The organism is Pseudomonas sp. NPDC087342, from assembly GCF_044744265.1.
In the GTDB taxonomy this organism is placed as follows: Bacteria; Pseudomonadota; Gammaproteobacteria; order Pseudomonadales; family Pseudomonadaceae; genus Aquipseudomonas; species Aquipseudomonas nunensis.
In genome coordinates this window covers 24,350-80,694 of record NZ_JBIUXZ010000027.1, presented here as the reverse complement: position 1 = coordinate 80,694, position 56,345 = coordinate 24,350, and the positions used below count along the sequence as shown (strand labels likewise).

General features: G+C 61.1%; 51 protein-coding genes and 1 pseudogene (1 of these 52 cut by a window edge). 23 read left to right on the top strand and 29 right to left on the bottom strand.

Annotation, left to right across the window (positions count from 1 at the left end):
* The 7 genes from prmA to gcbA all read right to left on the bottom strand — a co-directional run.
* Nucleotides 1-146, bottom strand: the beginning of a protein-coding gene (gene prmA, locus ACIOYV_RS29460) for a 50S ribosomal protein L11 methyltransferase (RefSeq protein ID WP_054044027.1). The gene continues 733 nt to the left of window position 1, outside the view; 146 of the gene's 879 nt are visible here — the first part of the coding sequence; its start codon is at nt 144-146; the stop codon falls past the left edge of the window.
* Nucleotides 147-419: 273 nt separating this feature from the next.
* Nucleotides 420-1,775 (bottom strand): acetyl-CoA carboxylase biotin carboxylase subunit, encoded by a 1,356-nt coding sequence (accC, locus tag ACIOYV_RS29455; RefSeq protein ID WP_054044025.1) that lies wholly within the window; start codon nt 1,773-1,775, stop codon nt 420-422.
* Between the two features lie 17 nt (nt 1,776-1,792).
* A complete protein-coding gene (accB, locus tag ACIOYV_RS29450; RefSeq protein ID WP_163908108.1) occupies nt 1,793-2,254 on the bottom strand; it encodes an acetyl-CoA carboxylase biotin carboxyl carrier protein in 462 nt (153 codons plus the stop codon).
* 48 nt (nt 2,255-2,302) lie between these two features.
* On the bottom strand, nt 2,303-2,755 hold the full coding sequence (gene aroQ, locus ACIOYV_RS29445; RefSeq protein ID WP_054044023.1) for a type II 3-dehydroquinate dehydratase: 453 nt from the start codon (nt 2,753-2,755) through the stop codon (nt 2,303-2,305).
* 131 nt (nt 2,756-2,886) lie between these two features.
* Nucleotides 2,887-4,650, bottom strand: coding sequence for a protein-disulfide reductase DsbD (locus tag ACIOYV_RS29440; RefSeq protein WP_401329475.1), 1,764 nt, complete (start codon nt 4,648-4,650; stop codon nt 2,887-2,889).
* A 238-nt stretch (nt 4,651-4,888) separates the two neighbouring features.
* The gene (locus ACIOYV_RS29435; protein ID WP_401329492.1) at nt 4,889-5,932 is read right to left on the bottom strand and encodes a methyl-accepting chemotaxis protein; all 1,044 of its coding nucleotides are present in this window, start codon (nt 5,930-5,932) and stop codon (nt 4,889-4,891) included.
* A 955-nt stretch (nt 5,933-6,887) separates the two neighbouring features.
* The gene (gcbA, locus tag ACIOYV_RS29430) at nt 6,888-8,558 is read right to left on the bottom strand and encodes a diguanylate cyclase GcbA (protein WP_163908113.1); all 1,671 of its coding nucleotides are present in this window, start codon (nt 8,556-8,558) and stop codon (nt 6,888-6,890) included.
* A 430-nt stretch (nt 8,559-8,988) separates the two neighbouring features.
* Between gcbA and ACIOYV_RS29425 the strand changes: the two genes are divergently transcribed.
* The 7 genes from ACIOYV_RS29425 to ACIOYV_RS29395 all read left to right on the top strand — a co-directional run bounded on the left by ACIOYV_RS29425 (nt 8,989) and on the right by ACIOYV_RS29395 (nt 16,610).
* Nucleotides 8,989-10,056 carry a DUF2333 family protein gene (locus tag ACIOYV_RS29425; protein WP_054044019.1) on the top strand — a complete coding sequence of 356 codons (1,068 nt, stop codon included), beginning with the start codon at nt 8,989-8,991 and terminating at the stop codon, nt 10,054-10,056.
* A 3-nt stretch (nt 10,057-10,059) separates the two neighbouring features.
* A complete protein-coding gene (locus ACIOYV_RS29420; protein WP_401329471.1) occupies nt 10,060-10,617 on the top strand; it encodes an NUDIX hydrolase in 558 nt (185 codons plus the stop codon).
* A gap of 280 nt (nt 10,618-10,897) precedes the next feature.
* A complete protein-coding gene (locus ACIOYV_RS29415) occupies nt 10,898-11,269 on the top strand; it encodes a translation initiation factor Sui1 (protein WP_054044017.1) in 372 nt (123 codons plus the stop codon).
* Between the two features lie 213 nt (nt 11,270-11,482).
* Complete coding sequence (speA, locus tag ACIOYV_RS29410) at nt 11,483-13,396, top strand: arginine decarboxylase (protein WP_054044016.1); 1,914 nt, start codon at nt 11,483-11,485, stop codon at nt 13,394-13,396.
* Between the two features lie 233 nt (nt 13,397-13,629).
* Nucleotides 13,630-14,922 (top strand): contractile injection system protein, VgrG/Pvc8 family, encoded by a 1,293-nt coding sequence (locus ACIOYV_RS29405; protein ID WP_401329466.1) that lies wholly within the window; start codon nt 13,630-13,632, stop codon nt 14,920-14,922.
* Entirely contained in the window at nt 14,919-15,716 is a 798-nt protein-coding gene (locus ACIOYV_RS29400; RefSeq protein ID WP_401329463.1) for a DUF4123 domain-containing protein, read from the top strand. Before ACIOYV_RS29405 ends, ACIOYV_RS29400 begins: the two co-directional genes overlap by 4 nt.
* An 18-nt stretch (nt 15,717-15,734) precedes the next feature.
* Complete coding sequence (locus ACIOYV_RS29395; RefSeq protein WP_401329461.1) at nt 15,735-16,610, top strand: alpha/beta hydrolase; 876 nt, start codon at nt 15,735-15,737, stop codon at nt 16,608-16,610.
* Here the strand turns inward: ACIOYV_RS29395 and ACIOYV_RS29390 are convergent.
* Together ACIOYV_RS29390 and ACIOYV_RS29385 are read right to left on the bottom strand one after the other, a co-directional pair.
* Nucleotides 16,604-17,953, bottom strand: coding sequence for an MATE family efflux transporter (locus ACIOYV_RS29390; RefSeq protein ID WP_401329458.1), 1,350 nt, complete (start codon nt 17,951-17,953; stop codon nt 16,604-16,606). The genes ACIOYV_RS29395 and ACIOYV_RS29390 overlap by 7 nt on opposite strands.
* A 163-nt stretch (nt 17,954-18,116) precedes the next feature.
* Nucleotides 18,117-18,410, bottom strand: a complete 294-nt coding sequence (locus ACIOYV_RS29385) for a hypothetical protein (protein WP_054044011.1) — start codon at nt 18,408-18,410, stop codon at nt 18,117-18,119.
* 280 nt (nt 18,411-18,690) lie between these two features.
* On the opposite strand from ACIOYV_RS29385, the gene ACIOYV_RS29380 reads away from it, so the two are divergent.
* The 5 genes from ACIOYV_RS29380 (at nt 18,691) to ACIOYV_RS29360 (ending at nt 23,169) form a co-directional block, all read left to right on the top strand.
* Complete coding sequence (locus ACIOYV_RS29380; RefSeq protein WP_007951009.1) at nt 18,691-18,993, top strand: MazG-like family protein; 303 nt, start codon at nt 18,691-18,693, stop codon at nt 18,991-18,993.
* Nucleotides 18,993-19,742 (top strand): methyltransferase, encoded by a 750-nt coding sequence (locus ACIOYV_RS29375; RefSeq protein WP_290027801.1) that lies wholly within the window; start codon nt 18,993-18,995, stop codon nt 19,740-19,742. Before ACIOYV_RS29380 ends, ACIOYV_RS29375 begins: the two co-directional genes overlap by 1 nt.
* A gap of 12 nt (nt 19,743-19,754) precedes the next feature.
* Nucleotides 19,755-20,369 carry a DUF4136 domain-containing protein gene (locus ACIOYV_RS29370; RefSeq protein WP_401329453.1) on the top strand — a complete coding sequence of 205 codons (615 nt, stop codon included), beginning with the start codon at nt 19,755-19,757 and terminating at the stop codon, nt 20,367-20,369.
* 55 nt (nt 20,370-20,424) lie between these two features.
* Nucleotides 20,425-20,982, top strand: coding sequence for a DUF4136 domain-containing protein (locus tag ACIOYV_RS29365; RefSeq protein ID WP_290027805.1), 558 nt, complete (start codon nt 20,425-20,427; stop codon nt 20,980-20,982).
* Nucleotides 20,983-21,336: 354 nt separating this feature from the next.
* A complete protein-coding gene (locus ACIOYV_RS29360) occupies nt 21,337-23,169 on the top strand; it encodes a pilus assembly protein TadG-related protein (RefSeq protein ID WP_401329449.1) in 1,833 nt (610 codons plus the stop codon).
* Here ACIOYV_RS29360 and ACIOYV_RS29355 read toward each other — a convergent pair.
* Nucleotides 23,154-25,919: an ATP-binding protein gene (locus ACIOYV_RS29355; protein ID WP_401329446.1), complete on the bottom strand. Its 2,766-nt coding sequence runs from the start codon at nt 25,917-25,919 to the stop codon at nt 23,154-23,156. The genes ACIOYV_RS29360 and ACIOYV_RS29355 overlap by 16 nt on opposite strands.
* On the bottom strand, nt 25,916-26,362 hold the full coding sequence (locus ACIOYV_RS29350) for a TadE/TadG family type IV pilus assembly protein (RefSeq protein WP_290027811.1): 447 nt from the start codon (nt 26,360-26,362) through the stop codon (nt 25,916-25,918). Before ACIOYV_RS29350 ends, ACIOYV_RS29355 begins: the two co-directional genes overlap by 4 nt.
* A 75-nt stretch (nt 26,363-26,437) precedes the next feature.
* On the opposite strand from ACIOYV_RS29350, the gene ACIOYV_RS29345 reads away from it, so the two are divergent.
* Entirely contained in the window at nt 26,438-26,908 is a 471-nt protein-coding gene (locus tag ACIOYV_RS29345; RefSeq protein ID WP_401329442.1) for a prepilin peptidase, read from the top strand.
* A gap of 126 nt (nt 26,909-27,034) precedes the next feature.
* Nucleotides 27,035-27,820: a response regulator gene (locus tag ACIOYV_RS29340; RefSeq protein ID WP_401329439.1), complete on the top strand. Its 786-nt coding sequence runs from the start codon at nt 27,035-27,037 to the stop codon at nt 27,818-27,820.
* 349 nt (nt 27,821-28,169) lie between these two features.
* Here the strand turns inward: ACIOYV_RS29340 and ACIOYV_RS29335 are convergent, their stop codons facing one another.
* The 8 genes from ACIOYV_RS29335 to cpaB are packed head-to-tail and all read right to left on the bottom strand — an operon-like array spanning nt 28,170 to nt 35,623.
* Entirely contained in the window at nt 28,170-28,433 is a 264-nt protein-coding gene (locus ACIOYV_RS29335) for a DUF3613 domain-containing protein (RefSeq protein WP_054044001.1), read from the bottom strand.
* Between the two features lie 9 nt (nt 28,434-28,442).
* A complete protein-coding gene (locus tag ACIOYV_RS29330) occupies nt 28,443-29,165 on the bottom strand; it encodes a tetratricopeptide repeat protein (protein WP_401329436.1) in 723 nt (240 codons plus the stop codon).
* A 25-nt stretch (nt 29,166-29,190) separates the two neighbouring features.
* Nucleotides 29,191-30,075, bottom strand: coding sequence for a type II secretion system F family protein (locus ACIOYV_RS29325; protein WP_401329433.1), 885 nt, complete (start codon nt 30,073-30,075; stop codon nt 29,191-29,193).
* A gap of 1 nt (nt 30,076) precedes the next feature.
* Nucleotides 30,077-30,961 carry a type II secretion system F family protein gene (locus tag ACIOYV_RS29320; protein ID WP_401329430.1) on the bottom strand — a complete coding sequence of 295 codons (885 nt, stop codon included), beginning with the start codon at nt 30,959-30,961 and terminating at the stop codon, nt 30,077-30,079.
* 18 nt (nt 30,962-30,979) lie between these two features.
* Nucleotides 30,980-32,248, bottom strand: a complete 1,269-nt coding sequence (locus ACIOYV_RS29315; RefSeq protein WP_401329427.1) for a CpaF family protein — start codon at nt 32,246-32,248, stop codon at nt 30,980-30,982.
* Nucleotides 32,245-33,435, bottom strand: a complete 1,191-nt coding sequence (locus ACIOYV_RS29310; protein ID WP_401329424.1) for a CpaE family protein — start codon at nt 33,433-33,435, stop codon at nt 32,245-32,247. The genes ACIOYV_RS29315 and ACIOYV_RS29310 overlap by 4 nt, the downstream gene beginning before the upstream one ends.
* Entirely contained in the window at nt 33,432-34,655 is a 1,224-nt protein-coding gene (locus ACIOYV_RS29305) for a type II and III secretion system protein family protein (RefSeq protein WP_265042867.1), read from the bottom strand. The genes ACIOYV_RS29310 and ACIOYV_RS29305 overlap by 4 nt, the downstream gene beginning before the upstream one ends.
* Nucleotides 34,656-34,675: 20 nt before the next feature.
* Entirely contained in the window at nt 34,676-35,623 is a 948-nt protein-coding gene (gene cpaB, locus ACIOYV_RS29300; RefSeq protein ID WP_401329421.1) for a Flp pilus assembly protein CpaB, read from the bottom strand.
* A 330-nt stretch (nt 35,624-35,953) separates the two neighbouring features.
* On the opposite strand from cpaB, the gene ACIOYV_RS29295 reads away from it, so the two are divergent.
* From ACIOYV_RS29295 to ACIOYV_RS29285, 3 genes are all read left to right on the top strand, one after another.
* Nucleotides 35,954-36,163, top strand: a complete 210-nt coding sequence (locus tag ACIOYV_RS29295; protein ID WP_054043993.1) for a Flp family type IVb pilin — start codon at nt 35,954-35,956, stop codon at nt 36,161-36,163.
* Between the two features lie 53 nt (nt 36,164-36,216).
* Nucleotides 36,217-36,429, top strand: coding sequence for a Flp family type IVb pilin (locus tag ACIOYV_RS29290; RefSeq protein ID WP_054043992.1), 213 nt, complete (start codon nt 36,217-36,219; stop codon nt 36,427-36,429).
* Nucleotides 36,430-36,500: 71 nt separating this feature from the next.
* Nucleotides 36,501-36,908 carry a response regulator gene (locus tag ACIOYV_RS29285; RefSeq protein ID WP_213942293.1) on the top strand — a complete coding sequence of 136 codons (408 nt, stop codon included), beginning with the start codon at nt 36,501-36,503 and terminating at the stop codon, nt 36,906-36,908.
* A 253-nt stretch (nt 36,909-37,161) separates the two neighbouring features.
* Here ACIOYV_RS29285 and ACIOYV_RS29280 read toward each other — a convergent pair whose 3' ends face one another.
* From ACIOYV_RS29280 to ACIOYV_RS29265, 4 genes are all read right to left on the bottom strand, one after another.
* Nucleotides 37,162-38,829, bottom strand: coding sequence for a ShlB/FhaC/HecB family hemolysin secretion/activation protein (locus ACIOYV_RS29280; protein ID WP_401329416.1), 1,668 nt, complete (start codon nt 38,827-38,829; stop codon nt 37,162-37,164).
* A gap of 168 nt (nt 38,830-38,997) precedes the next feature.
* Nucleotides 38,998-40,719: a collagen-like triple helix repeat-containing protein gene (locus ACIOYV_RS29275; protein ID WP_401329413.1), complete on the bottom strand. Its 1,722-nt coding sequence runs from the start codon at nt 40,717-40,719 to the stop codon at nt 38,998-39,000.
* A gap of 453 nt (nt 40,720-41,172) precedes the next feature.
* Nucleotides 41,173-42,027 carry a MaoC family dehydratase gene (locus ACIOYV_RS29270; protein WP_401329410.1) on the bottom strand — a complete coding sequence of 285 codons (855 nt, stop codon included), beginning with the start codon at nt 42,025-42,027 and terminating at the stop codon, nt 41,173-41,175.
* Nucleotides 42,028-42,029: 2 nt separating this feature from the next.
* Nucleotides 42,030-43,382 carry a 3-oxoacyl-ACP reductase gene (locus tag ACIOYV_RS29265; RefSeq protein WP_401329407.1) on the bottom strand — a complete coding sequence of 451 codons (1,353 nt, stop codon included), beginning with the start codon at nt 43,380-43,382 and terminating at the stop codon, nt 42,030-42,032.
* Between the two features lie 252 nt (nt 43,383-43,634).
* Between ACIOYV_RS29265 and ACIOYV_RS29260 the strand changes: the two genes are divergently transcribed.
* On the top strand, nt 43,635-44,912 hold the full coding sequence (locus tag ACIOYV_RS29260; RefSeq protein WP_401329404.1) for an acetyl-CoA C-acetyltransferase: 1,278 nt from the start codon (nt 43,635-43,637) through the stop codon (nt 44,910-44,912).
* Between the two features lie 181 nt (nt 44,913-45,093).
* A complete protein-coding gene (locus tag ACIOYV_RS29255; protein ID WP_163908176.1) occupies nt 45,094-45,885 on the top strand; it encodes a helix-turn-helix transcriptional regulator in 792 nt (263 codons plus the stop codon).
* 219 nt (nt 45,886-46,104) lie between these two features.
* Here ACIOYV_RS29255 and ACIOYV_RS29250 read toward each other — a convergent pair whose 3' ends face one another.
* Together ACIOYV_RS29250 and ACIOYV_RS29245 are read right to left on the bottom strand one after the other, a co-directional pair.
* The gene (locus tag ACIOYV_RS29250; RefSeq protein WP_401329489.1) at nt 46,105-46,833 is read right to left on the bottom strand and encodes a methyl-accepting chemotaxis protein; all 729 of its coding nucleotides are present in this window, start codon (nt 46,831-46,833) and stop codon (nt 46,105-46,107) included.
* A gap of 129 nt (nt 46,834-46,962) precedes the next feature.
* Nucleotides 46,963-48,051, bottom strand: a pseudogene (locus tag ACIOYV_RS29245) (cache domain-containing protein); the annotation flags it as partial.
* A 446-nt stretch (nt 48,052-48,497) separates the two neighbouring features.
* Here ACIOYV_RS29245 and ACIOYV_RS29240 point away from each other — a divergent pair.
* Nucleotides 48,498-49,391 carry a PA4780 family RIO1-like protein kinase gene (locus ACIOYV_RS29240; protein ID WP_201189303.1) on the top strand — a complete coding sequence of 298 codons (894 nt, stop codon included), beginning with the start codon at nt 48,498-48,500 and terminating at the stop codon, nt 49,389-49,391.
* Between the two features lie 185 nt (nt 49,392-49,576).
* The gene (locus tag ACIOYV_RS29235; protein ID WP_401329400.1) at nt 49,577-50,791 is read left to right on the top strand and encodes an MFS transporter; all 1,215 of its coding nucleotides are present in this window, start codon (nt 49,577-49,579) and stop codon (nt 50,789-50,791) included.
* On the opposite strand, the gene cueR is transcribed toward ACIOYV_RS29235, so the two are convergent.
* The 3 genes from cueR to ACIOYV_RS29220 form a co-directional block, all read right to left on the bottom strand.
* On the bottom strand, nt 50,745-51,158 hold the full coding sequence (gene cueR / locus ACIOYV_RS29230) for a Cu(I)-responsive transcriptional regulator (protein ID WP_401329397.1): 414 nt from the start codon (nt 51,156-51,158) through the stop codon (nt 50,745-50,747). The two genes, ACIOYV_RS29235 and cueR, sit on opposite strands and share 47 nt — an antisense overlap.
* Nucleotides 51,155-53,545, bottom strand: a complete 2,391-nt coding sequence (locus tag ACIOYV_RS29225; RefSeq protein WP_401329394.1) for a heavy metal translocating P-type ATPase — start codon at nt 53,543-53,545, stop codon at nt 51,155-51,157. Before ACIOYV_RS29225 ends, cueR begins: the two co-directional genes overlap by 4 nt.
* A gap of 180 nt (nt 53,546-53,725) precedes the next feature.
* Nucleotides 53,726-54,109, bottom strand: coding sequence for a hypothetical protein (locus tag ACIOYV_RS29220; RefSeq protein ID WP_054043980.1), 384 nt, complete (start codon nt 54,107-54,109; stop codon nt 53,726-53,728).
* Nucleotides 54,110-54,268: 159 nt separating this feature from the next.
* On the opposite strand from ACIOYV_RS29220, the gene ACIOYV_RS29215 reads away from it, so the two are divergent.
* Nucleotides 54,269-54,466: a heavy-metal-associated domain-containing protein gene (locus ACIOYV_RS29215; protein WP_401329391.1), complete on the top strand. Its 198-nt coding sequence runs from the start codon at nt 54,269-54,271 to the stop codon at nt 54,464-54,466.
* Between the two features lie 300 nt (nt 54,467-54,766).
* Entirely contained in the window at nt 54,767-55,963 is a 1,197-nt protein-coding gene (locus ACIOYV_RS29210; protein WP_054043978.1) for a multidrug effflux MFS transporter, read from the top strand.
* An 8-nt stretch (nt 55,964-55,971) separates the two neighbouring features.
* On the opposite strand, the gene ACIOYV_RS29205 is transcribed toward ACIOYV_RS29210, so the two are convergent.
* Nucleotides 55,972-56,142, bottom strand: a complete 171-nt coding sequence (locus ACIOYV_RS29205; RefSeq protein WP_166656054.1) for a hypothetical protein — start codon at nt 56,140-56,142, stop codon at nt 55,972-55,974.
* Between the last annotated feature and the right edge of the window lie 203 nt (nt 56,143-56,345).

Below are 56,345 nucleotides of genomic sequence, written 5' to 3'. Positions count from 1 at the left end.
GGGGTGGTGTTGAGTTCCGGCTCGAAGATCGGCTGATCTTCGGCGTCCATGAAGGTCACCGACACGGCGCCCACTTCAAGGAAAGCGTCTTCGTAGGTTTCGGCTTGTTCTGGGCTGATGGCGAGACGGACTTGCAGCCAAGGCATGGCGGGCACCTTTGAAAAATATTGATTGCAGCCTAGCGGGCTGCGAGAAGCGCGCAAGTTTACGCGAGCGCGCGGCAGAAGACGACAAGGTCGGTGCATGCCGCGCCGACGTGCTCTTTGTAGGAGCGAGGCTTGCCCGCGAACCAGGCTGCGCGATCTATCAAGTAGGGCGCGTCATCGGTCTTCGCGGGCAAGCCTCGCTCCTACAGAGGTCAGTAATCTCCAGAAACAACAAAGCCGCTCGAAAGCGGCTTTGTTGGTCTGGATCACATCTTAATGCTGGTTAGCCAGCTTGTGTTCCAGGTAGTGGATGTTGATTCCACCTTTGCAGAAGCCTTCATCGCGGACCAGGTCGCGGTGCAGCGGGATGTTGGTCTTGATCCCGTCGACAACGATTTCGTCCAGCGCATTGCGCATGCGCGCCAGGGCTTCGTCACGGGTTGCGCCGTAGGTGATCAGCTTGCCGATCAACGAATCGTAGTTCGGCGGAACGGCATAGCCACTGTACAGGTGCGAATCGACGCGAACGCCGTTGCCGCCTGGAGCGTGGAAATGCTTGACCGTGCCCGGGCTTGGCATGAAGGTTTTCGGGTCTTCGGCGTTGATCCGGCATTCAAGTGCGTGACCGCGGATGACGACGTCTTCCTGGGTGTACGACAGCTTGTTGCCAGCGGCGATGCTGAGCATCTCCTTGACGATGTCGATGCCGGTAACCATTTCCGATACCGGGTGCTCAACCTGAACGCGGGTGTTCATTTCGATGAAATAGAACGCGCCGTTCTCGTACAGGAACTCGAAAGTACCTGCGCCACGGTAGTTGATGTCGATGCACGCCTTGACGCAGCGAGCGAGGACTTCAGCACGAGCCTTCTCGTCGATGCCCGGTGCCGGCGCTTCTTCGAGCACTTTCTGGTGACGACGTTGCAGCGAGCAATCGCGGTCGCCCAGATGGATCGCGTGACCCTGGCCATCGGAAAGCACCTGGACTTCCACGTGACGTGGGTTGGTCAGGAATTTTTCCAGATAGACCATCGGGTTGCCGAACGCCGCGCCAGCTTCGGAGCGGGTCAGTTTGGCCGAGGAGATCAGGTCTTCTTCTTTATGCACAACGCGCATGCCGCGACCACCACCGCCACCAGCGGCCTTGATGATCACCGGGTAGCCGACTTCACGGCCAATGCGCAGGGCGGTCTCTTCGTCTTCCGGCAGCGGGCCGTCGGAACCTGGAACGGTCGGTACGCCGGCAGCGATCATGGCGTGCTTGGCCGAAACCTTGTCGCCCATCAGGCGAATGGTGTCGGCTTTCGGGCCAATGAAAGCGAAGCCGGAGTTCTCGACCTGTTCGGCGAAATCGGCGTTTTCCGCGAGGAAACCGTAGCCTGGGTGAATGGCGGTAGCGCCGGTCACTTCAGCGGCGGCGATGATTGCCGGAATGTGCAGGTAAGACTTTGCAGCCGATGCCGGACCAATGCAGACGGATTCATCCGCCAGACCCAGGTGCATCAGCTCTTTGTCAGCCGTGGAATAAACGGCGACGGTCTTGATGCCCATCTCTTTGCAGGCACGCAGGATCCGCAGGGCGATCTCACCGCGGTTGGCGATCAGAACTTTTTCCAACTTCGCAGTCATCAAAGTCTCTCCGCGGTTCAAACGATGGTGAACAGCGGTTGGTCGTACTCAACCGGCTGGCCGTCTTCGACGAGGATGGATTCGATCACACCGCTGGTTTCAGCTTCGATGTGGTTCATCATCTTCATCGCTTCAACGATGCACAGGGTGTCGCCTTTCTTCACGGTCTGGCCAACTTCAACGAAGGACGGCGAGCTTGGCGAAGATTTGCGATAGAAGGTGCCGACCATTGGCGAACGGGCAACGGTGCCGTTCAGTACTGGTGCGGCCGGAGCAGCAGGGGCAGCGGCAGCAGCTGGAGCAGCGGCAACTGGTGCCGGTGCCGGAGCGTGCATTGGCGCTGGTGCGTAGTACTGCTGAGCCGGGGTCTTGCTGTGACGGCTGATGCGAACGGACTCTTCGCCTTCCTTGATCTCGAGCTCGTCGATGCCGGACTCTTCCAGCAATTCGATCAGTTTCTTAACTTTACGGATATCCATGAATCATCAACTCCCAAGGGTCGGTCAGGGGCGTTCAACGCTTGTTGTTCAAGCCGTTGCCTGTCTTTCAAGCTGCTCTAGTGCGGCCTCCAGGGCCAGTCGATAACCGCTGGCGCCAAGGCCGCAGATCACTCCCACCGCTATATCGGAGAAGTAAGAGTGATGGCGGAAAGGTTCGCGTTTGTGCACGTTAGACAAATGCACTTCGATGAATGGGATGCTCACCGCCAGCAGCGCGTCACGTAATGCGACGCTTGTGTGTGTAAAAGCTGCTGGATTGATCACGATGAAATCCACACCTTCGCCGCGAGCGGCGTGGATGCGATCGATCAATTCGTACTCGGCGTTGCTTTGCAGGTGCAGCAAATGATGGCCGGCTTCGCGGGCACGGCGTTCCAGGTCCTGGTTGATCTGCGCCAGTGTCGTAGCGCCGTAGGTGCCCGGTTCGCGGGTGCCGAGCAAGTTCAGGTTGGGTCCGTGCAGAACCAGTAGCGTCGCCATCTGCTGTTCCTTGTTATCTGTGTGCAATTGTCAGAACCCGGCGACTATGCCGCAAAGCCTTTGTGACTGTCCAGTTCTATGCAATAGCCAGCACGATGGCCGATGTTTGCGCGAAATTTGTGACCGGCTTATTAAATCCGGTCATTTGCTTTCGCAACACGTTCGGCGAAGTCTTTTGCATTGATCTCGCCAATGACCCGCACATCGGCGCGTTCGGCGCCGTCCTTGCCGAAAAACATCAGCGCCGGAGGGCCGAACAATTTATAGCGGTCGAGCAGGGCGCGTTGTTCGGCGTTGCTCGCGGTGATATCGAAGCGGATCAGGCGATAACCCTTGAGTCCTTCGACGACTTTGGCGTCATTCAGCACTTCGTGTTCGATGACTTTGCAACTGATGCACCAGTCGGCGTACCAGTCCAGCAGCAGCGGGGTGCCAGACGTTTTGGCTTCGGCGAGGACGCGGTCGAGGTCGGCCGGCGTGCTGACGGTTTGCCAGGTGCTGGTGTTTTGCGCCTGTCCGGTGGTCACAACGGTGCGCGGCTGGCCAATGGGATTAAGCGGATCGGTCTGGCCACTGAAGGCGCCGTACCAACAGGCCAGGGCATAAAACACCAGGAACATCCCCAGCAATTGCCCCAGGCGTTTTCGAGGAGGTTTGTAGACGAACTCCAGCGCGCCCATGAACAAACCGACGCCACCGGCCAACAAACCGACCAACAACAAGGTGATCTGGCCGGGTATCACTCGACTGAGCAAACCCACCGCCAACCCGAGCAGCAGTACGCCAATCGCATTCTTCACGTAAATCAGCCATGGCCCGCTTTTCGGCAACCACGCCGCGCCGCCGGTGGCCACCAGCAACAGCGGCGTGCCCATGCCCAGGCCCAGCACAAACAGTTTCAAACCGCCGCCCAAGGCATCGCCGCTGGCGCTGATGTACAGCAACGCACCGGCCAACGGCGCCGAAACGCAAGGCGAAACCAACAGGCTGGAAACCACGCCCAGCACCGCAGCGCCCCACAGTGAGCCGCCTTCGGTGCGTCCGGCAATCCTGTCGAGTCGGCTGCTGATGAAGTGCGGCAGTTTCAGTTCGAAGACGCCGAACATCGCCAGCGCAAACACTGCAAAGAACGTCGCGAACGGCACCAGCACCCAGGCCGATTGCAGGCGCGCCTGAAGATTGAGCTGCGCGCCGAACATCCCCATCAACGCACCGAGCAGGGCGAAACACGCGGCCATCGGCAGCACGTAGGCCAACGACAAATTGAAACCGCGCAGCCCGCCAACCTGGCCACGCAACACCACGCCGGAAAGAATCGGCAGCATCGGCAGTACGCAAGGCGTGAACGTCAGGCCCAGGCCGGCGAGGAAGAACAGCGCCAGTTCGCGCCAGCTCCAGCTCGCGGTTGTGCTGACGACTTTGTCGGCGACCACTGCACCACTGCCGTCAATGCTCAACCGCTCGGTTTCCGGCGGATAGCACAGGCCTTTGTCGGCGCAGCCCTGATAAGTCACGGCCAGGGTGAATGCGCGTTGATCAGTGCGTGGCAGTTCTACATCGAGGATCCCGTGGTAAACCTCTACATCGCCGAAGTACTCATCGTGCTTCTTTTCACCGTCGGGAAGTTGCGCAGTGCCCAGCGTGACATCGGCCGGATCGGCGCGAAACTGGAAGCGGTGGCGGTAGAGGTAATAACCCTCGGTGGCGACGAAACGCAACTTGATCGATTGCGGCGTGCTGTCTACCAGGCTCAGTTGGAAGGCTTCGCGCACCGGCAGGAAGTCGGCGCTGTTATTGATCGAGCCCAGTGTCGAACTGGGCCGACTGTCCAGCAACCCGGTGGCGGAGGCCGGCAGGGCGAGCACTAAAAGCAGCAGGCAAAGCAAACGGCGCATGACAATCTCGCGTATCGGAAGTGTGGGCATGATAGCGGACAGTCGGCGGGTGTGCAGGGCCTGGAATTCTGTGGTGATTGTTCTGGCGCCTTCGCGAGCAAGCCCGCTCCCACATTGGGAACGCATTCCAAATGTAGGAGCGAGGCTTGCCCGCGAAGAACGATAACGCGGTGTGCCTGAAAGACCGCGTCGCCTGGTTCGCGGGCAAGCCTCGCTCCTACGGGTATTGGGTGTTCTGTTAGACGCGGAAGGCTTGGACGGCGGTATGCAATCGCCCGCCCAACACCAACAGATTCTCCCCTTGCTCCCGCCCTTGACCAATGCGTAACAAGTTATCCCCACCCAACTGGTGAATCCGCTCGCTGTGATCGCGGATCTCGCTGACCGCACCGCTCTGTTGCGCCGTGACGTCTGCGATGCGCACTGCCGTGTCGGCAATGGTCTGGATCGCCCCGACGATTTTATCCAGCGCACCGTCAGCCGCTTGCGCCTGGTTGGCGGTGGCTTCGGCGTGTTCGACTTGGGCGCGCATGCCTTCCACCGATTGCCGCGCGGCGGTTTGCAGGCCGGCGATCAAGGTCTGGATCTCGGACGTGGCACCGGCAGTGCGTTGTGCCAGCGAGCGCACTTCTTCGGCGACCACTGCAAAACCGCGACCCATCTCCCCGGCGCGTGCCGCTTCGATCGCCGCGTTCAGCGCCAGCAGGTTGGTCTGGTCGGCAATCGAGCGGATCACCGTCAGCACGCCGCCGATGGTCGCCGACTCTTCGGCCAGGTGTTCAATCATCTGCGCGTTGCCTTGCACTTCGCCGACCAACGCATGCAACCCGGTCAGGCTCAGGCCGATGACTTTCTGCCCCTGTTCCACCGCCAGCCCGGCATTGCGACTGGCGTCAGCAGCCTGGCTGGCATCGCCGGCCACTTGCTGGATGGTGGCTTCAAGTTCGCCGAGGGAATCGCGGATCAACGCGGTGTCGCCGGCCTGATGTTCGGCGCCGCTGTGCAGGTCGTTGCTCAGCTCGGCCAGGGTTCGGCTGCTGCCAGCGACCTGCTCGGCATTGAGGCGAATGGTCCCCACCAGATCCACCAGATAGGCGCGCAAGCGGTTAAGCGAAGCCTGGATGTCATGCAATTCGCGGTTGGTCTTGCCCAGTTGAATGTCCTGGCTGAAGTCGCCCTCGGCCCAAGTCGACAGGGCGGGCGCCAGATTGGTCAGGGTGCGGGCCAGGCGTCGTTGCAGGGTGTCGATCAGCAGCGCGATCAGCAGAATCAGGCCGATCATCAGCCCTTGCATCAAGCGCACTTCGCCTTGGATTTGCCCGTGTTGGGCGCGCACCACGGGTTCGAGGCCGGCGATGGCTTGTTGCACGGCGGTGATTTTCGTGTGCGTCGCGGCGCTCAGGTCGGCGCGTTTCTGAATCTGATCGCGGGTGCGCGCCAGTTCCGCCGGGTAACGGGTGAGCAGGCTGTTGAGTTCGCGCTTGAGGCCGACACCGGCATCTTCGGCCACGGCTTTTTCGGTGTTCTCCAGCCCCATCAGCGAGGCGAAGTCATCGGTGCTCGATTCGCTGCTGGTGGTCACGCCGAGCAGCGGCAAAGCATCCAGTTGCTCGGCCTGGGTGCGGATGTTGGCGACTTCACGCTCGACATCGGCGGCCAGTTCGCTGCGACCGCTGCTGACCAGTTTGTCCCTTGCCAGGGACAGCTTGCCCAAGTGCTGGGAGGCGGCGAGCAGCGGAGCCAGATACGTCGCGTTGGCGCTGGCATATTGGCTGAGTTGGTCGAGGCTCGCGCCCAACTCCCGTTCAGCCTGCAGCAACAGCGCTTGCGGATCGCCCGCAAGTTTGCCAGCGGCCAGCAGGTCGGTCTTGCTGAATTCTTCCAGGCTCGACAGGCTCGGGCGCAAGGTTTCGGCCAAGGCCGGCGGCAGTTCGGTGAGTTCTTTTTGCAAGCCGTCGATGGCCTGGCTTGCGCTGCTCAGGCGCAAGGCATCACCGCTGGACAGGTAATCCTCGACGTTGCGCGCCACTTCATTTTGAAATTGCTGGGACAAACCCAAGTAGCGCTCCATCAATAGATAGGGGCGCTCCAGGGCTTTTTGCGACCACCACAGCGTGGCGCCGAGGGCGACGCACACGGCGACAAGCAGGAGGGTATTGAGATTGGTCAGCAGCTTCAGGCGCATGGCAGATCTACCAACGGCAGAATGGTAAGCGCCTGAATTTATTGCGTTTGTGTTACAGGGTTATGACCGACTCGGTGGATTCCGATGAAAAAGTGGCACTTTGCTTTGACGCCCGCGCAGCCTGCACACGATTGCGTCCGGCGTCTTTGGCGCGGTACAGCGCCTCGTCCGCCTGGCTGGCCATCATCAGGCTGTCGGAATCTTCGCGCAGCTCGACCACCCCGGCGCTGAACGTGCACCAAAGGTCCTGCGGCTGGGCCGGGTAGTGAATTTCGGCAAAGCGCTGACGGATCTCGTCGAGCACCTTGTGGGCCGATTCGACATCGGTGTCCGGCATGACGATGGCGAATTCTTCGCCGCCGTAACGGCCAATGAAGTCGGTCTTGCGCAGCCGCTGCTTGAGAAACAGCGCCAGGCTCTTGATCACCCGGTCGCCCATGGGGTGGCCGTGGCTGTCGTTGACCCGTTTGAAGTGATCGATGTCGAGCATCGCAAAGCTCAGCGGCTTGCTCTCGCGGCGAGCGCGGAACGAGCAGTCTTCGAGCAATTGCAGAATATGAGTGTGGTTGTATAAACCGGTGAGGCTGTCACGGACCATCCGCGCCTTCAGGTTGCGCGCCCGGGCTGCGCGGTTGCGCACGGTGGTGATCAGGTGCCGAGGCTTGATTGGCTTGGTCAGGAAGTCATCGCCGCCTTCGCTCATGGCGTCGAGCTGCTTGTCCAGGTCGTCTTCGGCCGACAGGTAAATGATCGGCACGCTGACGTAACGGTCGTTGTGGCGGATCACCTTGGCCAGTTCGGTCCCGGTGCAGGCTGGCATGTACATGTCGAGGATGATCAGGTCAGGCTGGAAATCTGCCAATTCCGCCATGGCCTGGATCGGCTCGATCAAGGTCCGCGTGACAATCCCGGCGCTGTTGAGCAGGCGCTCGGTGTGCAAGGCCTGGGCACGGGAGTCGTCGATGATCAGCACTTTATACGGTTCGTACTGGGCGACGCAGGTCAGGACTTCGATCTTCTCCAGCAGGCTCGACGCTTCGAGGGTGCCGGTAAGGAATTCCTGGCCGCCGGCGCGCACGGCAGCGAGCCGGGTCGGGGTGTCGGTTTCGTGCAGGCTGAAAAACAACAGTGGCAAGGGTTCGTCGAGACCGACCTGGGCTTCGGCGGCCAGTTTCAGGCCGATGCCGGGACCGCTGAAGTCCACGTCCATGACAATCGCCGCCGGCAGGCGCTCGACCATCGAGGAGCGAAACGCCGAGACGCTGTCCAGGGACTGGGCGCTGAGCCCGAAGAATTCCAGTTGTTTGGCCAGCCGCTCGGCGCGATCGTGATCTTGCAGCATCACGTAGATCGGTTTTCGCAGCGGTGGCAGGAACGTCTGGTCCAGTTGATCACCGTGACGCAGGCCGGTGCGCGACAAGCGCTGCATCAAACGGTTGAGGTCAGTGATCAGGCCGCTGCTCAGGCGTCCGCGATTGGCGTCCACGGCTTCCAGCGACTGGCCGATGTGGCGCGCCAGTTGCGAGTGTTCCGGTTGTTCGAAGCGTTCGGCAAAACGCAGCAGGCGCAGGTTGGCCTCGCTCAGCTCGGACAAATCGGTAGTGGACCACTCGCTGCGTTGCAGGCGCTGCCATATCTCAAGAATCTGACGTGCCTGATGAATTACCCGCTGGGCAAAGTGGTGCTTGAGGCGCTCACGGCTGGGGTCTTCTGGCTCGGTCATATCCTGACTACTAGTTAGGGTGCATGCTGAGATCGACTGGTGGCTCTATGCTAGCACCTCTTTTCCGTAACATGAGTGTCGTACGTCAATAATCTGCAAAGCGACCTCATTCAGTTCCTGACCGACTGGTCGCATAGGTCCTTGTAGCAGCTGGCGAAGCCTGCGTTCGGCGGCGAAGCCGTCGTGAAATCAGGCAGCTCGGTGTTCCAGGAAGACCTCGTGCTCAGGTTTCACGACTGCTGCGCAGCCGAACGCAGCCTCGCAGGCTCGGCAGCTGCTACAAAGTCTGTGCTTCATTTATAGTGACGCCTCGATCACTGCGATTGTATGGCTCGCTGTTTCGCGCAGGATTTAGGCGCGGTAAAAAGCGGCACGATGGCGTAGGGTTGTGGTCGAACCGATGAACTCAAGTGATTGAAAGGATATCGCCATGCTGGACTGGAAGAACCGCGCGGGCAGCGCACCTGAACGTGCCGCTGAACCGAAATCGGCCACCCGCAGCTATATCAGCGGCCTGTTGTTCAGCCGGGCGCTGGCCACTCTGATTGTCATTTACCTGTTGGTGACCATTGGCCTGGGTTGGTACTGGAGCGAAGAGCCTGCGCTGTTTCCGGTCCAGCAAAATGCCCAAGTGGCTGCTGAGCAACAAGGCAAGCAGATGGTCGTCGGCTACACCACGGTGGAAACCCTCAAGACCGTCGCCGGCACGTTGCTGACCAAACCGGGCGGCTACATTTCCAACGACCGCTTCCCGCCGGGACTGTGGATGGACAACATGCCGAGCTGGGAATATGGCGTGCTGGTCCAGGTCCGCGACCTGACCCGTGCCCTGCGTAAAGACTTTGCGCGCTCGCAATCACAGTCGGCGGAAGATTCCGATTTGGCCAAGGCCGAGCCGCGTTTCAACTTCGATAACAAGAGCTGGGTGTTGCCATCCAGTGAGTCGGAATATCAGGAAGGCATCAATTCCCTGAGCCGCTACCAGGCGCGCCTGTCCGATCCGGCGCAGAAAAACGCCTTGTTCTATGCGCGTGCCGACAACCTGAACAACTGGCTGGGTGACGTCGGGACCCGTTTGGGTTCGCTGTCGCAACGCCTGTCGGCCAGTGTTGGCCGGGTCAAGCTCAACACTTCGCTGAAAACCGAAGTGGTGGTGCCGGGCCAAGTGCCGCAGGTTGACGAGGAAATCGTCGAAACCCCGTGGATGCAGATCGACAACGTGTTCTATGAAGCTCGCGGTCAGGCCTGGGCCTTGTCCCATCTGCTGCGCGCCATCGAAGTCGACTTCGCCGACGTACTGGCGAAGAAAAACGCCACGGTCAGCGTGCGCCAGATCATTCGTGAGCTGGAGGCTTCGCAAGAGCCGGTCTGGAGCCCTATGATCCTCAACGGCAGCGGCTTCGGGGTGCTGGCCAACCACTCGCTGGTCATGGCCAACTATATTTCCCGGGCCAACGCGGCCGTGATCGATCTGCGTCAACTGCTCAATCAGGGCTGAGTCATGGTCGATAAAGCCAAAGAGGCCGCCCATCGCGCGGCCTCGGATGCCGAACAGATCGCCTGGGTCGACGAGCAGGACAACCTGCTCGGCGCTCTGGTGCGCAGCGATTTGCGCGAACGCGGGCTGATCGGGCGCGGCACCTACATCATGCTGTTCAACTCGGCCGGTGAGCTTTGCGTGCATCGACGCACCCTGAGCAAAGCCATTTATCCCGGTTATTGGGATGTGGCGGCGGGGGGCATGGTCCAGGCTAACGAAAGTTATGCCGAGTCCGCCGCCCGTGAGCTGGAAGAAGAGTTGGGTGTGAGTGGTGTCGAATTGACCGCCCATGATCATTTTTTCTTCGAAGACACCGGCAATCGTCTGTGGTGTTCGGCGTTTTCGGCGGTGTGGGACGGCCCATTGATCCTGCAACCTGAAGAGGTGCTCGAAGCGCGGTTTATCCCGATCGATCAGGTGATGCTGGAAATCCAGCAAAAGCCTTATTGCCCGGACTCTTTGGCGGCGTTGAAGCGTTATCTGAAGGCGCAGCAAAGCGGCGTCGCAAAAGAGGCATAAATTGGCGCTGATTGGCTCTTAGCAAGTCGGCTTTTTGCCGTTACACTGCGCGACCTTTTCAAACTGAACCGGTATGGCTCTTTGTAGGAGCGAAGCTTGCTCGCGAAGACGGCGGCACATCCAAAATGGATGGGCCTGACACACCGCTTTCGCGAGCAAGCTTCGCTCCTACAGGGTTTTACCGGTTCAGTAGCGCTGCCCCTGCCTGAGTGGGGCTTCGCGGTCGATGGCACTTGCCCAAGTGCCGCGACCAGTCTTTGTCCTCCCAAGAGGATTGCCGGTGGCCAAAAAAGCCGCATCCTTCGCCGCCCTTGGTGGCCTGGTATTTTCCACCGACGCAGGTCGTCATTGCCCGGATTGCAGCAAACCGGTGGACGCCTGTATCTGCAAACAAACCGTGATCCCGGCCGGCGACGGCATTGCGCGCGTGCGTCGCGAAAGCAAGGGCCGTGGCGGCAAGACGGTGACCACCATCACCGGCGTGCCGTTGGCCCTCGACGAGCTCACGGCCCTGGCCACCACGTTGAAGAAACGTTGCGGCACCGGCGGTGCGTTGAAAGACGGCATCATCGAAATCCAGGGCGATCATGTCGAGCTACTCTTGGCTGAGCTGATCAAACTGGGTTTCAAGGCGAAGAAGTCCGGCGGCTAGCAGCTTCTGTGAAAACCACCCTCGGCTTGATCCGGTCCTGACAGCAGGCCTGGCGTCGCCCACATGGTTTTCACAGAGCCTGTTCTGACTGGTTTCTAAACTCACTGCAGTCAGCGAGGTCTATCCCTCGTTGACGAACCGTCATTTTCATACTTTAGACTGCGCCGGCCTGAACCCAGGCGACGCTCTATGACTTCTTTATAGGGGACTTCGATGTCCGTAAGACGCACACGCAAAGACGATGGCAGCCAATGGACAGTTGCGGACAGCCGCAGTGTTTACGGGATTCGCCATTGGGGGGCCGGATATTTCGCGATCAATGACGCCGGTCGCGTCGAAGTTCGTCCGAACGGTCCGACCAGTTCGCCTATCGACCTGTTCGAGCAAGTCGACCAGCTGCGCAAGAGCGGTTTGTCCTTGCCATTGCTGGTGCGTTTCCCGGATATCCTGCAAGACCGCGTGCGTCAGCTGACCGGCGCTTTCGATTCCAACATCGAACGCCTGGAATACCAGAGCAAGTACACCGCGCTGTACCCGATCAAGGTCAACCAGCAAGAAGCGGTGATCGAGAACATCATCGCCACCCAAGACGTTTCCATCGGCCTGGAAGCCGGCTCCAAGCCTGAGCTGCTGGCGGTGCTGGCGCTGGCGCCGAAGGGCGGCACCATCGTCTGCAACGGTTACAAGGACCGTGAGTTCATCCGTTTGGCGCTGATGGGCCAGAAGCTCGGCCACAACGTGTTCATCGTGATCGAGAAAGAATCCGAAGTTGAGCTGGTGATCGAAGAAGCCGCCTCGCTGAAGGTCAAGCCTCAGGTCGGTCTGCGCGTGCGCTTGTCGTCCCTGGCATCGTCCAAGTGGGCGGACACCGGTGGCGAGAAATCCAAGTTCGGTCTGTCGGCGGCGCAACTGCTGTCGGTGGTCGAGCGTTTCCGCGCCGCTGGCCTGGATCAAGGCATTCGCCTGCTGCACTTCCACATGGGTTCGCAGATCGCCAACCTGGCGGACTACCAGCACGGTTTCAAGGAAGCGATCCGCTACTACGGCGAACTGCGCAACCTGGGCCTGCCGGTGGACCACATCGACGTCGGTGGTGGCCTGGGCGTGGACTACGACGGTACGCACTCGCGTAACGCCAGCTCGATCAACTACGACATGGACGATTACGCCGGTGTCGTGGTCGGGATGCTCAAGGAATTCTGCGACGCGCAGAGCCTGCCGCACCCGAACATCTTTTCCGAGAGCGGCCGTTCCCTGACCGCCCACCACGCCATGCTGGTGGTGCAGGTGACTGACGTCGAGAAACACAACGACGACGTGCCGGTCATCGAAAACAAGGAATCGCTGCCGGAAACCGTGCAATGGCTGGTTGACCTGCTGGGTCCGACCGACATTGAAATGGTTACCGAAACCTACTGGCGCGCCACGCACTACATGAGTGACATCGCGACCCAGTACGCCGATGGCAAGCTGACCCTGGCGGAAAAAGCCCTGGCCGAGCAATGCTACTTCGCCGTCTGCCGTCGCCTGCACAACTCGTTGAAGGCCCGTCAGCGCTCCCATCGCCAGGTGCTCGACGAACTCAACGACAAGCTTGCCGACAAGTACATCTGCAACTTCTCGGTATTCCAGAGCCTGCCGGACACCTGGGCCATCGGCCAGGTCCTGCCGATCCTGCCGCTGCACCGTCTCGACGAAGAGCCGATGCGCCGTGCGGTGCTGCAAGACCTGACTTGCGACTCCGACGGCAAGATCAAGCAATACGTCGATGAGCAAAGCATCGAAACCAGCCTGCCGGTCCACGGCTTGAATGAAGGTGAGGACTACCTGCTGGGGATCTTCCTGGTCGGCGCCTACCAGGAAATTCTCGGCGACATGCACAACCTGTTCGGTGACACCGACTCGGTGAACATCTACCAGAATGCCGATGGCAGCGTGTACCACGCCGGTATCGAGACCCACGACACTATCGAAGACATGCTGCGCTACGTGCACTTGTCGCCGGAAGAGTTGATGACCCACTACCGTGACAAGTGCGCCAGTGCGCGCATCACCGCGGCCGAGCGGACCCAGTTCCTCGACGCACTGCGCCTGGGCCTGACCCGTTCGTCTTACCTGTCTTCTTGAGGTAAGGCACCGTTCCCATCAGGTTGTCTGAAAATGTTCCGCACAGCGCGGAAATTTCAGATGACCTGGTGAGACGCTTCTCTCTTTCCAAGCGAAATGACTGACATCAACGGCTATTAAAGCGATGTGGTCTTCTTTTCGCGTAGGTCATTTCCTAAGTTGTATTTCGGCACTCTACTCGGCCATGTCTCTCAGCGAGAATCCTCAGCCGCCCCTCCTGTAGAGAATCGCCGATGTTCGATCCACTCAACGAGCCGTCCTTTCGGCTGGATGTAGCGGGCCTGCCCGACGCCTTTGAGGTCCTGGCCTTTACCGGTAATGAAGCCATTAGCGAGCCATTTGAGTTCGAGGTGGATCTGCTGATCGATGACCCGAGCCTGGACCTTGCCAACCTGCTGTACCGTTCGGCGTTCTTGCAATTCGAAGACGCCGGCAATGGTATTCACGGGCAATTGCATCAACTCGTCCAGCGCGAGCATGGCGCCTTGTCGCGATTGTGCCGTGTGCGCCTGCGACCGAAACTGGCGTGCCTGGCCCAGCGCTTCAGCCAGCGTATGTTCAGCGCGCAATCGGTGCCGCAAATTCTTGCTCAGGTGCTCAAGGAGCACGGCATTGCCGGCAAGGGTTGGCGTCTGGAATTGAATGGCGATTACCCGCCCCGGGATTTCTGCACGCAATACCGCGAATCGGATTTGCAGTTTTTCCAGCGCCTGTGTGCCGAGGAACGCCTTCACTACCATTTCGAGCATTCCCGTCGCGGGCATTGCCTGGTTATCGGTGATGGCCACGGGGCGTCGCGCCGCGCTGAAACGTTGGTTCTTCAGGACGAAACCGTGTGTCAGTTCGAGGTTCAGGTTGGACTGAAGACGGTACCTGTGGCCGAGGCTCGTACGGACTTGATGACATTGCGCAGTGGTCAATTGATGCCACTAGCCGGACATCCGGTTAGCGAGTGGAATGCGCTATGGCGATTGATCGAAGTCGAGCATCAGGCCGGCCAGGATCCGCTGTTTTCCTACTCCAACACCATCCGTGCGGTGCCATGGGAAGCGTCCTGGATGACGACCCAAGTACCGGCGAAACCGCGAATGCTCAGTCTGCAAAGGGCCTGGGTTGTCGATGTCGAAGAGGTGCACCCCGATCCGTCGCGACCGGTTGCAGTGCAGTTCGACTGGCTTTATCAAGGTGAAGGCGCAACGCCCGGCCATTGTTGGTTGCCGCTGGCCCCTGAGTTGAAAGGCGCGGGGCAGTGGCTGGCGGGGGCTGAGGTGGTGGTCAGTTTCATTGAAGGTGATCCGGATCAACCGCTGATCACCGGACTGCTTCAACGTCCGCCCGCCGTTGAGGTCATTGAAGTACCGCCCCCGGAGCCTCAAGCACCCGACGGCTTACTGAGGTTGCTGCAATCGAGTGAGCCCTTGGTGCTGCTGTGCCTGATGCCCGGTGGCGGCAGTTTCAGTCATTGCCGGGAATCGGTCTGCGCCTGTCGGGCGGCGACGTTGTTTGGTCAGAGCGGTGCCGCATGATCGGCGTGCAGACGCCTGACCCGACCTCGCAATGGCTGCTGCTGGATGTGCCCGGCGCACCTCTGGCGGCGACAACGTTGTTGCAGCAGTTCCGTGATGTACGTCCGTCCTGGTTATTGGAAGGCACGGAGTTGCACGGGATGCGCGAGCAGGGGCCCGCCTTGGTGGAGCTGCGGAACTGTCCGGCGTTAATCGAGTTCTGCTACAGCGAACCGCATGCTTGGCAAGGTCTGTTGCTGGTCAGCGAGGCGCCGGCAGCGCACTTGCTGGCGCACCTGCGGCGCATGCTCACAGTGACGTTCGGCCTGCATCACCGGGCATTACTGAGCTATTACAACCCGCATTGCGCCAGCTACTTCTTTGATGCCTGTGATGCCGAGGAATTGAGTCGCTGGCTCGGCCCGATCAGCCAGTTGCGCTGGTTCGGCGGCACCTGGGCCGACCGGGCGATCGGCAGTCAGGGCTGGCAGCGATTGCTCAATCCCGGGCTGGAAGTCAGTCCGTTGGCAGTCGAAGAAACCCTCAGCCTGCGCCAGCGGGAAAAACTGCAAACCTGCCTGCTGGAGCAACACACCTGGCACTGGAGCCAATCCACCGGCACTGATTACAACCGCTTGTGGTCCCATGTGCAGGAAGGCCTGGCGCTTGGTTTCAGCGAACGCTCGGCGCTGGATGGCTGGTTGTGGCTACGCTTGCAGCATCCCGGTGCGTTGCCGGTGCAGCCGTGGCCGGGGCTGACGCAGCAGGAACGGCTCGATCATCTGCGCAACCGGTGGCAGGGCGATCAACCCTGAACATGAGGATTCACCCCTATGGCGAGCGCAATCCGCAGGTTGTTCAGTGTGTTGGTCGGCAGTGTTTTACTGGCCGCGATAAGCGCGTGCTCGCCGCTGAAAATGCTGAATGCCCTGACACCCGACGGCAGCTTCAACAAAACCGAGGGCATTGCCTATGGCAGTGATCCGCGGCAGAAGCTCGATGTGTACGTGCCGCTGCACCCTGCGGAAAACGCCCCGGTGGTGGTGTTTTTCTACGGTGGCAGTTGGAACAGCGGTTCTCGCAGCGACTACAGCTTTGTCGGCGAGGCCTTGGCGTCGCGAGGGATAGTCGCGGTGCTGGCCGATTATCGACTGTATCCGCAGGTGCGTTATCCGTTGTTTCTTGAGGATGGCGCCAAGGCTGTGGCGTGGACCCATGAGCACATTCGCCAGTTCTCCGGTGACCCGAAACGGTTGTACCTGATGGGCCACAGCTCCGGGGCCTACAACGTGGCGATGCTGGCGCTGGACCCGCAGTTGCTCGGGGCAGTGGGTATGTCGCCGGGCGATCTCAGTGGCTGGATCGGCCTGGCCGGGCCGTATGATTTCCTGCCGATCCAGAATCCCGAGGTGCGCCCGGTGTTTTTCTGGCCGGACTCACCGCCACAATCCCAGCCGATCAACCACGTCAGTCACGCTGCGCCGCCGGCGTTGTTGATCGCGTCCCGTGACGATGAGGTGGTCAACCCGACCCGCAACACCAGCGGTCTGGCGAGCAAACTGCGCGCGGCCGGGGTGCCGGTTCAGGATCGGTATTATTCGCGCACCGGCCACGCCACGCTGGTGGCGACGCTGTCCCGCCCCATGCGTGGATTGGCGCCGGTGCTGGATGAGGTCACTTCATTCATCAAGGCCACGCCGACTCAGTGAGCGCGGCCGGTAAACCAGCCGTCGTTCTTGCGCAAATACCAGGCAATCACGCCGAGGGTCAGGCTACGCAGCAACATGAACAGCAGGAAAGTTATCCACAGCCCATGATTGCCCAGGCCTTGCAGTGCCCAGGCGAAGGGCAGCAACAGCGCAACGGTCAACAGCATGCCGTTGCGCATTTCCCGGGCGCGGGTGGCGCCGATAAACAGCCCGTCGAGCAGGTAGCTCCAGACCGCAATCAGCGGCAGGGCGGCGAGGTAGGGCAGGTAGATGAACGCGGTGTCGCGCACGCTCTGGATGTTGGTTTGCATCTCGATAAACAAGTGCCCGGCAAACAGAAACAGCGCGGCAAAGCCAAGGCTGGCGATCAGCGACCAACCGGCGGCCACCACCAATGAACGGCGCAGGGAATCGCGATCCCGCGCGCCGATGGCGTGGCCGCACAGGGCTTCCACGGCGTGGGCCAGGCCATCAAGTGCGTGCGCGGTCAGCAGCAAACCGTTGAGCAGCAGCGCATTGGCGGCGACGGTTGCATCGCCCAGCCGCGCGCCTTGCACGGTGATCAGGAAAAACACCGATTGCAGCGCCAGGCTGCGAATGAAGATATCGCGATTGACCGCCAGCAATGGGCGCCAGCTCTGCCATAACCCCAGGGCGGCCCAGGCGATATGGCCGGGATAGGCGCGCAGGGCTTTTCGGGTCATGCACAGGCCGATGAGTGCGCCGGTCCACTCGGCGATCACCGATGCCCGGGCCGCGCCGATCACGCCCCAATCCAATCCGAGGACGAACCACAAGTTCAGCGCGATGTTCACCAGGTTGGTGCCCAGCAGAATCGCCAACGGCGCCCGGGCGTTCTGGGTGCCGAGAAACCAGCCGACTAGCGCATAGCTGGCCAGCGCCGCGGGCAGGCCGAATAACCGGGTGTGGAAGAAATCCCGGGTCAGTTGATCCAGTTCTGCCGAGGGTTGCATGAAGTGCAGTGCGACACCGCTCAACGGAATCCCCGCCGCCCCGAGCACGATGGCCAGTCCCATTGCCAGCAACAGACCCTGCAACAAGATCTGCCGCAACGCCGCACCATCCCCGCGCCCGGCCGCTTGTGCGGCGAACCCGGTCGTACCCATGCGCAGAAAACCCATGCCCCACGCCAGGAAGGTATACAGGCTGGCGCCCACTGCGACAGCGCCCAACTGATGGGCGTGGGGCAAGTGACCGATGACCGTGCTGTCGACCAGCGCCACCAGCGGTACGGAAATATTCGAGAGGATCATGGGCGCGGCGAGGGCCCAGACCTTGCGGTGGGTCGGGCGGTCGCGCCAGTCGGCGATCAGGTTGGACATGCAGGCTCCTTGGGGGAGCGGGCATTGTAGCGACACATTTGGAAACTGCAGCGATCCATTGTGGGAGCGAGCCTGCTCGCGAAGACGGGTTGTCAGTCACATCAATATTGGATGTACCACCGCTTTCGCGAGCAGGCTCGCTCCCACATGGGGATTAACGGAGTTAGTGGATTATCCAGCTAAGCAACCAAAGCCCCAGCAGCAACCAGATAATCCCCATGATGATTGACGCATTCATGAACGCCCGGATCGCCGACCACAGCAGCATCAGCCCGAGGATCAGCGCGATGATGCTGATAATCGACGTGTCCATCCCCAGTGCCCGGGAAAGCCCTTCGACGAAGTTGCCGCCGGCATGGCTGAGAAGGTTGAACAGACCGCTGAGGCCGTCGACGATAAAGCGGATGACCGAACCGAGTGCCTGGCCGAGCCATTCGAAAAAACTTTCTACCTGCATGTGGGCGTCCTGATGAAAGTGGTGGCAAGGTTGCCGCGCCAGACTTGGGCCACGGATCGCAGTGCCGAGTTCCCTGATGCCGGGATCGTGTGAGTATGGCGCAAAGTATCCGGCCTGTTGATGAACCCTGTAGGAGCGAAGCTTGCTCGCGAAGGCGGCGGTGCATTTAACATTGATGTCGACTGACACGCCGCCTTCGCGAGCAAGCTTCGCTCCTACAGGAGAAGGCCTTGCCTTCATTGCCCATCCCCCCGAAGCTATACGCCTTCAGGAGAGCCCGATGAACCTTGTTGAACTGACCGAACGCCTGCACGCCATCCGAGACCGCAACGACTGGCGGCAATTTCACAGCCCGAAAAACCTGGCCATGGCCGCGAGCGTGGAAATGTCCGAGCTGGTGGAAATCTTCCAGTGGCTGACCGAAGACCAGTCGCGCCAGTTGCCGGCGGACAAACTGGCGCATGCCGGGCAGGAAGTCGGCGACATCGTGCTCTATCTATTACTGCTGTGCAGCGAGTTGGGGTTGGACATGAACGAAGTGGTGCGCAGCAAACTCGCGGACAGCGAACGGCGGTTCAGCTGATGAGCGACCGTCATTTCGATCAGTTGGCGACCCGGTTTGCCGAAAAAATCTACGGTGGGGCCAAAGGCGCAATTCGCCTGGCGGTGTTGCAGGCCGATCTGGCCGAAACCTTGCCTGATCGTCCGTTGCGGGTGCTGGACATCGGCGCCGGCCTCGGCCACATGTCGTTGTGGCTCGCTCAACGCGGGCACGACGTCACCCTCGCCGAACCGGCCGAACCGATGCTCGAAGGCGCTCGCCAGCGTTTCGCCGACGCCGGGCAGAGCGCGACCTTCATTCAAGCGCCGTGGCAGGATTTACTCGGCCAGCTCACCGAACCCTACGACCTGGTGCTGTGCCACGCCGTGCTGGAATGGCTGGCCGAACCCCACGCGATCCTGCCGGTGCTGCATCAACTCACCACCAAGGATGGCTGGTTGTCTCTGGCCTTCTACAACCGCGACGCGCTGATTTACCGCAATCTGCTCAAGGGCCACTTCCGCAAGATGCGCAAGAACGACATGGCCGGCGAGAAGCAGAGCCTGACCCCACAACAACCCCTTGATCCGCGAGAACTTGCAGCGCAACTTGAAGGTATGTGGCAGGTCGAAACTCAGAGCGGGGTACGGGTTTTCCACGACTACATGCCGGTGGAATTCCAGGCCCGCGCCGAACTGGTGGACTTGCTGGAAATGGAGCTGGCCCACCGTCGTCACCCAAGCTTTGCCGGGCTTGGGCGCTATTTGCACTGGATCTGCCGGCCGATCTGATCGGAGAGCGAAATGAAAGCGCGTTCAGGGTTACTGCTGATGTGTCTGGGGTTGGCGGCCTGCCAGGGCAGCAACCCTTATGTGGCGACATCCAACCCCTTGCCTCCGGCGCCACCGCAAGCGGCGAATACCTTCGACCGCAGCGCTTATCCAGCGCCGCCTCGGGACTACGGGCGTTACCGCAGTTGGGCCTGGCTCAACGGGCAACTGCCGCCGGGCTCGGCCTGGGCGGATTCGGCGCAAGTGGCTGAAGCGGTCAGCAATGCCCTCGATCAGCGTGGCTTGCGCCCGTTGCACGACAATCGCCCGGCGGACCTGTTTGTCAGCGCCAATCTGCACCTGGAAACCCGCTTGCGTCAGGTTCAGGACGACTACGGTTATTACGGCGGCGGTTATGGTGGCTACAACCGTTACGGCGGTGGTTACGGCATGTACAACAGCGTGCCGATCGTGCGTACTTATCAGGAGCAGGTTGTGGTGGTGCGGGTCGATCTGTTCGACGCAGGCACCGGCCAACCGGTCTGGAGCGCCAGCGCCGAAACCGCCAACCAGGGCAATCAAAGCCAGCGCGCGGATGCGATTCGGGAGGCTGTGGAAAAGGCAATGTCGGCGTATCCTCCCAGTTAGCTTCTTGTAGATAAGAAGCATTCCCATGGTTCTTGTCTTCCAACGGAGAATTATCATGTTCCGCCCCCTCGCTTTACTGGCCGTGGCCGTGCTGCTCAGTGCTTGCGCGGCTCACCAGGTCAATCATGACTTCGATGCCAGCCGCGACTTCGCCGCCTATCGCAGCTGGAGCTGGAAAGACCCCGCCCTGCAATACCGCCCCGATGACCCACGGATCAAGAGCGACCTGACCGAACAACGGATTCGCCAGGCCGTGGCCGATCAGCTGGATCAGCGCGGTTTACGCCCGGCTGCCGCAGGTCAGAAGGGTGATGTGAGCGTGCAGACCTACCTGATTGTCGAAGACCGCCAGCAACAAGTGACCACCAACTATGGCGGCGGTTGGGGCGGCCCGTGGAATGGTTATTGGGGCGGCCCGATGTACAACGAAACCCGCAACATCACCTATAAAGTAGCGACCATCCAGATCGACCTGCTCGACGGCAAGGACGGCAAACTGGTGTGGCGCGGCAGCGATGAGCAAATGCTCAGCAGCACCCCCAACCCGACAGACCGCAGCAATGCCGTGCGCGAAACGGTAAGCCGGATCCTGGCTAACTACCCACCCCGCTAAACACCACAATCCCCCTGTGGGAGCGAGCCTGCTCGCGAAGACGGCGGCACATTCACCATGGATGTACCTGACACACCGCCTTCGCGAGCAAGCTTCGCTCCTACAAGGGAACTGCGTCGTGCGCTGATTCCGTGTCCATGATGATCTCCTGTAGGAGCGAAGCTTGCTCGCGAAGGCGCCGGCACATTCACCCTGGATGTGCCTGACAAACCGCTTTCGCGAGCAGGCTCGCTCCCACATTTGGTTTTGTGTGGTCTGCGCTGGCGTGATGCCAGCAACCTCGCCAACCCTTGTCTACACTGCATTTCACCAATGGAGGCGGCACTGATCAGTGCGCCAGCGAAGGAGTGCGCGATGTCGCGGTTTCGCGGTCCGGCCCGGCAGCGCGGGGCTATCGGTTTGATGGCGGCGGCGACCCTCGGGTTGGCGCTGTTGTTGATGTTATTGGTAGTCGACACCGGCCGGCTCTACATGGAGCAGCGCAAGCTGCAGCGGGTGGTCGACACCGCCGCGCTAGAGGCCGTCAGCCGCGGCGGCACCTGCCTGCCGGGGCTCACCGCCGCCAGTTATGCCAATCAAAGTGCGACGCGCAACGGCTTCACCCTCGACGCCAGCAACACCCTCGCCACCACCTGCGGCACGCTGCTGACGGCGGCCACCGGGCTGCGCAATTTCACCGAGGATGCCACCCAGGCCGCCGCGATCAAAGTCGTTGCCAGCCACACTGTCACCACCAGTTTTGCCGGCGGTGTGCAGGCCCTGGTCAGCGGCACGTCGGTCAGCCTGAACACTCAACTCAATGCCACAGCCGTAGCCGCGCTGCCGGTGCCGCCAGTGGCCCAACTGACGATCAGCAGCACCTTGGTCGACGTCAACCTGTTGAACGGCATGAGCTCCGCCCTCGGCGGTGTACCGATCAACCTGACCGTCGCCAGTTGGAACGGTTTGCTCGCCGCCAACATCAACCTGCTCAACTTCATGGATCAGCTCGCCATCGACCTGCACGTTACGGCCGGCAACTACACCCAACTGCTCGCCGCCGATGCCACCGTCGGCCAGTTGCTGCAGGCCGCCGCTACCGTGGCTCGCCTCAACGGCGCGACTGCGGATGTACAACTCGGTTTGAATTCATTGGTCAGCGCAGTCGTCAGCCCTGTGAAGGTGCGTTTGGGCGACATCTTGAATCTGCAGACAAGCACCACGTCCTCCGCGCTAAACGCCAGCGTGAACGCGCTTCAACTGGTCCAGGCCTTCCTCGAACTCGGCAACAGCAAGAGTGCCGTCGCAGGCACCATCCCCGTAAATTTGCTCGGCCTGGGCGTCGGCGCTACCGCCAAGCTAAAAGTCATCGAGCCCGCGCAGTTTTCGGTAGTGGGCAATCCCGCATTGGCAAAACTGGCGCCATTAGGCGCCAATCGAATCTACGTGCGTACCGCCCAGGTCCGGGTGCTGGTGTCCGTGGATTTGTCCCTGGTCACCAACCTGATCGGTGTCGTGACCAGCACCCTGTCAGTGGTCACCGGGTTGCTGGGGCTGGACTTGTACGTGCTGCCCAATCCCAATCTGGACGTCAGTCTCGAAGCAGGTGGCGGCAGCAGTTACGTCACCGATTACACCTGCGTCAGCGACACCAACAAAAGCCTCACTGCCAATACGACCACCTCCGTGGCTGAACTGCGTGTTGGCCGGATCAACTCGGACTGGGCGTCATCGACATCGCCCATGAGCGTCACTCCCGTGACGTTGCTCGATATCCGCTACGCCGGCGTTCCATTTTCGGGCGGTGGTGCAGAGCTGCGGATCGACAGTCCCGCCTTGCAGACCAGCGCCAGCAGCACATTTACCAACCCGCCGAAAGTCGGGCTGGCTCCCTCTGATCCGCCTTACACCCTGACCGCCTCCAACGCGATTGCCGGGATGTCGCAAGCGGTCAATGGCGTGCAATTGATCCTGCACACACCGACTTTCAATGCAGGTCCCTTGCTGGCGATCGTCTTCAACACCCTGAACACGTTGCTCAGCGGTGTGATAACGCTGCTGACGACAACCCTGAATTCGATCCTGAGCCCGCTGCTGGACAACCTGCTCAACAATGTCCTGAAAGTTCTGGGCATCGAAGTCGGGAAAATCCAGGTCGGCGCCAACCTCAGCTGCGGCCAACCCGGCAAGGCCTATCTGGTGATCTGATCGTCCTGATAAATCGGCAGCTCAATACAGAATCGGGCACCGTCCGCTGAGTTCACAACACTCAACCGTCCGCCCATGTTCTCGACGATCCCATAGCTCACCGACAACCCCAGCCCAGTCCCCACGCCGACTGGTTTCGTGGTGAAGAACGGCTCGAAAATCCGCTCCAGCAAGCGTGGATCGATACCGCCGCCATTGTCCTCGACCCACAACCGCACCGATTGTTTATCGCGCTCGGCGTACACCGAAATCCACGGATTGAACTCCCGATCAGCCTCGCGCTTGCTCAATAGCGCATCTCGCGCATTGACCATCAAATTGATCAGCACCTGCTCCAACTGATCGACATAACCGCGCACCTGCACGCTAAACCCGGTCTCGCTGACCCGCAGTTCCACGCCTTTGCCACGCATGCCTTCGGCCAACAGCGACATCGTGCCTTCGATGGCGTCGACCGGGTTGAACGGGTGTTGCTCAACCTCCGAACGGCGGCCAAACACGCGCATGTGATCCACCACCCGCGCCGCTCGCTGCACCTGGGCGTCGATGCGATTGAGCTTGTCGGTCAGGTAATCGATTTGCACATCGCCGTTGCTCAGGCGCTTGAGCACGTTGACGATGGCCATGCGCATCACGTTCAACGGCTGGTTGATTTCATGGGCCAGCCCGGTGGCCATTTCGCCGAGAGTGGCCATTTTTGCGCTCTGGGTCAGTTGTTGCTGAGAGCGCCGGACCTCGGTGTTGTCGCGGCCCACAGCCTGGACTTCAACCAACTGGCCCTGATCGTCAAACACTCCGCGATCCGACCAGATCCACCAGGCGTGTTCGCGCCCGGGCAATTGCAGATTGATCTCGGCGCTACTGACCGGGTGCTCCGGCGTCAGCAGGCTGAGCCGCTGGAGAAATGCTGCGCGTTGTTCGTCCGACATCCAGCTGCCGAGGTTCACGCCGGGGAGTTGTTCGGGCTCACATTCCAGGTACGTCGCCAGCGGTCGATTGCCGAAACTCAGACTCAGGTCCGGGCGATAACGGCAGATCATCGCCGGGGAATCTTCCACCAGAATCCGATAGCGCTCTTCGCTCTGTTTCACCTGCTCGGCGGCCAGGGTCGCCTCGGTGACATCGAGCCACAGGCCGACCGCTTCCACTGGCAGCCCGAGGTCATCGCGCAGCAACTTGGCTTCGTCGAGCAGCCAGTGATAATCGCCGCGACTGTCGCGCAGACGGTAGCGCGCGCGCACCGAGCCTTCGCGCAGCAAGTGCCGAGTGCGCTCGAAATAGCGGTCGCGGTCCTCGGGGTGAACACGTTCGATCAACGCAGCGGCGTCGCAGTTTTCCAGGCTCCAGCCCAACAGCGGTTGAAGGCTGGCACTGAAAAACGTCGGGTGCAGCGCACCTTCGACGTAGCGCTGCACGTAGATCACCGCCGGCGAACTGGCGATCAGGTTGTCCAGCCGCGCATGGGCGGCGGCGGTGTGTTGCTGCTGGTTCTTGATGTCGCTGATGTCGAGCATGAAACCCACCAGCCGCCGACTGTCGCCGCTACCGATGGCTTGCCCCTGAAGCCTGTACCACAGCGGATGCTGTTCCGAGTCGCAGCGATGCAGGCGCACGCACAGGGTCAGCGGCTCGTCGTGTTGTTGCAAGGCATGCAGGCGACTGCGCATCTCCTCGCGGTCGGCGGGATGGATTTGCAGCAGCCAGTCATTCAGCGTTAGGCGAGTAGTGTCCAGGTGCAAAGTGGCGGCGAGGGACGGTGCCAGGAGGATTTCATCACTGGCGCCAAAGGCTTCCCACCATCCCGTCCCCAGCAAGACTTGCAACGATTCCAGCCGCTCCAGTTGCAAGTGGTGATGCTGCTCACGCAAGCGACCGAGCAACGGCCCGGCGAGTGCGCTGACCAGCAGCAACCAGTCGCGATCACCCAGGTCCGGCGCGTGTTCGTGCACCGGGTAAAAACCGCACAGCAGCCACGCGGCGACACCGTGATCGTCGCTGTAGGGCACGGCGAAACCCTCGGCGTTGCCGAACAAGTCTTGCACGCGCAGGTGTTCGCTGATGCCGTGGCTGATGCTCAAACGCTGGGGCGCGGAGCCGTTCAAACTGTCGAGCACCGTGCCCAGGCGTTGATCGTTTTGCCACAACTGCGGTGCGTCGTGGGCGCTGAATTGGCGATGGATTTGCCAGCCTTCTTCCTGCTCGTCGAGCAAGGCCAGGGCCACGCACGGCATGTGCCAGCGTTGGGCGATGGTTTGCAGTTGTTCGCTGACGACCACCGGCAACCGCGCCAGGCTGCACGCGCGCAGATGCTCGCTGATCTGCCCGGCCACGGCGTGGCATTCGTCTCGGCTGTGGGCCTGATGGCGTTCGAGCAACAGGTCACCGATGTCCATCAACTGCAACAGCCATCCGCCCGGGCACGGTTGCACCCAGCCGCGCAGGTGCAAGGTCTGATCGGCCAGACCGAGGAAATCCAGGTCCAGACTTTGCCCCTGCCAGTCGGCGGGCCGACCCTCGATCGCCAGGGTGCTATGAACTTGCACGTATCGATGCAGCGGCAACGGCTGATCGTTGGGCGTTTGTTGGGCCAGCGAGTGCCGCAGTGGCCCGGTCATGTGCAGTACGCGACCCTCGTCGTCCAGATGCAAATGCAAGCCCAGCGGTTGTACCCGCAACGGCTCGGACGCCTCGATGGCGGGGAGGGTGGGGCGCTTGAGCAAGCGAGCGAAAAGCTTGTCCCCGGAGGTCAAAATTGCAGACTCGACGTAGCGCTCAGGTTGGTCGGCAGGTTGGGCACCGTGCCCACGCCCGGCAGCACCAGAAACGGCATGACCTGATTCAATTTGCTGGTGGGGTAATTCACGCTGACGGTGAGGGTGCCTTTGCTGGCGTCATAGACCGCGCTGGTATCCACGCCGATCACCAGGTTCAGCGCAGTCGGCACCCACGACAATTGCTGCTGCAACGTAGCGTTCGCAGTGTTTTGCACCACGGTCGCGTAGCTCGGCGTATTCGGGTCTACCGCCACGCTGCGGCGCACGGCTTCGGCGGTGGCCTGATTGAACGACTGCATCAACACGAACGGCAAGCTGTAGCTGACCAAACCGTAGAACACCGCGAAAAAGATCACGAACACCAAGGCGAATTCAATCGCCACAGCGCCTTTTTGCTTATTGGGGAGGCCTGCTTTCATGAGTGCGTCTACCCTGACAGTCACTGCGTAATATCAGCATAGAATCATTCAGCCAAAACGGACGGTTTTTACCGGATGCAAAGCCTTGTCGTGATTGTCTGGCTAACCCTTTGCGCGGTTCAGGATGCGCGCCACCGGCACATCGCCAACGTCCTGACCCTTGGTGCTGGCGCTGCGGCGCTGGTGTATCTGCTGTGGACCGGCAGCACATGGCTCGGAGCGGAGGCAAAGCAGGGCGGTTGGGCGTTTTTACTGGCGCTGGCCTTCACCTTGCCGGGCTACGCGATGAAGCGAATGGGCGCCGGCGATGTGAAACTAATGACAGCTTTGGGTTTGGCGACCGACGGTATGCACCTGCTCGGCGCGTTTATCGGTGCCGGAGTGGCGAGTGCGGTGTGGCTGCTGCTTGCGCCAAAAGTCTGGCTGCCTATGAATCAATGGCTTAAGCATAACCGTCGACATGTGAATCCAAAATTGTCAGAAAAACAGCCATATGCGCCGTTCGTGTTGGTCGGCATGGCGTGTACGCTCGTCTGGATCCACTAGTCGCCAGAAGCCACCCGTTCTATGTACATAGTCGGAAAGTGCGTCTACTTTCAAAGTTAGAGTAGTTATACAACTGGTGGCTATTAGTACAGGAATGGTCAGCTTTCAGCCTGCATGGAGTAGCACGTGAACAAGCTTACGTCTGCGGTAAAAGTCCTTGTGGTCGACGATCAGCCACTCATTGTCGAAGAACTGTGTGAATTCCTGGAGAGCAGCGGTTATCGCTGTGTACCGTGTGAATCCAGTACACAGGCGATCGAGCGCTTTACACAGGATCCGGACATCGGTCTGGTGCTGTGTGATCTGCACATGCCGGACATGGATGGCATCCAGCTTGTGCAAGAGCTGCAACGGCTGTGCGGCCGACATCGGGCGTTCGAGGCGATTATGCTCACCGGGCGCGCCGACAAGCAGGACGTGATCAAGGCCTTGCGCGCCGGGATTGCCGATTACTACCAGAAGCCGATTGATCTGGATGAGTTGCTCGAGGGTTTGCAGCGGCAGGAAGTGTCGTTGCAGGAGCGCCAGAAAGAAGTGCAATTGGGGCACTTGAATCAGAAGCTGCAATACCTGTCCGAGTCGATTGATGATCTTTACCAGGACCTGGACAAGGTGCGCCGCAGTCCGCGCACGTCTTCCGAGCCTGGGGATTTCGTGGTCAGCCAAGCGGATCAGGAGGAGATGCCGTCGATCTTCAATCAGCTGTCACCTCGGCAACTGGATGTGGCGCGGTTGGTCGGCAAGGGGCAGACCAACTATCAGATTGCCTGTGAGCTGGGGATTACTGAGAACACCGTGAAACTGTATGTGTCGCAAGTGTTGCGGTTGACCCATATGCATAACCGCACGCAACTGGCATTGGCACTCTCGCCAAGTAACTCCGGGATGCGCCAGCGCGTGACTGCCCACTAAATCCCCCGGATGCCCCAATCAAAACTGTGGGAGCGGGCTTGCTCGCGAACGCGTCGGCACATTCAACATCAATGTCGCGAGACACACCGCTTTCGCGAGCAAGCCCGCTCCCACAGTTGATCTTCAGTGAACACAACATTTGTGATCGATGCTGAACCCCTGTGGGAGCGAGCCTGCTCGCGAAGACTGACTGACCTTCAACATCTCAGTCGCTGACACACCGCTATCGCGAGCAAGCTCGCTCCCACAGTTGATCTTCAGCGAACACAACATCTGTGATCAATGCTGAACCCCTGTGGGAGCGAGCTTGCTCGCGATGGCGTCCGCACAGTCACCCCATCTCTCCCGACTACTTGCTGATCTCAATCTTCCCGCCCGCATCCGGGTCGTACAAATCCGGAATCTCATAGCGATACTTCTTCAACCAACGCTGCATCGCTTCTTCCCGCTCGGCTGCGCTCGCAGTTTGCGGTGTCTTGGAGGCGGCCTGGTTGCGGCTTTGCAGCACCAGCCAACCCTCGGTTTCCTGCTGTTGCGCCGATGACGGGCCGGCGTCGATGGCCATCGCGCTCAACGGGAGTATCAGCAGGCTCAAGCCGAATAATTTCATCATCGCCAACTCCTATTTAACCGATGTCGGTTGGGCATCCGTCACCGTCGCCACTTGATCACCCACCGCCGCTTTACCCTTGCCCGGCTGTTTGAGTTTTTCCGCACGGGCCTGGGCATCGGTGAATTGTTCCGGCGTCAGGTGCGAGCGGCTGACCACTTCAGCCGCTTGCTGCCAGTTGTCCTGATACAGCAACAACGTCACCAGATTCGCCGCCGCCAACGTGTCCTGCTGCTTGAGTTCGATGGCGGTGAGGAATTCGAAACGCGCATCTTCGAGGCGTAACTGATTGAGGTAGACCACGCCCAAATCATTGCGGATTTTCTCGTTGGTCGGTGCCAGACGCGCGGCCCGTTGCAGGTGAGCCTGGGCCTGGCCATAGTCGCCGCGTGCGGCGAACAACTGGCCCAGGCCTTGTTCGGCATCCGCCGACAGGCACGTCCCCAACAGGCTGCGGTACAACGGCTCCGCCTCGCTGCGCCCCAGCAGGCGATAAACCTTGGCCTTGCGCAAACGCACCTCGCTGAGGTTATCCGGCAGGCTCTGCAAATTCGCCAGGCTGGCGTGCAGCTTGCCGTCATTGGCCAAATCGTCGGCCAGGTTCAACGCCAGTTCCTGATCAGAACTCAGCTTGCTGCAACTGGCCGGCGACATCATTGCCGACCACGGCGCCTGGCCATCGGTGGCGCAGCCCGCGAGCATCAGCAGGCTCACAACAGCGATCAATGCTTTCATCTTGGTCCCTCAAACAGTGCGCAACTCAATTGGCAAACGCCCGGGTAATCGCGGTAAACCCGGGGCCGGCCAGGACGATCAACAGGGCCGGAAACAGAAACAGCATCATCACCACCGACATCTTGGCCGACATTTTCGAAATGTATTCTTGCAGCCGCGTCAGGCGCCGATCATCGAGCAGTTGCTTGAGCGCCAGCAGGGATTTCATCGCGCCGCCGCCCTGATGAATCAATTGCTCGAGGATCACGCAGGTGTCGCTGAACTCGTCCACCGCCAGCATCACGGCAGCTTTGTGCAGTTCCTGACTGAGCTCCAGGCCGGAGTCGACGCGGGCCAGGATCAGGCGCAATTCGCTGGTCAGTTCCGGCAAGAGTTTTTGCCCTTCGGTGCTCAGTACCCGCAGCGCCTGTTCGACCGCCATGCCCGACTCGAAGAGGATGCGCAGCAGCGGGATGAAGGTCGCTATTTCCACGCCGATGGTTTTCTGCCGGCGTGCAGCCGCATAAGCCAGCAGGCGTTTGGGCAGCAAATAACCGAGGCCTGCACCGAACATCGGCAGCAACCAGCCGTTGGCCGCGAGGGGGAAGAACATTTCTTTCAAGAACAGCCCCAGCCCCAACATCAACAACGGTGTGCCGATCTGACACGCCGCAAACACCGCGCGCTCATTGGCACGACGCCAGCCCAAGCGGCTGAGCAGGGTCTGGGTTTCGCTGTCGATGCTGACCGAACGCTGGCCGAACCGGCTGTTGCCGAGCACCCGCAGCCAACTGCCGAAACGGTTCTCGCGCACCAGTTGCCCTTGCAAGCGTTGAGTCACCTGGCGCACGCGGCGACGCTCTTGCAGCAAGTGGTTGACCACCAGCAGCAAGGCCCCGAGCAACAGCATCAGACTCGCCAGCAAGACCATGTCAGACACTCCGCAACATGCGCCACAGCGCCAGGCAACCAAACACCTGCAGCACCACCGCGATGATCAACATGGTCTGGCCGCCCGAGTCGTGCCACATGCCGAGCATGTAGCCGGGATTGGTCAGCATGAAGTAACTCACCAGAATCATCGGCAACGAGCCCAACACCCACGCCGTCATGCGGGTTTCGCCGGTCATCGCGCGCAGTTGCCGGGCGCCCTGGTCCCGTTCGCGAATCAGTTTGATCAGGTTCTCCAGCAACTCGCTGGCGTTGCCGCCGTAGCGATGATTGACCTTCAGGCCGAGGGCAAACATGCGCAGTTCGTCCTGCTCATACAGCTCGGCGAAATCACTCACGGCGTCCGGCAGATTCACCCCGAGCTGCACGTTGCGCTGCACCCGGCCCATGGCGCGTTTCAGCGGATCGTCACTGGCCTCGATCCCGCCCATGACCGCGTCGGCCAGGGTGCGCCCGGATTTCAGACTGCGCACGGTGTGATCGAGCAACTGCGGCAATTGTTCGATCATGCGCTTGAGGCGACGGCGATACAGCCATGAGATGTACAGCCTTAAAGCCAATGGCGGCGCGAGTAAAAGGGTCAGCAAACCGACCCAGTCAGCGACTAAAAAACCGAGCAGCATCGCCGCGCCCCACAACGTCAGCCACAACCCCAGGCGTTCGGTGGGACGACCCAGACCCGCCCTTAAAAACATGCGCTCAAGGCCTACCCATGTGGCTTTTTCCGCCGCCAGTTGTGGCTGTCCCTGAGCGAGTCGGCTGAGCACTCGTTCGTTGCCGGTCTTGCGGATCCCATGCAGAAACAGCCACACCGACAGCCCGAACAGCACCACGCAAATCAGGCTGAGAATCAGCGGGACGATCATGCCGAATGCTCCATGGAATCAGCCCAGGCTCAGCTCATGTCGCAGCTTGTCACCCGCCGGGTTGACCGCCTCGCGCAGGAAACCGACACCGGTGCGTCGGTCGAGCCGGAACAGGGTGTTGGTGACGTAGACGTCTTCGCGCACGCCGACCACTTCCACCACTTCGCTGACACAGCGTCGGCCATCCGGCATGCGTGTCAGTTGGATGATCACGTCGAGTGCGGCGCAGATCATCTGCCGTAGCGTGCGTTCCGCCACCGCGCGCCCGGTCAGGCCGACCAGGGTTTCCAGGCGCAGCAATGCGTCCTGGGCATTGTTGGCGTGCACGGTGCTCATCGAGCCGTCATGGCCGGTGTTCATTGCGGTCAGCACGTCGAGCACCTCGACGCCGCGAATCTCGCCAAGGATGATCCGGTCCGGGCGCATCCGCAGGGCGTTGCGAATCAGGTCGCTGGCCTTCACTTCACCGTGGCCCTCGGCGTTCGGCGGCCGGGTTTCCAGGCGCACAACATGCGGGTGGCCGAGTTGCAATTCGGCCACGTCTTCGATGGTCACCAGCCGTTCGTGGGGGTTGATCAGTTGACTGAGGATATTCAGCAACGTGGTTTTACCGGTGCCGGTGCCGCCGCTGATCAGGATGTTGCAGCGCTTGCCGACGGCGTTCTGAAAGAATTCGAAAATCGACTGGTCGATGGTTTGCATCGCCACCAGGTCGCTGCTTTTGAGCATGTCTTTGCGAAACTTTCGAATCGACAAACACGGACCATCCAGCGCAATCGGCGGGATGATCGCGTTGACGCGGCTGCCATCCGGCATGCGCGCATCGACCATCGGTGAAGATTCGTCGAGCCGCCGCCCCAACGGCGCGAGGATGCGTTGCATGACGCGCTCCACATGGTGCGCATCGATAAAACGCAGGTCGCTCTGGTGCAGTACACCGTCGCGTTCGATGAACACCCGGTGCGGGCCGTTGACCAGGATTTCCGTGACCGCCGGATCGCGCAGCAAGACTTCCAGCGGACCGAAACCGGTGAGCTCGTCGACGATTTCCTCGGCCAGCCGCTCCATTTCATAACGGGAAATCGCCAGGTGCAGGCGCGCAATGTATTCGGCGGCTTTGTCGGTGACAAACTGCGAGAGCAGTTGCCGCGAACCTTCCAGCAGGTTTTTCCCGGACTCTTCGATGGCATCGATGATGTAGCGATGCAGCACCAGTTTCAGGCCTTCATGGTCAGTGTTGCCGGCGGTGCTGCGCTGGGGCGCGCCAAAGAGTTTTTCGCCGCTCATTGCGCGCCCCTCAAACGGTCGAACCAACCGGCCTTGGGTTTGGCCAGGCCTTCGGAGCGCTTGGCCAGACGTTCGCCGAGGGTCCGCAGGCTTTGCGTGAGTTTCTCCCGGGGCGCCAGTTCGAACAGGGTGACGCCTTGATTTTTCGCGTTCAGACGCACTTCCGGGCTGTAGGCCAGCACCGCGATGACTTCCAGGTTGAAGGTTTTGCCGAGGGTGTCAGAGTCCGGGGCGATATGGCCCAGGTAGCGATCGATCAACAGCCGTCCGTGATCGAGTTTCATGCCTTTTTCTCGCCACAGGTTGAGCACCGCCAGATTGCGGCGGCAGTCGAGAACATTCTGGTCGCTGTACCACAGCAACTTGTCGCAGTGGCTGACAAACGTGCGCAGCGCTTCGCTGTCCGGCTGGCCAGTGAGGTTCACCACGATGTGCTGAAAGTGTTGGCGCAAGGCGCTGAGCAGCATGTACAGCTCGGCGGCGCTGGTGCTTTCGAGCGGCGCGTCATTGCTGGCGTAGGCGAGGATTCGCAGCCCGGCTTCGGCGCTGGTGAAGGCGCTGTCGATCAGCGTCGTGTCGAGGCGGCGCAAGTGGCGCAACGCGTCGCCGAAGTGAAACGAACTCTCCAGCCCCAGCAATGCGAGGCTGTCGCCACGGGGCAGACCGAGGTCCAGAAGCAAGGTTTGTTGCCCGCTCTTTTGCACCACCAACGCCAGGTGATTGGCCAACAGTGCGCCGTCGCCATTGCTCTGGGTGCCATACAACACGGTGAGGCCGCCCAGTTGCGTATTCGGCGTCACGGGCGGCAGGCGTTTGCTCAGGCGCCGCACCAGCCCGGCGACTTCGCTGGAGCGTGAACCATAGGCGACGAAATCCCGCGCCCCGGCGCGCATGGCGTTGAGCACCAATTGGTTGTCCATGCCGTCGCCGAGGGCAACGATGGCCAGCATCGGCTTGGCTTCCAGCGCACCTTCGATCAGTGCGCTCTGGGCCACCACGTGTTCGCGGTCGAGGCCGACGAACACCAGGCTGGCGAAGGTCACGTCCACCAGCGCGAGCAATTCGTCGAGGCTGCCACCACCGGCGCTGACCACTTGCCCGAGGGGCGCGAGGGCGCCTTGCAGCCATTCCAGGTCGGTGCTGTTGCGGGTGATGGCGAGAAAGGTCTGGCTCAGGCTCTGGCTCATTGCGACAGTCCGCTGCGTTTGTCGAAGTTGCCGTTTTCAAGGAAAAACATGCGATAGAAATTCGGGTCGTAGTTGCGCAGTTTCTCCCCCGGCAACGACGGCAGTTGCGCGTCGGCGGCCAAGGGTTGAACCAGGTGCGGGGTGACGATCATCAGCAACTCCCGTTCTTCGCGATTGATCTGAGAACTGCGGAAAAACGCCCCCAGAACCGGTATGTCACCCAGCCCCGGAAACTTGTTCACCTGGGAACTGTTGGTGGTGCTGATCAAGCCGCTGATGACAAAGCTTTCACCGTCGGCCAGGGAAATACTGGTGTCGGTGCGGCGGATGGTCAGGGCCGGGACCGTAGTGCCGGCGATGTTCACCGCGTTGCTGAAATCCAGTTCGCTGACCTCTGGCGCGACTTTAAGGGCGATGCGATTGCGGCCGATGATGGTCGGCGTCAGTGTCAGGCGGATGCCGAATTCCTTGTACTCGATCGACACGTTATCGCTGCCGGCACTCGGCACCGGGATCGGAATTTCGCCGCCGGCGAGGAAGCTTGCGCTCTGTCCGCTGAGTGCCACCAGGCTCGGCCGCGCCAGGGTGTAGGCGAAGCCGCTGCCCTCCAGCGCGTTGATGATCATCATGGTTTTGCCGCCGATCCAGGAGAAGTTGAACAGGCTGTTATCCACCGGCAGCCTGGGTGTCGGCACGCCGTCGATGGGCGGCAAGGTGCCGGGAGAGCCGAACAGGAAGTTGCCGCGAGTGCCGATCAACGAGGCGGTGGCTTCCTTGAGTTTGGTGCGGCTGACTTCGACGAAACGGATATCGGTTTGTACCTGCGACGGCAGCGACGGGTCATCGGACGGCAGCAACGTGTCGCCCGTCAGTGCGGCAGTGGCACGACCCTGGACGAACACCATGCTCTGGCGCGGTTCGCTGGCGCAGGCGGTCCAGATCATCAGGCTGGTGGCGCCAGGGGCGATGCCGGTCAATAGAAACGAGCTGCTGCCATTGGGATGCACGTCGGCAATTTTCGGATCGCCGATGGCCAGACGCGTGATCGCCACTGGCGATTGCAGGTCCTGTTGCAGGCCTTCGCCGATCTCGATCACCGGCGGCAAACGCCCCAGCGCGGCGCAGTTGCCGGTCACCGCGTAGGCGTTTTCCAGGGGCAGTGCCAGCAGCATCAAAGCCCAGAGCGCGGGTTTGATTATCGGCATGGAACGACTCTGCATGCAGCGGCATCCTTGATCAGTCATGGGGTTTGTTGCGACAGCTGATTGCCGCGAATCACTTCGATGGCGGGGCGCGTCGAGCCGCCATGACCGCCACTGGCCGGACTTTTCGGTGCCGCGCCGAGGGCCAGTTGAGTGAACTGGAAGAGCTGGCTGTTGGCGCTGTCGAGCTTGCCCGTCGCTTGGTTTTCGCCGGCCCAATACTTGGCCAGGCGTTGCTCTTCACTGCTGCGCACCGCCAGGCGCAAGGTGCCGACCTGGGTCGCCAGCATCAACCGGCTCAAGAGTTGTTCGGGCACCGCGAGCACCACGGTGCGCGCGGCGACACGGCGTTGGTCCTGTTTGAGTTTGTCGTCGGCGCTGAGGGCCGGTGAGGCCGGTTGGCCGTCGTTGGTCAGGCCGTATTGCTCGCCCACACCGAGCACGCGCATGGCGGGCACGACGATCTGCGCCGATTGCTGCAAGTTGCTGGTGTCCTGGCGCAGAAACAGCAACACATCGACGTAATCCCCCGGCACCAGTTGCCCGGCAGCGCCGATCACTTCGTCCACCGCCACGGCGAGGGCGCGTTCATTGCTGCGAATCATCCGCGCCAAGGTGCCCCCGGCTTCGAAGCTGTCATCGCTGAGCCAGGTGCCTGCACTGAGGTGGCGCCAGGGTGTGCGGCCGATGGCCTGGTCGAGGTTGTTCAGGCTGCCGGCGGGTGGGTTGCGAAGTTTTTCCACGCTCAGGTCGGCGGCGGTCAGCGGGGTGAACGGCGGCACGTCGTGAGTCAGCACGACCACCGGTTGACGGGTCTGGTCTTCGGCGGCGGCGACGGTTTTTTCCACGCTCACGACGGCGCTCGGCGGGGCGACGGGCGCAGCGACAGGAACCGGCTGACGGCTGAGCACCAAGCCCCAATAACCGACAAAAATCGCCCCGAGCAAAAGCAAGCCGGCAAGGCCTATGGTGACGCGGCTGTTCATGACGGCTCTCCCTTTCCCGCTGCTCTCACAACCCGCATTCCTGACGGGGCGCTCTGGCAATCAGGCAGCTATGAACATGCAACTATTTCGCTATTTCCACGCTAGTCGATCTAAATCAAAACGCCATTACGGGCCCGAAAATATCTGTACAAAGTACTGAGAATTGGCCAATTAACCGCTGATTTTCGACTGAGGGTTACGACTCATACTTTGTGATTAATCCGTTGTTACAGTTGTTGGTCGCAGGTTTGTTGGCAATGCTCTGATAGCACAGTGGAACCCTGTCGCAGTACCGTTTCGTCGGCGCCAGAGGCGCGAAGGAGTAGACGTATGATTCTCGAATATCTGTTGCTCAGAGCCCGGTTGTTCTTCAAAAGCACTGAAGGTGCATCGGCGATCGAGTACGCGATTGTGGTGGCCATGGTGGCGGTGGTGGTCGTGGTGTTTGTGTCGCCAGTCAGTACCAAAGTCCTGAACATCTTCAACGCGGTCCTGACATCGCTGGGTGGTACGGCGGTCGTCAAACCTGTGGTGCCTTAGTCGAGGTTCTGGATTGATGTTGACTGAGTGCCTGCGGCACAAAGGAGAATTCCATGCTCTTTGAATACCTGATGCTGCGGGCACGTCTGTTCCTGAAAAACACTGAAGCCGCATCGGCCATCGAATACGCGATTGTGGTGGCGATGGTTGCAGTGGTTGTCGTGGTGTTCATCACTCCGGTGGGCGCCAAGGTCCTGGCTATTTTCAACAGTGTGTTGGTGGCGTTGGGTGGCACGGCCCAGACCGCGCCGGTGCAAACCCCCTGACCACGGCGAACCTCGCGGTGGGTGAATGACACGCTACACTCGGTTCTACATTCAGTTCTCAGGTGCTGCCCATGAACGCTTCCTCGCCGCCGCGCCAACAGTTGCTTCTGGTTGACGACGAAGAGGACGCGTTGCTGGAGCTGGCGGAGTTGCTGGAGGGCGAGGGCTTCTGTTGCTTTACGGCCACTTCGGTCAAGCTCGCCCTGCATCACCTGACGCGCAACCCGGATATCGCCCTGGTCATCACGGACCTGCGCATGCCGGAGGAGAGCGGCATGTCGCTGATCAAGCGCCTGCGCGAACACACCTCACGCCAGCATCTGCCGGTGATCGTCACGTCCGGGCATGCGGACATGGAAGACGTCAGCGACATGCTGCGCTTGCAGGTGCTCGACCTGTTTCGCAAACCCATCTACCACGTGCGATTGCTGGAGACATTGAACAATCTGTTTCCGCAGCCGGTGGTGATTGGTGGGTAATTCCCCGGCTGATGTGTTGACCGACACAGCGCTTTCGCGAGCAGGCTCGCTCCCACACTGATTGGCGGCGGGCACAATTATCGTGAACAGCAAATTTCCCCTGTGGGAGCGGGCTTGCTCGCGAAGTGCGCTGTGCCAGCCGACGATGATGTCGAAGCTGAAGACCTCTTCGCGAGCGAGCCCGCTCCCACAGGAGAATGCGATCAACTGTGGGAGCGAGCCTGCTCGCGAAGGCGTCCTGACCGCCACCACCCTACAACTGATAACTGAAACTGATGCTATACCGTGGCCGTCGGTTGAACGTATCCAGCGCTTCGTCCGACATCGGCTTGGCCGCCTCCAGCGCGACGTTGTAGTACTTCGCATCGCCGAACCTCAACCCCAGCGCCGCCGAGGACAAGTTGTTGCCTTGCACCGGCAACTGGTTGAACCAGGTCTTGGAGCGGTCCAGCACCACATACGGTTGCAGCACCCGCACCCAGTTGCCGTCGCGGTTGAAGCTGTAGTTCACCTCATACGCCACGCCCCAACCCTTGTCGCCGGACGCCTGGTCGTCGGGGTAACCGCGACCGAAATTCTGCCCACCGAACACCGCGCGTTCGCTGTCGGGCAGGGTGTCGTCGCTCCAGTACAGCGCGCCCGAGAGCACGCCTTGCCAGTTGTCGAAGAACTTGTCGCTCTGCACGCCCGATAGCCGCAGGCGCAGGAAATTCAGGTCCACGTCGGCATTGGTTTTCGCCCCCATGCTGTCGAGACCCTGATACACACCACCACTGAGAATCCGCAGTTGCCGGGCATCGGCCTGGCGCCAGTCGCTTTCGAAGGCGAGGGCGCGGATGTCGGTGCGGATTTCGACGCTGCGTGGGTCATCGACCACGTCGTAGCGGGTTTTGTCGTTGACCGCATACAGCCGCGCACCGGCGCTGAGTTGTTCGGTCGGCGAGGCGATCAGCGGATGGCTGAAGCCGATGGAGTAGCGATCATTTTCCCGGTGCGGCTTGAGCTCCAGGCCATTGTCGAGGAGCACATTGGTGCCGGGATCGGCGCGGTAGCGTGAGGCGGACAGACTCAGCTGCGTGCCTTCAGCGTTGAGGAATTGGCTGTAGTCCAGGCGATAGTAATGCTCATCATCGTGTCCCGGCGGAAACAACCCGCTGAGGCTCAGTTGTTCGCCCATAGATGTCTGGGAATTGCTGCTTACACCGAGCAGGGCCTGGGTGCTATTGCGGTTGTCTTCGGTGGTGCTCAGGCTGCTGGTGAACGGTTTGCGACTGGCTTGCACCGCCAGGTACGCCGCGCCGTCAGTGGTGCCCGGCGGCGGCACTTGTGCTTGCACGGTCACGCCGGGGATGCGAGTCATCAACGTGGTGTAGCGCTCGAAGGTCTTGCGGGTCAGTGGTCGTTCGGCCTGGAGCTTGGCCACCAGTTTGTCCAGCAGGCCTTTGACCCGTCCGAGGTCACCCTGAACCTGGTAATCCTTGATGTAGCCTTCCACCAACACCACCCGCGCCACGCCTTGGCTGAAATCCTGTTGGGGCAGGAAGGCGTAGGACAGCAAGTAGCCGTCCTGCTGATAACGGCGGGTGATACCGCGGGTGGCTTCGATCAATTCGCCGACGCTGGTTTCATGACCGAGCAGCGGTTGATAAAGCGTCGCCAGTTCGTTGAGCGGGTAAAGCGTCCCGCCCTCGATCTGCACGGTCTTGATCGTGACCTTGGTGCCCATCGTCAACGGTTGGGCCTGGGGCGCACCGGGCTCCGGCACTTGCAGCGGCGCCGCTTTCGGGCGGTAGGCGTCGGCGGGCAGGTTCGGCGCGGGGAGGTTGCGGATGGTTTCGTTACTGTTGAGGAAGGTGGGAAGGGTGTCGGCGAAAGCGAAAGTACTGACGGTCAGGCACAGCAGGGAAGCCATAACGCGCATAGGACACTCCATGGTCATATCGCAACATCCCGAGGCTCGTCAGCTGACTGAACCGGAACCACGAGGTGTCATGCTCCAAAAGAAAAAGCGGAAGACTCCATTCGAATCTTCCGCCTCCAACCAAGCGTAGGCGCCGTAGTTAAGGCCGTCGAATCGGCCAGGTGCAATTCAGCGTTTGTTGCCGGTCAGGCCGCCCAGCAAGCCACCAATTCCGCCGGTTGTGCCGGTGCCGGAAGTGCCGCCGCCGGTAGCGCCGGTAACCAATCCACCGACCGCGCCAACCGTGGCGCCGACGGTCGTGACGGTGTTGCCGACCGCTGCCACCACCGGGTTGGGCGCGGCGGCGGCAATGCTGCTGCCGACGTTGCCGACCGCGCCGCCAACCTGAGTGACCAGACCGTTGGCCGGTGCACCGAGGCCGGTGGCGGTGCCCACTTGTTGAGTGACATTGGTGACGGCGCTGGTGACTGGATTCAATGCCGTACCGACGGCGCCACCGACACTCGCAAGAGGTGCGGTCGGGGTCAGGTTGGGCGCGCTCGAACCACCCAATGCACCGCCTACCGAAGCCACTGTGCCGCCGACAGCGCCGAGGTTCACACCGCCGGCACTGACGACCGGGTTGGTGTTGCCAGCATTCAAACCAGCGCCGACATTCGCTACGGCACCGCCGACGGTTTGCAGCAATCCGGTGGTGCCGAGGCCGCCCGCACCGGCGCCCGGAGTCGCCACCAGGCCGCCGGTTGCACCAGCGGTGGTTGCCACGTTGGTCAGTGCTGCGCCCACGGTGTTGGTCAACGGATTACCGTCGCCGGCCGCCGTCACTTTGCCGCCCAGACCGCCGACGGCACCGGCGACGTTGCTGACCAGGCCGTTGACTGGAGCGCCCAGGCCGGTTGCGCTGCCGACTTTGCCGGTCAGGCCCTCGGTCAGTGTGACCACTGGCACCAAGACCTTGTTGCCGAGGCCGTTGCTGAGTGATCCCAAAGGCCCGGTGCTGGTAGCGACGTTCAAGGTATCGCCGAGCATGGTGACTTTTTCGCCGACACCACCGAGCACCGGTGTGACTTTGCTGACCACTCCGCCCACCAGTGGAATGCTGCCGGTGGCGGTGGCGAGTTTGCCGCTGATATCGGTCACGCCCATGCCGGCATCGGACACGACGTTGCCAACGATGGCGGTGGTTTTGGTGAGGGCTTGCGGGTCGGTGCCGATTTTACCCAGGCCATTGGTCAGCCCGCCGCCGATACTGTCCACGACATTGCCGGTGGTGTTGACGGCGCTTTGTACAACGCCTCCTACGACCGGCACCGTCGATAAAGAATTGCCGATGCTGCTGACACCGTCACCCACGCCGCTGACGGTTTTGCCCAGGTCGGAAACCACGGTGCTGGTGACCAGCGGCGTGACGGGTGTACCGCCGGTTCCTCCAGTTCCACCTGTGCCGCCAGTACCGCCAGTACCGCCAGTTCCACCGCCGGTGCCGCCCGTGCCTCCGGTGCCAGCAGTGCCGCCTGTTCCGCCGCCGGTGCCCCCAGTTCCGCCGGTTCCATCACCCGTACCACCCGTACCACCCGTGCCGCCTGTACCTGCGGTGCCGCCTGTGCCGCCAGTTCCGCCCGTGCCATCGGTGCCACCGGTTCCGGCCGTCCCACCCGTACCGCCGCCGGTGCCGTCAGTGCCTCCGGTCCCGGCCGTACCACCACCCGAGCCGTCAGTCCCACCGCTTGCGGAACCGCCGCTGCCGGCGCCCGCCGCACCCGCCGCACCGTCGGAAGAACCGCCGGAAGTGCTGTGATGGCCGCCACCGCCGCTGCTGCAACCCGCGAGGCCGAGAGAAAGGATCAACGCCAAAGCTGTTACTGATTTGCACCACACTTGAGTTTTCATGAGAGTGATTCCCTGCACCTGTTACAACGTTCGTTGTCTTCGATGGCCTGCCGATCTTTCGCCGGCAATGCCTTCGTCCGTTGTGTGCATCACAATCCGGCGGGCGCTTTCGCACCATTCTCAAGTTGGTATTAACCCCTTTATGCAGGGGCGTGCGGATGCAGCCTAAGGACTAATGCCTTGGGTGTAAGTCGGGTGGTTGGCTTAAAGGAAATTCTTTTTAAATCAATGGAGCGGGTTTTTAGCGAGGCGAGAGCGGCCGGCAAGGACACTTAAGATATATACACAATTAATCATGTTCCAGACCCGAAACTGTGGTGAGGGGGCTTGCCCCCGTTGGGTTGCGAAGCGACCCCGAGCACTCTGTCAGGTAAACCGCATCGGCAGGATTTGCGACTGCTACGCAGCCGAACGGGGGCAAGCCCCCTCGCCACAGGGGAACGACCTTCAAGCTCAGGCAACAGGCTGCCAATGCCCCACCATGTGCTCCAGCTCCCCGGCACCGACCAATTGCAGATCGCCACTGGACGCCGCCGCACTGGCCAGCAATGTCACCTCACTGGGCAAACGCACTGGCTTGCGAAACTGCACCGAAATCTCGATGTTCGCCGTCGGTAGATGATCCGCCAGCGCTGCCAGCGTCCGCGCCTTGTTCCACAACCCGTGGGCAATCGCCGTAGGAAACCCGAACAGCTTGGCGCTCGCCGCGCTCAGGTGAATCGGGTTGTAATCCCCGGACACCTTGGCGTATTGCCGGCCAATGTCCGCCGGAGCTTTCCAGCGTGTCACTTCCGTCAGGGCCAGCGTCGGTGTCAAAACCTCTTCAATCGGCTCGCCATCGAGTTTGACCCCGCGACACAGCATCTGGCTTTGCGCTTCCCACAGCGTGCCTAACTGATCATCCAGGGTCGTGATCAAATCGAACGTCGCGCCCTTGGCGTGCGGTTGCAGGTTCTGCACCTGCACACTGACCCGCGCGCGATGCACACCGCCCATTGGCCGCAACACGCGAATGCGATTGCTCAAATGAATCAGCCCCAGCAACGGGAACGGAAACTCTTTGGACGTCAGCAATTGCATCTGCAAGGCAAACGCCAGGACATGTGGATACGTCGGCGGCAGCAACCCGTTATCGGCAAAACCACAGACCTTGCGATAGTCCGCCAGGCGTTTCGGATCGACGTCGAGCCAGCAATGCAAACCCGTATCGGGCAGGGTCGTACCGGTGATTTTTCGACGCAGGGCTGCCCGCGCGTACAACCCGGGCAGGCTCGGTTCGCGGTTGAGTGTGTGCCAGTCAGTAATCATCGCTACGCCCCCAAGACACTTTGCCCACAAACCCGCAACGCTTGCCCGGTAAATGCGCCGGTGCCCGGTTGCGCCAGCCACGCCACCGCTTCGGCGACGTCTTGCGGCAAGCCGCCCTGACCCAGGGAACTCATGCGGCGCCCGGCTTCGCGCAGGCCGAACGGAATGTGCGCGGTCATCTGGGTTTCGATAAACCCCGGCGCCACCGCGTTGATACTGATGCCGCGTTCATGCAGCAGCGGTGCCCAGGCTTGGGCCAGACCGATCAACCCGGCCTTGCTCGCGGCGTAGTTGGTTTGCCCGCGATTGCCGGCGATGCCGCTGATGGAGGCCAGCAGAATCACCCGCCCGTTATCGCGCAGGCTGCCGGCATCGAGCAGGGCTTTGGTCAGCACTTGCGGGGCGTTGAGATTGACTGCGAGCACCGCGTCCCAGAATTCCGGGGTCATGTTGGCCAGGGTTTTGTCCCGGGTAATGCCGGCGTTGTGGACCACAATGTCGATGCCATCGGGCAAGTGTTCGATCAACTGCGCGGCGGCGTCTTCGGCGCAGATATCCAGGGTGATGCTCTGCCCGCCGAGGCGTGCGGCGAGGGCTTCGAGATCAGCCTTGGCCTGTGGCACGTCGAGCAGGATGACCTCGGCGCCGTCACGCGCCAGGGTTTCGGCGATGGAGGCGCCGATGCCGCGTGCCGCGCCAGTCACCAGCGCTTTGCGCCCGGATAACGGACGCGTCCAGTCCTGCACCGGCGTATCGCAAGCGACCAGGCGAATCACTTGCCCGGACACGAAAGCGCTTTTGGGCGAGAGGAAAAACCGCAGCGGTCCTTCCAGTTGATCCTCAGCCCCGTCGCCAACATAAATCAATTGCAGGGTGCCGCCGCTGCGCAGTTCTTTGGCCAGCGAACGGCTGAAACCTTCGAGGGCACGCTGGACACTGGAGGCGATCGGATCGCTCAGAGTTTCCGGTGCCCGTCCCAGGATCACTACGTGCGCGCTGCTATCGAGGTTTTTCATCAATGGCTGAAAGAACTCGCGCAGCTGTTTGAGCTGATCGGTCTGCACCAGGTGACTGGCGTCAAACACCACGGCCTTGAGTTTCGGGCCATGCCCGGGAATCCACGCGGTGGCCAGGGACGGTTCGGTGCCGTAGCTGTAAATTGCATCGGTCAGGCGATTGGCGAACACGCTGACATTTTCTGCCAGCGGTCCGCCGCCAATCAGCAGTGCCCCTTCGACCGGTCGCAGGCGTCCGGCCTGCCAGCGTTCCAGACGCACCGGCGACGGCAGGCCCAAGGCCCCGACCAGACGATGGCCGATGGACGAATTGGCGAAGTCGATATAACGGTCTGACATGGAACGCTCTCCGGCAGCTGGGGTTCAAAGTGTGGACCACGAATGGCGATCAGTCGTTCGATCCATGAGATTAGGCCTACGCTTGAACACAGCAGAGTAGGACATTCAAGGCAATTGCATTCCCCTGTGGGAGCGAGCTTGCTCGCGATGACGGCGGCACATCCAACCTTTATGTGTCTGAAAGACCGCTATCGCGAGCAAGCTCGCTCCCACAGGGTTCGGCGTTTCAATCGGAATTTTTAGGAGCTTTTCATGACCCAGCTGCGCCGCGTCGCGATCATTGGCGGTAACCGTATCCCTTTCGCCCGCTCCAACGGGCCGTACGCCACCGCCAGTAACCAGGCGATGCTCACCGCAGCGCTTGAAGGCTTGATCGAACGCTTCAACCTGCACGGTCTGCGCATGGGTGAAGTGGCGGCGGGGGCGGTGCTCAAGCATTCCCGGGATTTCAACCTGACCCGCGAATGCGTGCTCGGCTCGCGGCTGTCGCCGACCACACCGGCCTACGACATCCAGCAAGCCTGCGGCACCGGTCTTGAAGCCGCGTTGCTGGTGGCGAATAAAATTGCCTTGGGCCAGATCGAGTGCGGCATTGCCGGTGGCGTCGACACCACTTCCGATGCGCCAATCGGCATCAACGAAGGCCTGCGCAGAATCCTCCTGCAAGCCAACCGCGCCAAGACCACCGGCGACAAATTGAAAACCTTCCTGCAACTGCGCCCCGGTCACCTTATCCCCGAATTCCCGCGCAACGGCGAACCGCGTACCGGCCTGTCCATGGGCCAACACTGCGAATTGATGGCCCAGACCTGGAACATCCCTCGCGCCGAGCAGGACCAACTGGCCCTCGAAAGCCATCAGAAACTGGCGGCGTCCTACACCGAAGGCTGGCATAACGACCTGATGACGCCGTTCCTCGGCCTGACCCGCGACAACAACCTGCGCCCGGACCTGACCCTGGAAAAACTCGCTTCGCTCAAACCAGCCTTCGAGAAAAGCGCCAAGGGCACCATGACCGCTGGCAACTCCACGCCGCTCACCGATGGTGCTTCGCTGGTGTTGCTGGGCAGTGAAGAGTGGGCAAAAGAGCGCGGCTTGCCGATCCTCGCCTATTTGCGCGATGGCGAAGCGGCGGCGGTGGATTTCGTCAACGGCGCCGAAGGGCTGCTGATGGCGCCGGTGTATGCCGTGCCGCGCTTGCTCGCCCGCAACGGCCTGACCTTGCAAGACTTCGACTACTACGAAATCCACGAAGCCTTCGCCGCGCAAGTGCTGTGCACGCTGAAGGCCTGGGAAGATCCCGAATACTGCAAAACCCGCCTCAGCCTCGACGCGCCGCTGGGCTCCATTGATCGCAGCCGACTCAACGTCAAGGGCAGTTCGTTGGCGGCGGGGCATCCGTTTGCTGCGACCGGTGGACGGATCGTCGCCAACCTGGCGAAGTTGCTGGATGCGGCGGGCAAGGGGCGAGGGTTGATCTCTATCTGCGCGGCTGGCGGTCAAGGCGTCACGGCCATCATCGAACGCTAAGGTCGACCACAATTCCCCCTGTGGGAGCGAGCTTGCTCGCGATAGCGGTATGTCAGCTAAGTTGATGTCGACTGACGCGCCGTCATCGCGAGCAAGCTCGCTCCCACAGGGATATTTGTAAGACTTGATGACTTGATCTACCGTCGGCGTTATCTGCCGCCCTGCGACATAAGGCCCGTCAATGACGTCCAACGGACAACTCTCCCTCGAACGCTCGATTCCAGCGCTGACCGCTTTACCGCGCCCACTATTCGCTCGCGCCGAAAGCCTCAACGCCGGCTCTTGGACGCCGCCCCATCGCCACGACTGGGTTCAGTTTTCCTACGCCATCAGCGGCGTTCTCGGTGTGCACACCGCCGAAGGCAGTTTCTTCGCGCCGCCGCAGTGGGGCATCTGGATTCCGGCGGATCTGGAACACCAAGTCGTCACCTCGATGCGCGCCGAGATGCGCAGCCTGTATGTGCGTCGCGAGGATTGCCAATGGGCGGACGCGCGCTGTCGGGTGCTGGAAGTGACGCCACTGGCCCGTGAGCTGATCAAGAGTTTTTGCCTGCTGCCAGTGGAATATCCACAGGGCGACAGCCAGGAAGCGCGGCTGGTGAATGTGTTGCTGGATCAGTTGGCGAGTTTGCCCGAAGTTGAATTCTCGCTACCGTTGCCCCGGCATGAACGCTTGCTTGGGTTGTGCAACGAGCTGATCGAAAATCCTGAGCAGAACGTGACGTTGCAGGAATGGGCTGCCAGATTGGGCACTTCGGAGAAAACCCTGATGCGGTTGTTTCAACGCGAGACGGGGTTGAGCTTTCGCGGCTGGCGTCAGCGCGCGCGGCTGTTGTCGTCGCTGAGTTTGCTGGAGGAGGGCGACAGCGTGACGAATGCCGCGCTGGCTTGCGGGTATGACTCGACGTCAGCGTTTATTGCGGCGTTCAAGGGGTTGTTCGGGTTTACCCCGGGGGAGTTGTTTCGGCAGTAACACCGTCTTCGCGGGCAAGCCTCGCTCCTACAGTTAGACGCCGATCCCCTGTAGGAGCGAGGCTTGCCCGCGATTGGCCGCGAAGCGGCCACCGGGATTGATCGTTCCCACGCTCCGCGTGGGAATGCAGCCCGGGGCGCTCCGCGTCCCATCCAAAGCCGAACGCGGAGCGTCCGTTGAGGCATTCCCACGCAGAGCGTGGGAACGATCAAGCTAAACTCAGGTTCTAAACCGCCGAACCAACCCATCCAGCTCATTCGACAAACCGGCCAAACTCTGGGAATCCAGTCGCGCCGAGTTCGCCAGTTCCGCTACCAACTGCGCATCACCATGGATCTGGCTGATGTGCCGATTGATGTCCTCAGCCACCTGATGCTGTTCTTCCGCCGCCGTCGCAATCTGCGTGTTCATGTCGCGAATCACATCCACCGACTCACGAATCTGCCCGAAGCTGCTGCGCGCTTCGCCAATCCGGGTCACGGATTGCTGCGACACTTCCAGGCTCGCATGCATCTGCTGGGTCACCTGGCTGGTGCGCTTGGCGAGGTTGCCGAGCAAACCGTCGATTTCCGCCGTGGAATCGGCCGTGCGTTTGGCCAGGGCGCGGACTTCATCCGCCACCACCGCAAACCCGCGACCTTGTTCACCGGCTCGCGCCGCTTCAATCGCGGCGTTCAGTGCCAGCAGGTTGGTCTGTTCGGCAATCGAGCGAATGGTCCCCAGAATCGACTGAATGTCATTGCTGTCGCGTTCCAGTTGTTGCATCGACTGGGCCGACGATTCAATTTCCTGGCTCAAGCGATCAACGCTGGTCACCGCGGCATCGATCTGCTGCTGACCTTCGCGGGCCTGGCGCTGGCCACTGTCGGCCGACTCGGCGGCCTGGCTGCACGAGCGCGCGACTTCGTTGGCGGTGGCGACCATTTCGTGAAACGCCGTGGACACCATGTCCACCGCTTCACGCTGACGCCCGGCGGCTTCGGCCATGTCGCTGGAAACACGGGTCGAGCTCTGCGAGGTCGCGAGGATTTTGTTCGCGGCGCCGCCGATGCTCTGGATCAGGTTGCGGATCGCCGCCAGGAACTGGTTGAACCAACTGGCCAGTTGCGCAGTTTCGTCGCTGCCACGGATTTCCAGGTTCTTGGTCAGGTCGCCTTCACCCTGTGCGATACCTTCCAGACCGCTGGCCACACTGCTGATCGGCCGCACGATGACGCGGGCGAAACTGGCGCCGAGGATGGCGAAGAACACCGCCAGTACTGCGGCAATGCCCGCGATCAGCCAGGTCAGTTGGGTCGCCGAGCTCATCACGTCGGTTTGCTTGATCAGACCGATAAAGGTCCAGCCCAGTTGCTCCGACGGCCAGACGTTGGCCATGTAGCGCTCGCCGTTCAGCTCGACTTCCACCAGGCCTTTGCCGGCCTTGGCCAGTTGCGCGTAACCCTCGCCGAGGCTGCCCAGTGCCTTGAAGTTGTGTTCCGGTTGTTTCGGATCGACCAGCACGGTGCCGCTGTTTTCCAGCAGCATCAGGTAGCCGGTTTCGCCGAGTTTGATCTGTTTGACGATTTCGGTGAGCTGCTTGAGCGTCACGTCGATACTGACCACGCCGCCGTTGGTGCCCAACTTGTTATCGATGGTGCGCACGGTGCTGACGTAGGACGCGTCGTCCTGAGCCCAGTAATACGCCTCGGTGCGAAACGGCTTGCCGGGTTTGGCCTGCGCCGCTTTGTACCAGGGACGCTGGCGTGGGTCGTAGTTGTTCAGTTTCGCGTCGTCCGGCCAGGACACATAACCGCCGGCCGCGGTGCCGACGATCGCGTAGGCGTAGGACGGATGGGTGTTGCCCAGGTCCTGGAGGAGCGTGAAGACCTTTTTGTCCATCTCGCCCTGAGGAATGCTCTCGGCGTTGGCGGCCATGTAGGTCTTGAGGCTGTCGTCGGTGTTCTTGATCAGCGGCTGGGACGCCAGGTAATCGACGTTCTGGCTGATGCCGTCGAAAAACAACTGCATGGCATTCGCGACCTGGCGGATCTCGCGACCACTGCCGTCGACGAAATTGTCCTTGGCATCGCTGCGCAAGTTCAACACGACCAGGGTGGCGACCAGCACCACCGGCAAGCAGGCGATGATTGCAAACGCCCACGTCAATTTCTGTTTGATGTTCATCCGCGCTCCAGATTTTCTTGTAGGCCCACGCAGTGCAGATGACTCGCGGATTATTGGCAGCCGAAAACGGTATAGATCGACTCGGCTCCTTGAGGGCGGCATCGTCGTTTTAGTCGGGACGATTGTCGGACAAATCCTTTTCTCTCTAAGGACTTCGGCTGAAAAAACGGGAAATTGAGGACCGTTGAGAAAAAACCTACAAATAGAAGGAATACGGATGTCAGCTTCTGTCGTAAATGCCCTGTCATCCCTTCGCCAACAAGTGTCGGCGGCTCAGCTATGATCTCCACCGGTCGATGAACGGCGCAAAATTTGCTGCTTAAATTCGGCACATTGTGTGCATTGGCAATGTTCATAGGTCGGTAACCCCTCCCCGAGCTGCGAGGATTGCCGTATAACGAATGACTTTCGCGTGTTTGGTAATAAAGGACCCACAATAAAAGCTGATGAAGACTCCAAAACGCATTGAACCCCTGATCGAGGACGGTCTGGTCGACGAGGTGCTGCGCCCACTCATGAGTGGTAAAGAAGCAGCTGTTTATGTGGTGCGCTGCGGTAACGAGCTACGTTGCGCGAAGGTCTACAAGGAGGCGAATAAACGCAGTTTCCGGCAGGCGGCCGAGTATCAGGAAGGCCGCAAGGTGCGCAACAGCCGTCAGGCTCGGGCGATGGCCAAGGGTTCCAAGTTCGGCAAGAAAGAAACCGAGGACGCCTGGCAGAACGCCGAAGTGGCGGCCCTGTTTCGTCTGGCCGGCGCCGGTGTGCGGGTGCCCAAGCCGTATGACTTCCTCGAAGGCGTACTGCTGATGGAGCTGGTCGCCGATGAATACGGCGATGCCGCACCGCGTCTGAACGACGTGGTGCTGGAACCGGACCAGGCCCGTGAATATCACGCGTTCCTGATTTCCCAGATCGTGCTGATGTTGTGTACCGGTCTGGTGCACGGTGACCTGTCTGAGTTCAACGTACTGTTGACCCCGACCGGCCCGGTCATCATCGATCTGCCCCAGGCAGTGGACGCGGCGGGTAACAACCACGCGTTCAACATGCTGGAGCGGGACGTGGGCAACATGGCGTCCTACTTCGGGCGGTTTGCGCCGGAGTTGAAAAAGACCAAGTACGCCAAGGAAATGTGGGCCCTGTACGAAGCCGGCACCTTGCACCCGGCCAGCGTGTTGACCGGCGAGTTCGATGAGCCGGAAGAGCTGGCTGATGTTGGCGGCGTCATCCGCGAAATCGAGGCGGCACGCCTGGACGAAGAGCGCAAGCAAGCGGTGCGCGCGGCAGATGATGCGCCACCGGGTAAAACCGAAGAACCGCCTCCACCGTGGATGCAGTGATCGGTTAAAAAAAGCCCGGCTTCGGCCGGGTTTTTTTGTCGAAACGCTGACCCCCTGTAGGAGCTGCCGAGTGAAACGAGGCTGCGATCTTTTGATCTTGTTTTTAAAAATCAAAGTCAAAAGATCGCAGCCTCGTTTCACTCGACAGCTCCTACAGAGGACATCCCCACACTCAAGGATTGAATGTGAACTCCACCCGCAATGCCCACCTGATTATCACCGCCCGTCTGATCTCGGACTTCGGCGCGTTTCTCAACATGGTCGCCCTGGCCACTTACGTCTACGTGCTGAGCAACAGCGCCATGAGCGTCGCGATTTTCCTCGCCAGCCGCGTGTCCGGGGGGATTTTTGCCAGTTTGATCGGCACCACGTTCTATCGCCGCTGGTCCGGGCGTCTGCCGTTGATTGCCTTCGACTTGCTGCGCGCCGGGGTGCTCGGCCTGTTGCTGATTCTGCCGGTGACCCAGCAAGCTTTGCTGCTGCCGGTGATTGCCTTCGGCCTGGGCTTCGGCAATTCAATGTTCGCCATTGGCCTCAATAGCCAGTTGCCGAACCTGATCGACCGTGAACACCTGCTCAAGACCAACGCCTGGATCACCTCGGCGGCATCGATTGCGATGGTTGCTGGCAGTCTGGTAGCGGGGTTGGTCGTCGCGGCGTTTGGCTTTGAGGCAGTGTTCGCGCTGAATGTGGTCACGTACCTGCTGGCGGCGTTGTTGCTGGTGCCGTTGCATTTCCGCACAGCCGCCCCGAGTGCTGAATCAACTTCTGAACGAGGGCAGTGGTCAGCGCTGCTGCAAGGTTTACGCTCGGCTCCAGTGCTGGCGGCGATGCTCGCGGTGGCCATGGCGGACACCTTGGGTAGCGCTGCGCACAACGTCGGGTACCCGATCATCTCGCGACTGCTGACGCCGGAATCCGCCAGCACTACATTGGGCTTGATGCTGGCAGTCTGGGCCAGCGGCAAACTCATCGGCGCGCGGATCGCCAGCCGCCTCAAAGGCTCGGACAACATCAACCTGGAGCGGCGTTTTTTCTACGGCGTGCTGCTGATGTCCTGCGGCTTCATCCTGATGTTCCAGCAACACACGCTGTACGGTTTGCTGCTGTTCTCGTTGCCGGCGGGACTGGGCGACGGGTTTTCCGAAGTCGGCCTGATGTCACGTCTGCAACGGGAACCGGATCACTTGCGCCTGCCGATTTTCAGCTTCCTGACCCTGCTGCAAATGACCGGGTTCGGCATCGGCATGCTGATCGCCGCACCGTTCTACGCCTGGTGGACCCCCGGCGCGGTGGTGATGCTGTTCCACGGTATTCCCCTCACCACGTTGCTGGTGATGAAGGGTTTGTCCGTCAGGCGCGGACAGATTCGGCGCAGCAGCCCGACGCCAGCTCCTTGAGGATTGGGCAGTCCGGGCGGTGGTCGCCGTGGCAGTGCTCGACCAGGTCCTGCAAGGTGTCGCGCAACTGGCCGAGCTCGCGGATTTTCTGGTTCAGCTCGTCGATGTGCTGACGGGCCAAGGCTTTCACATCGGCGCTGGCCCGCTGGCGGTCTTGCCAGAGGGTCAGCAATTTGCCGACCTCTTCCAGTGAAAAGCCCAAATCCCGCGAGCGCTTGATAAAGGCCAGCGTGTGCAGGTCGTCATCGCCGTAGACCCGATACCCGCTGTCGGTGCGGTGGGCAGCCTTGAGCAAGCCGATGGACTCGTAATAACGGATCATCTTCGCGCTCAGGCCGCTGTGGCGAGCCGCTTGGCCGATGTTCATCGATTGTCCTCCAGATCCTTGGGTTTCCAGGTTTTCAACAGTAGCGCATTGCTCACCACGCTGACGCTCGACAGTGCCATGGCCGCGCCGGCCAGCACCGGGTTGAGGAAGCCGAACGCCGCCAGCGGAATGCCGATCAGGTTATAGACGAAGGCCCAGAACAGGTTCTGGCGAATCTTCGCGTAGGTCTTGCGGCTGATCTCCAGCGCCGCCGGCACCAGTCGCGGATCGCCGCGCATCAGGGTGATCCCGGCGGCGTGCATCGCTACATCGGTGCCGCCGCCCATGGCGATGCCAATGTCTGCGGCGGCCAGTGCCGGGGCGTCGTTGATACCGTCGCCGACCATCGCCACCACGCCGGTTTTCTTCAGTTCGGCGACGGTGGCGGCTTTGTCTGCCGGGAGGACTTCGGCGTGCACATCTTTGATCCCCAACGCTTCGGCGACGACCTTGGCGCTGCCCCGATTGTCGCCGGTCAGCAGGTGGCTGCTGATGTTCCGCGCGTTGAGTTGTTGCACCGCTTGCAGCGCGCCGGGCTTGAGGGTGTCGCCGAACGCAAACAGGCCGAGCACGCGCGGTTCGGGGCTTTGCTCGATCAGCCAGGACAGGGTTCGACCTTCGGTTTCCCAATCTTTAGCGGAATCGGCCAATGACCCGGCACTCAAATCGCTTTCTTCCAGCAGACGACGATTACCCAGCGCCAACCGACGACCGCCGAGCGTGCCAGCAATGCCGCGCCCGGTCAGCGACTGGCTGTCGGTGACATCGGCCACGACCACTCCGCGTTCAGCACAAGCATCCAGCACCGCCTTGGCCAACGGGTGTTCGCTGCCCCGTTGCAGCGCGCCGGCCATTTGCAACAGTGGCGCATCATCACCATCAACCGCACTTAAATGCGCGATGCGCGGTGTACCAGACGTCAGGGTGCCGGTCTTGTCGAACACTACCGCGCTGACTTCATGGGCGCGCTCCAACGCTTCGGCGTCCTTGATCAGAATCCCGTAACGCGCAGCGACGCCAGTGCCGGCCATGATCGCGGTCGGCGTGGCCAGGCCCAAGGCGCAAGGGCAGGCGATGACCAGCACCGCGACGGCGTTGATCAACGCGGTTTCAATCGGCGCGCCATACAGCCACCAGCCAATTAACGTCGCCAAGGCCAGGACCAACACCGTTGGCACAAACACCTGGCTGACTTTATCCACCAGTTTCTGGATCGGCGCTTTCGCCGCCTGGGCGTCTTCGACCAGACGAATGATTCGCGCCAATACGGTTTCCGCGCCGAGCGCCAAGGTGCGCACCAGCAAGCGTCCTTCGCCATTGATCGCGCCGCCGGTGACCTTGTCGCCGGGTTGTTTCGGCACCGGCAGGCTTTCGCCGCTGATGAGCGCTTCGTCGGCATGGCTTTGGCCTTCCACCACTTCGCCATCCACCGGGAAACGTTCGCCGGGTTTGACCATGACCAAGTCATTCAGGCGCAAGGCACTGATGGCGACGTCCTGTTCACGGCCATCGATCACTTGAATCGCCCGTTCTGGTCGCAGCGCTTCCAGTGCGCGAATGGCGCTGGCGGTCTGGCGTTTGGCGCGGCTTTCCAGGTATTTACCCAGCAAGACCAACGCAATCACCACCGCCGACGCTTCGAAATACAGATGCGGCATGCGTCCGGCAGCGGTGGCCCATTCATAAAGGCTCAAGCCATACCCGGCGCTGGTGCCCAGGGCGACCAGCAAATCCATATTGCCGGCACCGGCGCGCACGGCTTTCCAGGCCGCCACGTAGAAACGCGCACCGAAGATGAATTGCACCGGCGTGGCCAAGGCGAACTGCGCCCAGGCCGGTAACATCCAGTGCACGCCAAACGGTTGCAGCAGCATCGGCAACACCAGCGGCAAGGCCAGGGCGATGGCTGCGAGCAAGATCCAGCGCTCACGTTGCAGGCGGGTTTGTTGATTATCGGTAGGGTGTTCGACTTCCCAGACGCTAGCGTTGTAGCCAGCCTTGGTCACGGCGGCGATCAGGGTTTGCGGATCGACCTGGCCGAGCAGTTCGAGGTGAGCGCGTTCGTTGGCCAGGTTGACGCTGACGCTTTTCACCCCTGGCACTTTATTCAAGGCCCGTTCGACTCGACCGACGCAGGACGCGCAAGTCATGCCGTCGATGCTCAATTCCAGACTTTGCTGCGGCACGCTGTAACCGGCCTGCTGCACCGCGTCCATCAAGGCCGGCAGACTGTCGCTGGGTGCCTGGATGCGCGCCTGTTCCGTGGCCAGGTTGACGCTGACAGCGGTGGCGCCGATGACTTTGCTCAAGGCACGCTCGACACGCCCGGCGCAACTGGCGCAGGTCATGCCGGCAATCGGCAGATCGAAAGTGGTGGATTCGGACATCGGTCACGCTCCCTGTAGAAAGTGCCTACAGGATCAACCTTGCCATGCGGGCAAGGTCAAGCGCCAATCTAAAACTGTAGGAGCGAGGCTTGCCCGCGAAGAGGCCATAACAGTCAGCATTGATGTTGAATGTTACGGCCTCTTCGCGGGCAAGCCTCGCTCCTACAAGGTAGGTGGTGATTAATATTCGAGGGCAGCAGGCTTGAGGTACATCCCTTCCTGCGTCATCGCAATCCGGAACTTCAACACGTCGCCAGCCTTGAGCGTGATGTTCTGTGAGCCCGGCGCCAGCATGCCCGCATTGCAACCCGGTGCCTGGCCCGGCAGCAGTTTCAGGCGCAGGGACACATTGCCCGGGGGCAGGTTGAACGAGGTGCTCTGTTCCTGGAACAGTCGCGCCGACAACTGGTCCTGAATGTAAACGCCGATCTCGCAGGAGGTCGCGACTTCCAGGCGCTCACGGGAAATGATCAGGACGCCGTAATCTTCCCCGGCGGCATTGGCCGAGGGCAGGGCGGCGAAAAGGCTGAGGAAGCCAAACAGGCTGAGAGCTGACCAGCGCATGGCTGAATCTCCTGAGGTCGAGTCATTGATGATGCAGCTTGGCCGAGCGCGACGGCGATTGCCAGCCCGGCAGTTTATTCCAGAACTTGACCTTGCCATGGTGGCAAGCTCGAGACTGCCTCCAGTGTTACCAAAAAGCCTCACTCAAGGAGTCACTCCATGCAAGTGTTCAACGTTCAAGGCATGTCCTGCGGTCACTGCGTCAAGGCCATCACCCAAGCCCTGCAAGCGAAGGATCCGGCGGCCAGTGTGCGGGTTGATCTGGCGGCAAAGGAGGTCGGGGTTGAAAGCGCGTTAACCACCGAGCAGGTGATCGCCGCGATCACTGAAGAAGGCTATGACGCCAAGGTTGTCTGAAGCCAATCACAATCCTTGTGGGAGCGGGCTTGTGTGGCGAGGGGGCTTGCCCCCGTTCGGCTGCGAAGCAGTCGTCAATCCAGACAGCTCGTTCAAGCTGAAAGACTTTGGGGCCGCTTCGCGGCCCAACGGGGGCAAGCCCCCTCGCCACACAAGCTCGCTCCCACAGGGTTTTGTGTTTTATCTGACAGGCATCAGTTACCTGAGAGTTTTTAATAGTTAGCGACCTATCGGAATGTTCAAGGCGTCCCCGCCCGGCTAGACTGTCGAGCTGCCGACCCACGCCCAACTGGATGCCCGATGAACTTCCGTACCATTTTGATTCTTGGCGCCCTGACCGCTTTCGGTCCGCTGGCGATCGATTTCTACTTGCCGGCGTTCCCGGCGATCGCGCAGTCCTTTGGCACCGACGAAAAACACGTGCAGATGACGCTGGCCGCGTATTTCCTCGGTTTGTCCATTGGTCAGCTGCTCTACGGGCCGGTGGCGGATCGGTTCGGGCGGCGTATTCCGCTGCTCACTGGCGTCGGTTTGTTCACGGTAGCGTCCCTGGCCTGCGCGTTTGCACCGAACCTGGAATGGCTGATGGGCGCGCGATTCATCCAGGCGCTGGGCGGTTGCGCGGGGATGGTGATTTCACGGGCGGTGGTCAGCGATAAATGCGATGCGGTGGGCTCGGCAAAAGTCTTTTCGCAACTGATGTTGGTGATGGGCCTGGCGCCGATCTTGGCACCGATGCTCGGCGGGTTGTTGGTCAACACCACCGGCTGGCAGTCGATCTTCCTGGTGCTGACCGGGTTCAGCGCCCTGGCTGCATTGGCCGTGGCCCTCGGGTTGCCGGAAAGCCTGCCGGACTACGTGCCGCGCCAACCGTTGAAGGGCGCGTTGCGTCAGTATGGTCGGTTGCTGGCCGATCCGGTCTACCTCGGCCACGCCTTGACCGGCGGTCTCGCCGTCGCCGGCATGTTTGCCTACATCTCCGGTTCGCCGTTTGTCTTCATCAAGCTTTACGGCGTGCCGGCCGAGCATTTTGGCTGGCTGTTCGGCACCAACGCGGCGGGATTCATTCTGGTGGCGCAGGTCAATGCGCGATTGCTGGCCAAGCGCGGCCCGGCGTTCCTGCTGGTGCGCACGGTGTGGATTTATCTGGGCGCGGGCCTGACATTGCTTGCCGTCAGCGCGCTGCACACCGAACAACTATGGCCGCTGCTGATTCCATTGTTTGTGTGTATCGCCAGCCTCGGTTGCATCCTGCCTAACGCCTCGGCTTGCGCCATGAACGGGCAGGGCGCCCGCGCCGGCAGTGCGTCGGCGTTACTCGGGTGCCTGCAATTCAGCATCGCCGCCGGGGCATCGGCGCTGGTGGGAGTTTTGCACGACGGCAGCGCCATGCCGATGGCCATGGTCATCAGCCTGTGCGGAATTCTGGTGGTGAGCGCCGCGATGCTCACCCGACGTTTACAAAATGCCCGGGCACTGGCCCAAGCCGCGGTCTGATACCGGAGTTAGCCAGCGGCACGCTGCTGGCGGTCGGGGATTTGGTGAGGGGCGTGGAGCCGCGCTTCAAGGGTTCGGGTGAAGGCGCGCGCTTCAGCTTCGCTGCGGAACGTGACGGCGTGTTGATCGAGACGAACTTGCCACTGGGATGTTGCCACTTCTTTTATCAGGATCTTCATTGCTGACCTCCTTAAGTAAAAGACTGTGTCGCAGAGGTCTCGATTGTAGACCCGAATACGATCGCAATTGTGACAACGGTCAACTCTCAGACTGACGGTTCGCCATACGGCTTTTTGTAGGAGCGGGGGGGGGGGGGGGGGGGGGGGGGGGGGGGGGGGGGGGGGGGGGGGGGGGGGGCGCCGCCCCCCCCCCCCCACCCCCG

Bases quoted from the DNA above. Each gene is read 5' to 3' on its own strand.
- accC (WP_054044025.1), bottom strand. From the start codon at position 1,775: ATGACTGCGAAGTTGGAAAAAGTTCTGATCGCCAACCGCGGTGAGATC.
- accB (WP_163908108.1), bottom strand. From the start codon at position 2,254: ATGGATATCCGTAAAGTTAAGAAACTGATCGAATTGCTGGAAGAGTCC.
- aroQ (WP_054044023.1), bottom strand. From the start codon at position 2,755: ATGGCGACGCTACTGGTTCTGCACGGACCCAACCTGAACTTGCTCGGC.
- ACIOYV_RS29440 (WP_401329475.1), bottom strand. From the start codon at position 4,650: ATGCGCCGTTTGCTTTGCCTGCTGCTTTTAGTGCTCGCCCTGCCGGCC.
- ACIOYV_RS29435 (WP_401329492.1), bottom strand. From the start codon at position 5,932: ATGATCGGCCTGATTCTGCTGATCGCGCTGCTGATCGACACCCTGCAA.
- gcbA (WP_163908113.1), bottom strand. From the start codon at position 8,558: ATGACCGAGCCAGAAGACCCCAGCCGTGAGCGCCTCAAGCACCACTTT.
- ACIOYV_RS29425 (WP_054044019.1), top strand. From the start codon at position 8,989: ATGCTGGACTGGAAGAACCGCGCGGGCAGCGCACCTGAACGTGCCGCT.
- ACIOYV_RS29420 (WP_401329471.1), top strand. From the start codon at position 10,060: ATGGTCGATAAAGCCAAAGAGGCCGCCCATCGCGCGGCCTCGGATGCC.
- speA (WP_054044016.1), top strand. From the start codon at position 11,483: ATGTCCGTAAGACGCACACGCAAAGACGATGGCAGCCAATGGACAGTT.
- ACIOYV_RS29405 (WP_401329466.1), top strand. From the start codon at position 13,630: ATGTTCGATCCACTCAACGAGCCGTCCTTTCGGCTGGATGTAGCGGGC.
- ACIOYV_RS29400 (WP_401329463.1), top strand. From the start codon at position 14,919: ATGATCGGCGTGCAGACGCCTGACCCGACCTCGCAATGGCTGCTGCTG.
- ACIOYV_RS29395 (WP_401329461.1), top strand. From the start codon at position 15,735: ATGGCGAGCGCAATCCGCAGGTTGTTCAGTGTGTTGGTCGGCAGTGTT.
- ACIOYV_RS29390 (WP_401329458.1), bottom strand. From the start codon at position 17,953: ATGTCCAACCTGATCGCCGACTGGCGCGACCGCCCGACCCACCGCAAG.
- ACIOYV_RS29385 (WP_054044011.1), bottom strand. From the start codon at position 18,410: ATGCAGGTAGAAAGTTTTTTCGAATGGCTCGGCCAGGCACTCGGTTCG.
- ACIOYV_RS29380 (WP_007951009.1), top strand. From the start codon at position 18,691: ATGAACCTTGTTGAACTGACCGAACGCCTGCACGCCATCCGAGACCGC.
- ACIOYV_RS29375 (WP_290027801.1), top strand. From the start codon at position 18,993: ATGAGCGACCGTCATTTCGATCAGTTGGCGACCCGGTTTGCCGAAAAA.
- ACIOYV_RS29370 (WP_401329453.1), top strand. From the start codon at position 19,755: ATGAAAGCGCGTTCAGGGTTACTGCTGATGTGTCTGGGGTTGGCGGCC.
- ACIOYV_RS29365 (WP_290027805.1), top strand. From the start codon at position 20,425: ATGTTCCGCCCCCTCGCTTTACTGGCCGTGGCCGTGCTGCTCAGTGCT.
- ACIOYV_RS29360 (WP_401329449.1), top strand. From the start codon at position 21,337: ATGTCGCGGTTTCGCGGTCCGGCCCGGCAGCGCGGGGCTATCGGTTTG.
- ACIOYV_RS29350 (WP_290027811.1), bottom strand. From the start codon at position 26,362: ATGAAAGCAGGCCTCCCCAATAAGCAAAAAGGCGCTGTGGCGATTGAA.
- ACIOYV_RS29345 (WP_401329442.1), top strand. From the start codon at position 26,438: ATGCAAAGCCTTGTCGTGATTGTCTGGCTAACCCTTTGCGCGGTTCAG.
- ACIOYV_RS29335 (WP_054044001.1), bottom strand. From the start codon at position 28,433: ATGATGAAATTATTCGGCTTGAGCCTGCTGATACTCCCGTTGAGCGCG.
- ACIOYV_RS29330 (WP_401329436.1), bottom strand. From the start codon at position 29,165: ATGAAAGCATTGATCGCTGTTGTGAGCCTGCTGATGCTCGCGGGCTGC.
- ACIOYV_RS29325 (WP_401329433.1), bottom strand. From the start codon at position 30,075: ATGGTCTTGCTGGCGAGTCTGATGCTGTTGCTCGGGGCCTTGCTGCTG.
- ACIOYV_RS29320 (WP_401329430.1), bottom strand. From the start codon at position 30,961: ATGATCGTCCCGCTGATTCTCAGCCTGATTTGCGTGGTGCTGTTCGGG.
- ACIOYV_RS29315 (WP_401329427.1), bottom strand. From the start codon at position 32,248: ATGAGCGGCGAAAAACTCTTTGGCGCGCCCCAGCGCAGCACCGCCGGC.
- ACIOYV_RS29310 (WP_401329424.1), bottom strand. From the start codon at position 33,435: ATGAGCCAGAGCCTGAGCCAGACCTTTCTCGCCATCACCCGCAACAGC.
- ACIOYV_RS29305 (WP_265042867.1), bottom strand. From the start codon at position 34,655: ATGCAGAGTCGTTCCATGCCGATAATCAAACCCGCGCTCTGGGCTTTG.
- cpaB (WP_401329421.1), bottom strand. From the start codon at position 35,623: ATGAACAGCCGCGTCACCATAGGCCTTGCCGGCTTGCTTTTGCTCGGG.
- ACIOYV_RS29295 (WP_054043993.1), top strand. From the start codon at position 35,954: ATGATTCTCGAATATCTGTTGCTCAGAGCCCGGTTGTTCTTCAAAAGC.
- ACIOYV_RS29290 (WP_054043992.1), top strand. From the start codon at position 36,217: ATGCTCTTTGAATACCTGATGCTGCGGGCACGTCTGTTCCTGAAAAAC.
- ACIOYV_RS29285 (WP_213942293.1), top strand. From the start codon at position 36,501: ATGAACGCTTCCTCGCCGCCGCGCCAACAGTTGCTTCTGGTTGACGAC.
- ACIOYV_RS29280 (WP_401329416.1), bottom strand. From the start codon at position 38,829: ATGCGCGTTATGGCTTCCCTGCTGTGCCTGACCGTCAGTACTTTCGCT.
- ACIOYV_RS29275 (WP_401329413.1), bottom strand. From the start codon at position 40,719: ATGAAAACTCAAGTGTGGTGCAAATCAGTAACAGCTTTGGCGTTGATC.
- ACIOYV_RS29270 (WP_401329410.1), bottom strand. From the start codon at position 42,027: ATGATTACTGACTGGCACACACTCAACCGCGAACCGAGCCTGCCCGGG.
- ACIOYV_RS29265 (WP_401329407.1), bottom strand. From the start codon at position 43,382: ATGTCAGACCGTTATATCGACTTCGCCAATTCGTCCATCGGCCATCGT.
- ACIOYV_RS29260 (WP_401329404.1), top strand. From the start codon at position 43,635: ATGACCCAGCTGCGCCGCGTCGCGATCATTGGCGGTAACCGTATCCCT.
- ACIOYV_RS29255 (WP_163908176.1), top strand. From the start codon at position 45,094: ATGACGTCCAACGGACAACTCTCCCTCGAACGCTCGATTCCAGCGCTG.
- ACIOYV_RS29250 (WP_401329489.1), bottom strand. From the start codon at position 46,833: ATGGTGTCCACGGCGTTTCACGAAATGGTCGCCACCGCCAACGAAGTC.
- ACIOYV_RS29240 (WP_201189303.1), top strand. From the start codon at position 48,498: ATGAAGACTCCAAAACGCATTGAACCCCTGATCGAGGACGGTCTGGTC.
- cueR (WP_401329397.1), bottom strand. From the start codon at position 51,158: ATGAACATCGGCCAAGCGGCTCGCCACAGCGGCCTGAGCGCGAAGATG.
- ACIOYV_RS29225 (WP_401329394.1), bottom strand. From the start codon at position 53,545: ATGTCCGAATCCACCACTTTCGATCTGCCGATTGCCGGCATGACCTGC.
- ACIOYV_RS29220 (WP_054043980.1), bottom strand. From the start codon at position 54,109: ATGCGCTGGTCAGCTCTCAGCCTGTTTGGCTTCCTCAGCCTTTTCGCC.
- ACIOYV_RS29215 (WP_401329391.1), top strand. From the start codon at position 54,269: ATGCAAGTGTTCAACGTTCAAGGCATGTCCTGCGGTCACTGCGTCAAG.
- ACIOYV_RS29210 (WP_054043978.1), top strand. From the start codon at position 54,767: ATGAACTTCCGTACCATTTTGATTCTTGGCGCCCTGACCGCTTTCGGT.
- ACIOYV_RS29205 (WP_166656054.1), bottom strand. From the start codon at position 56,142: ATGAAGATCCTGATAAAAGAAGTGGCAACATCCCAGTGGCAAGTTCGT.